This is a genomic window from Bacteroidia bacterium (assembly GCA_033391075.1).
Taxonomy (GTDB): domain Bacteria; phylum Bacteroidota; class Bacteroidia; order J057; family J057; genus JAWPMV01.
Genome location: JAWPMV010000001.1, coordinates 346,027 through 403,697 on the forward strand (window position 1 = coordinate 346,027; position 57,671 = coordinate 403,697).

The window sequence follows — 57,671 nt, forward strand, 5'->3', positions numbered from 1 at the left end:
CTAAAGGAAGAGGGCAAGCCTGTCAACTCTTCAATCCCTACACTCATATTTTCTCCATCGCTTCGTAAGATCGTTCCAACTTCTCCGACCAGCCAGCCATTTACAGAATCTCTCATATGCATGCCCCAAATTTGTCCATTAAAGGGGCTGTATTGTTGTGTCCAGTTGCTTCCTCCGTCCGAAGAGTAGAAAATGCTTCCGCCAAATCCAACGGCTGTTACAAAGACATTAGAGAAACCTGCATTTTTATTTCGACCTCGCTGGAGAAATAGGTCGGTGAAATCTATGCTAATATTTCTGGGTGAAATATTTTCCCAGGTCTGACCTGCATCCCCTGTACGGAGAATCACGCCTTTATTCCCCGCTGCCATACCTATACTATCATCCAGAAATGAGACGGAAGTCAGCCATTCCTGGGTGCCGCTATTTTGAGGAGTCCAGCTATTGCCTGAGTCTTTAGTTCTCAAAATTCTTCCTATTCCTCCCACAACAAAAGCACAGGAGTCATTGGGCATGCTTACATCCAGCAGCCATTCATTGACATTGCTATTCTTTTTGCTCCAGTTCTTGCCACCATTTTTGGTACAGTAGATTATCCCATTTAATCCAACAGCTGTCCCATTGAGAGAATCGGAAAAGGTAATGCCGAATAATTTGAAAGGGGAGGGAATAGGTTGAGGAGTCCAGCTTAAGCCACTATCAGAGGATAAAAAAATACGGGCTGAATCTCCAAATGTTCCTCCAGCTGCCCAGAATTGGGTTGTTGGAGAATTCTCGGTAGTACCGATTGCTTCAAAAGGATCGATCGTTCCCGCATTGATGGAATTCCAGGCTTCTCCTCCATCTGAAGTACGAAGAATAGATCCAAACCTTCCGACGGCGATTCCAAAAGAATCATCCAGAAAGGCGACATCATTGAGTTGGGGAAAGAATCCATTTTGGAGCGTACTAAAAGTTGTGCCGCCATCATCTGTTCTAAACATGCCTCCAAAACCTCCGCCAAAGTATCCCCTCGTACTATCAGGGAAAATTACTGTATTAATATCTCTATTGATGGGGCTGACGATTTGGGTCCAGCTGTCTCCGCAATTATTGGTCCTCAGGAGTACCCCTCCTGGTCCCGTAGCAAATCCATCATCATCTGTGAAGAACCAGACATCTTTTAGAGCTACAGTTACAGGGAAAATGGGGGTATTCCAGCTGCTCCCGCCATTGGTGGTGCTGACGATCGTGCCTCGATTTCCGACGAGGACAGCTTTCGCAGGATTTTTTTTCGGAATAAAAACCGAATTGAAGGAGAAATTGGCAAGATTGGGATCTTGTCCAAAGGGGCTAAAACTTATACCTGAGTCTGAAGTCGTTATGATAGGAGGCCCACCAAATGGCGGAAAGGAATCTCCGACGATCATCCCAAAGTCAGGGCTTGGAAAAAAGACATCATTGAGATTGGAGCCTAAGCCAGGAAAGGGCTGATAAGCCCAATTTTCGCCCCCATCAAATGAACGCAGAATTGTTCCTGAATCTCCAACAGCAATGATGATGTCTTTGGTCAGAATATCTACCCCATTGAGATCTTCCCCTCTTCCACTTATGAGTTTTCTCCAGCTTTCTCCGCAATCCGTAGTTTTAATAATAACTCCATCTGCCCCAACTGCATAAGCGGTATCCGGGCCAAAGGAAGCTATGGCAAGCAGATTCCCCCGTATGCCTGTATTGATCCTTTTCCAACTCTGTCCTCCATCTGTACTTTTTAAAACAGTGCCGGCATCACCCACCATCATAATGACATCTTTAGAAGGACTTTCACTGTCATTGATTCGATTGCCTGAGGGAAAAGGGTTTTGCCAACGCCAGTTTTGTTGGGCTGGTAAGGAGAAAGAATATGTAAGTAGAAAACTGATGCAGAGGTAAGCTATTCGTTTCATCTCTTGTGATATTAAGGTGTATTAGGGCTCTGCTGACGAAAGTCGTGCAAAAGCCCTTTACCTTCAATCACTCAGATGAGGGATTTTTCAGGGGGAATGAAGAAGAATTTATGAAAAAGGGATTCTCTGCAGAATGGAATTACCCCATTTGGGGGACTTAGGCCTTAGCAGGCATGGCAAAATTCTTTTCCCATTGCGCTCGATTTTTATAAAAGATAAAACCACCAATAGCCATAACAATTCCTGTACCTATACCTACCATACCAAAAAAAGGAGTTTCGGGAATCCTAACCATACTTTCGGCAACAAAAGCTCCATATAATCCCATCACCGACCAGTACATAAATCCAATATGCAGATTGATCCAGCCAGGATTATGTCTGAAGAAAAAAGCAGGGATCATACCGGCTAATAAGGTTAGACTACTTATAACGGCAGCAATATGAAAAAGGCCAAATCCCCCAAATAGGCGATAGATCATAAATGCTGTAGCTACCACACCGACCATCGAAAGGCAATACAGATAGCCTATTTGCTTATGTCTTTTTGTTCCTTTCTTCATGGCGAAAACCAGGGTTCCGCTAATCACAGAAATGAGGGATACAATCAGATGTATCAAGCCAATATTGTCATGGGTAAGGTGTGAGAGCATTTTTTTCAGGATTTGGAATTGTGCCTCAGCTTTTCAAGTTGGAGAAATAAGATACCGATGCAAGCAGCAATTAAGGAATAAAATAAAATGAGGGCATCCAAATCTTCTGTGGGGATTTTCAGGCAGAGGAAAAAACCGATCAGCATACTGAATCCTGACACAATGCCTATGAAGACATAAAGGGGACCGAGTTTTTGGATATTCTTCATGAGTGTTTTCAATATGTGTTAAAGAGTTTTGACAAAAAGAAAGGGTTGGAATTGAAGGAAAATTTGTGGCGGGATTTTGGACCTTGGAAACTTGCTGATGTCTTTAAAACAGGAGATGTAGATTTTCCGTATTTTGGAACGGTAAAGCCAATATAAGATGGATCAATTCAGATCATTTGTGGAGTATGTACTCATTAGCTATGAAGGCTATGAACTCAAAGTTGCGCAAGTACTTTGGGTGATTGGGATCGTATTGGGTACCTGGATTTTGCTGCGGTTTGGGAAATGGTTTATGAAAGGGCGTTTTCTGCTGGTTCGGAAACTGGCAGCTTCCTCAAAGGCAAGGCATAGAGGATTGTGGGCTTATCGCATTTTTCTGGTTGGGGGAGCGATTTTATTAGGCTTAGATGTCTTGGGGATTAAACTCAGCGAATTGCTGAATTTTACGGTACTACCTCTGGGAAATGAGAAAAGTATTCGGGTCGGGAATGTGATCTTCGGGATAGTTCTCCTTTTACTCACCCGTTATCTGGTTACTAATTTCCATCGCTTTTTTATTGAGCAAGGGAAAGCAAAACGCCTGACCATGGATCAGGGACGACGGATGGCCATCTATCAGATTTTCCAATACCTGGCTTACCTTCTGGCAGTAATCGTTATTATTTCCTCTTTGGATGTGGACCTGAGAGCGATCCTTGTGGGCTCCGCTGCCTTGTTTGTGGGTTTGGGTCTGGCCTTGCAAAATACGTTTGCAGATATCCTGAGTGGGGTCTTGATCCTGTTTGATGGAACCATAGAGGTAGGAGATTGGCTAGTGATTAAAGGAAGAAATATAGAAGGAGAAGTAAAGGAAATCCGCTTGCGAACTACTATAATAGAAACCCTGGATTCTTCCAGTATCATTGTTCCCAATCGCATGTTTTCCGATTCTGATATCCTCAACTGGAGTTATAATGATAGAGAAACGCGTTTTTCAGTTGATGTAGGAGTGGCTTATGGATCTAATCTACAGCAGGTTCGAAAAGTTCTGAAATCCTGTGCCGAAAATCATGGACGGGTCATGAAAAACCCGGAACCCAAAGTTCTATTTATCAATTTTGGAGAATCTTCTCTGGATTTCCAATTGGTCTATTGGCTGGAGGATTTCAAGGACCATCAAAGCGTCGAAAGTGATATCCGCTTTATGATCGATTCTGATTTCCGCAGGAACAACATAACGATACCTTTTCCACAAAGAGACCTTCATATCATTACCGATGCGACTTTGCCGGAGGAATTGATAGAGGTGCAGGAAGAGGAAGAGCGGAAGATTCCGTAAGATGTTAGGGAGGTGTTTTAGTGTTATAGTGCGGAAGTTAGCTGCTTTTAACTATAACACAGCCGGACTACAACACTTCAGAATATCCCAACAAAAAACTCCCCATCTTAGAAAGGGAGTTTAGGGCATTATAGACATCATGGTGTTTGCACTGGGGCTTGCGCCCTGGATTACATATGCTTGTTTGTAAATTCTTCTGCTTGGAGGGGAAAGGATGGAGATAGCTAGAAGCTATCTCCTATAGGGTCCTCCAAATCAAAATCCAATTCTTCCAGATCATCTGTGTAGAAATTTTCTACTTCCAGGAGATCGACCTCAAAGGCTTCCGCAAAGTCTTGTTGCAGTGCCTCCTTGAGGCTTTTTGTCTTTTTCGTCTTTTGGTCTTGATCTTTCATAAGAGCAGAGCTAAGATTGTTTAGAGCTTAGGCTAATGGCGGTGTTGTTTGTTGCAAGGACCGAAATCTGTGTTTGTTGGGTCTGTTAAAAAAGGGTCTGTGTGTGTTTGCATTCATTTGTGTGTACGCCCACACCCTCCCCACGTTACCCTGAAATGCATAAGCGTGTAAGCTGGGTGAGTATGTGTGGGAAGTGAATGATTGTTTGTGTAAGGAAAAAGTGCTAGTGTATTAGGGTGTTAGTGTGTTTGAGTTTTGGTTTTTAGGGATATCTGCTAAATTTTTATATTGTACATCTTCGCTAACACACTAACACTCGCAAACTCTAATACGGTTTTATGATCCATCGCTTTCAAGCCGAAATGCTCACTGATCCCAAGTATAAGAACTCTGCTTATGTGGAGATCCCTTTTGATGTATATGAAGTTTTTGGGGAAAGAAACCTGGCTAAGGTGAAAGCTACTTTTGATGGGATTCCCTATCGAGGGTCTTTGGCGAAGATGGGAAGTCCCTGTCATATCCTGATTATTCGCAAAGATATCCGCGCGCAGATCAATAAGGATGTTGGGGATTTTATTGAGGTAACGGTTGAGAAGGATTTAGAAGAAAGGATCGTGGAGGTGCCCGAAGAGTTGCAGAAGTTGCTGGATGACAATCCTAAGGCGAAGGAGTTCTACGATGGTCTGGCTTACACCTATCGCAAGGAATATGCTCGCTGGATAAGCTCCGCCAAACGGGAAGCCACGAAGCTGTCCCGTTTGGAGAAGACTTTGGATAAATTATTGAATGGCGTGAAGGCTCCCTAGCTTTCCAGCAACATCACGGTTCCCAAACCCCCATCTGCACATACACTGACAATCGCTTTTTTGCCAGGGCCCATTGCTGCCAATTCCTTGACGGCCTGGCTTAGTATGCGAGCACCGGTAGCTCCGAATGGATGGCCTATAGAAATACTTCCACCATTTGGATTGAGTCGATCCCAGGGGAAATCACCGAATTCAAAATTCGTCCCGACTTTCTTCAAATGATCTTCAGACTCAATCAATTGGACATTGGCGAGAATCTGTGAAGCAAAAGCTTCATGGATTTCCCATAAATCCACTTCATCAAATCTCAGCTGATGCCGCTCCAAAATCCGAGGGATCGCATAGGTTGTCGCCATAAGCAAACCATCCTCTTCGATATTTACACCAGCAGTCTCCCAATCCAATACCTTGACAGCATGTTGGTTTTTGCCTAATCGCCCTAGGCCTTCTTTACCCGCGACCCAAAGTCCTGCTGCACCATCTGTCAACAATGAAGAATTACCCGCAGTAAGGGTACCTGTTTCCGAGCGATCAAATACCGGTCTTAGCTTGGCCAACTTTTCCAGATTGGTGGTAGCGCGAGGAATCTTATCTTCTTTCACACCCTCCAACTCTATCAGCAGATCATCAAAAAAGCCCGTTTCCTTTCCCTTGAAATAGTTTTGATGACTTTTTAGGGCAATTTCGTCCTGTGGCGCCCTTTGAATCCCCAATCTTTTAGCGGTAATCTCCGAATGTTCGCCCATACTTAAACCGGTAGTTCTATTGGATACACTTGGGATATGGAGTTTGACATCCCCCAATCTCAATTGTCCCAACTGATTGACTCGATCTGAAAAGGTTCGGGACTGAAACAAGCGACGCAGCCAGTCTGAGAGGTTTTGATTGAGCCCTAATTGTACCCGGCTCATACTTTCAACACCCCCGACCAATGCCAGTCCATCCTCGTCAACCATGGAAGCTGCTTCAATAGCCGCCAGCATACTGGTACTACAGGCCATGACCGTACTAAATGCAGGAATTCGCTGATCCAATCCAGCATCCATAATAATCTCACGGCCCAGATTGCTATATCCTAAATTTGGGGCAACAGTACCCCAGATGAGAAAATCGGGATCGACTCCCTGCTCCTGTATCATCTGCTGAACTACAGGAACAGAGAGGGCTATTGCCCCAATCTCTTTAAACTCGCGGTCGATTTTTACAAAAGGGGTTCTCCGACCCGAAACCAACCAAACTTCTTTTGAAGATCTTTTCATAATGGATCTATTATATTAAGTCTTTGCAATTTAAGGCCTTGGGGAAGAGGCATTTGTCAGCAAGGCGTCTTTCTCAGATGGGCTGAACAGCTGACTTGTATTCGCTTAAATAATTGCGGTGAGCTTGTTTTGGGTAGCTAAATATTTTATCAATATGTAATAATAGTGCTATCGATTGATCCTGATTCTCTCCATCTTGATTTCTTAGATCTGCATAAATGAATAGGGCATATGCGTAGCCGATTTTTCCCATCGGATACACGCTCTTTTGTTAAACCTTGCTCAATGTCTTCCTTTTATGCTTTGCAGAAACCTCCTTCTGTTGAAGGCTATTTTTATTTCTTTTCCCTGAATTCCATCGGAAACTTATCTAGGAGTTTCTCCGATCGAATTTTTATTACTAACATTTTCTCAAGGCAGAAAGGGAAGGCTTACCCTAATCCATTCCCTCTCATGAAAATTAACCTTGCTAAAGTAAACTTTGGAAAATCCTCAGCTGAAAAAGAACGGGATAGACTTCCGGAGTATTTTGTGCCTACCCGAGCCTATAAAAATGCCCGGAATAAAGGCCGAAAAAAACTGTTCTACATTGGATATCGGGGATCAGGAAAAAGTGCCCTCTTTAATCAACTTGCCCATGAATACTCCGATAATGGCAATAATATCGTGTTGCAGATAACGCCTACGGATTATTCGTATGATGCTTTCAAACGATTGAAACATGATATCTATGACATCAAAGCGGCTTACAGCGTAGCCTGGAATTATACCCTCCTCATTCAAATCTTTATTGAGATTCTGGACTATTTTCGAAAACACGGTGTGCCTCGTAAGCATGAGCAAAACATAGAGGTGATCAGAGATTACCTCCGGGACAATGATTACATCGATTATGAAGGGCGCCTGGAAATTTTTCTTCATTTTCTCAAGAGGATTGCTGTTTCCAAGATCAATTTCACTATCGATAGTAAGCTTACGGTTTCGGGTGAAATAGGAGATGCACGTGAAATCAGTTCCCTTTTTAATATGGGGGAAATCAGAAAGGCGGAGAAAGCCCTGGAGAATATTTTGCGAACCTATACGGTACACATCTTCATCGATGAACTCGATACGGGCTGGAACAATACCAAGGAAGCTGTGAATTTTATCAGCGGATTGATTTCGGCTACCATCAAACTCAACGGCATGTCGGGCCTGAATATATACGTTTCTTTGCGACAGGATATGTACAAGAACCTATCCGAGATATTCAGGGATACTGAGAAGCTCCGCGACGACATTGAGGTGCTGAAGTGGGACTACAAAAGTCTGGAAAATCTCATTTGTCAGCGAATCAAAAATTGCAAGGAGATCAAAGAGAAAAGAAAGCACTACAAATTTATGCGAAATGATCAGGTGGTGCAGTGCATCTTCGAGCCAGGAGCATTTGAATACCTGGTCAAGCACACCCTCAACCGCCCTCGGGAAGTCATTCACTTTTGTTCCTTATCACTTGACAGTTTTATCGAATCAGTTGTGGAGGAGGACTACAATCGGATGCGCCTGGATTTGGAAACCATTAAAGGGGTGGAGAAACGCTTTTCTACCGAACGCCTGGAGGATTTTTGTAAAGAATACGAAGATGAACTGCCAGGCATCAAAGAATTGCTAAGTGCTTTTGAAGGAGGAAAGAAGGTCTTTAAGAAGGCGAATTTTATTCTGGCAGTAGAGGAAATATTGTTTGATATGCACGACAGTCATCCAGAGATCGACTGGATTACCGATTTTTTAGATAAACCGGAGAAATTTTTTGAAAAGCTCTTTCACATAGGATTCGTGAAGATTGCCATTAATGGAGAGGGCGCCTTCTATGCTTACTATGAGCACATTCCCCTCAGCTTTAGAAATGTGAAAAAAGTCCAGATCAATAATATGTTTTTACCTGCTTTGCAGTGTTTGTAAAAAACAAAGGGACAGCCGATAAGAGCTGTCCCTTTTTCTATTTAACATCAACTTATTTTCTCAAACTAATTTTCTGGACAAATCGTTTTTTACCCGCTTGAACATTGAGGAAATAGATTCCCTCAGGATTCCCGCTAAGGTCGATTTGTTCTTTGGTTTTGGATGAAAATGAGTCCACAGCTTTATCCAATACTACCCTGCCTCTGATATCATTTACCTGAATCTCTAATCGGTCCGCTTTCACTTCTTCAATTTCCAGGAAGAATATACCCTGACTAGGATTGGGATAAACAGAAACCCCTAGCAACTGCTCTGGAGAGATACTTGTCGCTGAACTCACTTCAATTTCCAAACTACTGGTATCGGCTCCACAAATCGTAGACGTTTCCAGACTGACCATATAGATCCCTATGCTGTCGAAAGTATGAAGGGGTTCAAAATCTTTGGAAGTATTGCCATCTCCAAAGTCCCAGTTGTATTCTGCATTAGAGCTGGAATTATTGAAAAGAGTCAAACTCAATCCATTCAAATCATAACTAAAGGCAGCCTGAGGCCCTGGACAAGAAACTACAACAGTTTGACAAATGCTGTCTTGCCCACAATCATTAAATACTGTTTGGCAAACGTTATATGTGCCGGGAAGCTCAAAACTGTGGAAAGGCCTGGGGAGATTGGAGGTGTTTCCATCTCCAAAGTCCCATATATAGGAAGTCGAAAAACTGCTTTGATTCAGAAAAATCACATTCAATTGTGAGGCATCGTATCCGAATGCTGCAGTAGGAAGTGGACAATCGACTTCTACAGTTTGGCAAATCGTATCATTTCCACAAAGATTGCTTACGATCAGACAAACTTCATAGCTACCCACACTATCATACCTATGAACAGGATTTGTCAGTGTAGAAGTACTGCCATCTCCAAAATGCCAGCTGATACTTTCTGCTTCTACTGAAAGATCGCTGAAGCTGACTTCCAGATTAGTTGCCTGATAACTGAAATCTGCTTCTGGTCCCGGACAGCTTACTGTGATATCCTGACAAAAGGTATCCGTTCCGCAAATACTGATCGCTACCAGACAAACAGTATATGTGCCGGGCAAAGCATAGCTGTGATTGGGATCGGCATCTGTAGAAGTATTGCCATCCCCAAAGTCCCAGCTAAAGGAAGTAGACCTAATGCTGCCTTCCTGAAAACTAACTTGGAGTTCATTTGCACTGTAAGTATAACCTGCATCCGGCTTCGGACAGTTGAGGGTAATATCCCTACATAAAGTATCCGTTCCACAATCATTGGTCGCTAATAAGCAAACTGTATACGTTCCTGGTCCGGCATAAGTATGGTTGGGATTTGTATCGGTCGAGGAATTTCCATCTCCAAAGTGCCAGCTAAAACTCATATTGGTGCTGCTACTACTGGTATTGCTGATGGTCATATCCAAATCCGAACTAAAGAAATTGAAGCCAGCTGTTGGGAGGCTGCCTGTATTGCTAATGACTACCTGTGCGGTATCTTTACATCCAATATTATCTTCTACAATAACCTGATAGTTCCCTGCGGCCAGAGCTGTGGCTGTGGCTCCTGTCTGGGCCGGCTGGCTATTCCAGTTATAGGTATATGGAGCTGTTCCATCAGCAACCTGAACCGTAGCAGAGCCATTGGCATTGTTACAGGTTTCATCTGTTGAACCGATGCTCAACTCCAGGCCATTACAGCTAGCCGTAGCTGTTCCTTTCACACATACATTGTCCAGGTAAAGATTTTGTGCATAATAGGCCTGTATATTCGCCCGAAACCTAATCATGACATTTCCTCCGACATAAGCACTTAAGTCCAAACTGTCGGTAGTCCAATCATCACAGGCTGTCGGTTCCCAGCCGAGGAAATACTCAAAACCTGAAGATGTTGCTAATTGAGAGTTATTCAGACTTTGAATCGTACTATAGCTTTGTCCGCAATCTGTAGAAATAGCGATTTCCATGGAAAGCTGCCGGTTGGAATAAGAGGCTTTGTAGGAGCGTGTATAATAAAGCTTGGCATCCTGCAGATTACTTAGGTCCATGCTATTGAGGAAAAGATCCAGACTAGTTCCTGTTCCGGGATAATAGGAATTCCAGTTGTCGAGGTAATAAGCCGTACTACCCAAATCAGCACTACAGCCCGTACCAGCCGTAAAGGTGCTCCAGAGATTACTACCACTGATATTTTCTTCACTCCAATTTGCAGGAGCTTCTGAAATAGATTCGAAATCCTGACAATAAGGGAAGGAGCTTCCGGGAGTATAAATCTCAAAACAAATACTGGAGGTATCGTTTTGGGCATATCCATCTCCGCTAACTCCATTCACATTTTGTAAATAGATTTTGATATTATGAGAACCGACTCCTGCAGTGAGACTACTCAGATTGATGGTCTCTGTCGCTCCCGCACTTATGCTTCCATTCCAGGTAAAAGAATGATCATAGACATCATCCAAAAAGACAGCTAGTTGAGCCGAAGTAATGCTACTGCTGCCCTGGTTCTTGAGGGAAACTGCAGGGGTAAAACTTTCACAGCCTGATGAACTTCCCGGACTTATTATGTCGGCAATTTCAGCATCCACCGAACTCACAGGTATTGCTCCGGTAGAAGTGAGCAAAGAACTCCTGGTAGTAGTAAGGGCCAGGCGCATTCTTTCTTTTTGCCCAGGTGTAAAGGTGTTTTGACAGCTTTGATAGCCATAATCCATGTAATTCTCATACATGTCATCGACATCCGTCGTAAAGGGATTATTGCTGCTGCTATCATCTGTATCTGTAGTACAACTGTTTGCTGTACCATTGCTATTGCAATTGACTGCTGATGAAGAGTTGTCCGGAGGGGTATCGCATACATAGTCTCCATCATTGAGACAATCTCCGTTTTCACAGGGGCTTTTGCTTCCTCCTCCATCCGGATCATTAAAGGTATGATAGAGGTTGAGGTAGTGGCCAAATTCATGAATGTGAACTTTGCTGGCGTGATAGGACGAACCCCAGTATCTGGCTTCATTTACGATCCCATCATAGCTGGCTCCATGTGCTCCAGCCAGATAAGCGTATCCCGCTACTCCGCAAATAGAGTCGGGTTCGTATTTACAAATTTCATTTACGAGCCAGACATTGGCATAGTCGCTGGAATTCCAATAGGAAAGACTCTTGATATATGCATCCTGACTGGAAAATCCCGTAGGACCATCAGCCGCATATGCGAGGTTAGAATAATCGGTTGAAATACGATTTATACCATCGGTGCTATTACCATTTGGGTCTCTTTTTGCCAAAGTGAATTCAATCTTAACATCCGAACTCTGTATACCAAAACTACTGGCGTTTGAATGAAAAGGCCCTCCGGCAAAATCACCCTGGTCTCGAAATGCCTCATTCAGATGGTCTATGCCTGCCTGAATTATTGCATCACTGAGATTGGAACCCATACCGGCTATACTATCTGAAGGCAGATGCATCACATGGACGACTACCGGTATAGTATATACTTCTTCATTATCGTTCCCACAAGCATTACTTTTGGCTCTATTCCTGAGAGAAGGCCATTTAAGCTTCATTTGCTCATAGGTATCGGTATCTGCTTTTTTCTGCTTTTTCTGGAAGGCAGGATTCTGTTTAATCAGAATATCAGTGGCCTCATCAGTTGCACAAGACGGAATCTGTGCCTGAAGGGACTGGAACGGAATCAATAAGACAAAGAGTAAGAGAGCGCTGACAACTATGGGGAGTTTTCTTGTGAGCTTCATACTCCCAATATCCGATATTGGGAAATCTTATATATGTGAAAAATTGGTAATATTTTTCATGTGAAATATTTGAGAATAAAGAGTAGTTGTTTTGGACTAAAGGGTTTTAAGATATTCGATAACTGCTCTTCGCTCTATGGCATTTAATTCTTCCCCAAAATCATGTCCCTGATTTCCATACCCTGGCTGACTGGTATCAAAGGTTCCTTTATCCTTACCATCCTCTTTTACCAGGTATTGTAAACCAATCTTATCATCGATTTCATATTCCAGTCCCTGCGGAGTACTTGTAACCGACCAATAGGTGGGCCTTTGACTGGGATCGAGCAAATCTTCCAGAGTTGGAACAGATGCATTGTGTAAATAAGGGGCTGTGGCCCAAACGCCATCCAGGGGAGGGGCCATATAGCCAGCGGATACCTTCATCTCGGATTTAGGAGGGCTTTGGGCAAACCAACTGGAATTGTACCATTGGGCTAGATGAGATTGCTGGGCGAAATACTGTGCATATAGCGGATCAGTCTTTATCTCATCCAAAGGCACAATTTTATTAGGGTAATAGGGGCGGCGACCATAGGTCCCATGACATTTCTCGCAAGTAGAAGTAAAAATCTCTTCTCCTCGACGAGCTAATTGTTTGTCTATTTCGCCAGGAAATTTGGGTGCTTCCAAAGAGTAAAGCCAGGCAATCACATCTTTGAACTTTTCCTGTACAATTCTAGCCGAAGTACTATCAACGGTTCCTTGAGTGGAGGCTTGCATCAGCACTTTAGAATAATCCCCTCTCCCCATTCCATTATAATACAGCGCCTGTTTCTTTTTCAGGTTCCATAGGGGAGGGACATCAGAAGCAATATTAAATGCATTCATTTCAAATTGTGGTTCTGCTGAGTAGCTCAGGTCCACAGGATTGCGATGCATAGCATAAGCTTCCTCGAGGCGAAAGGCCGGATTTACGATGGGATTGGTCGTTTGAACATAATTCAATGCGGGTTGGAACCATTGATTGTAATGGGCGAAAGCTTCCTGTTCAAGAGGAGACTTCCTGCTCGCCCGTTTAGCGATTATCTTCAAAAGCTTCCATTGGCGAGGAAGGTTTGCCTGGAAATCGGTACCCGGTCCGCCCAATCCAAAAATTACTTTTCCATCCAAACTATAGGAAGCCGCAGAATGGCAGGAGAAACAACTCCCACTCACAACTTCTGCACCATTGTAAGCGGTAAATGCAATATTTTCGTATGCGATGTGCTTGTTATTTCCTTCTCTATCCAGAATAGTGTCGGTAAATTTTTCCATGTTTTTCCGGAAGACAGATATAGGAATTCCTGAACCTATATAGTCTCCCGTAGTAAGGTAGTTGAATCCTTTTTCAGGATCTCCACTTACATCCTGGCGGTTTTTCATAACCCGATAGACTTCAGCAGGAAGTTCCCGGGGATTCGGAGCATCCAGCATCAGGTTTTTACTACAGGCTAAGAGGAGGAAGGCTATTGATAAAGAATAAAGGTAAGCGGATCTCATAAAGTGCGATTATCGCGAAAATTTAGGAAGCTTTTTTGGGATTACAAGCTTTTCAGGTATTCAATTACAGCCTTTCTTTCTTTTGGACTAAATTCATCCCCAAAGGTATGGCCATAATTTCCATAGCCAAGCATGCTGGTATCATAGGTTTTCTTGCCCTGACCATTGTTTTCGACCGAAAACTTCCACCCAACTGCTTCCAAATCATAATCTGTTGACTTAAAACTCCGAGACCAATAGGTTGGCCTTTTGGAACTTTCCAGGAGGCTTTCCAGATTGGGGACAGATCCATTATGAAGGTAGGGAGCAGTAGCCCAGATTCCGTCTAGGGGAGGAGCCATGTATCCATAAGAAGGAATCAACTGAGCGGGATCGGCTGATTTCCCAAACCAACTTTCATTATACCAGTCAAATATCTCAGAGTTCATGGCATATTGAGCGTAGATGGAATCAGTTTTTACCTCATGGATAGGGATGATCTTATTGGGATAGTAAGGGCGTTTGCCATAGGTCCCATGACACTTTTCGCAATTGTCTATGAACAACTGTTTGCCCTGGAGGGCAAGTTCCTGGTCAATTTCTCCCGGATATTTGGGAGCCTCCAATGATTCTAGCCAGGCCAGTACGTCTTTAAAGTTCTGCTGTACTTCCCGGGCCGCTGTACTATCATGAATACCCAGGACGGAAACCTGCATCAGCAATTTGGTGAAATCCCCTCGTCCACTTCCATTGAAGTAGAGAGCATTTTTCTTTTTTACATGCCAAAGAGGAGGAACATCCGTCCCAATGGCAAGCTCCGGTATGCTATAGTTAGCCTCTTCTTTAAAACTCAGGTCATCGGGATTTCTAAAAGCGAGAGAAGCTTCTTCTATGCGAAAAGCAGGATTGATTCCTAGTTTAGGCATTACAATGGCGGGCAATACTTGCTGATACCATTTATGCTGCTCCTCATAATTTTTCCAGACTTCCGAATCCTTCCCATATTTCCGCTTGATCATCCAGGCAATAATATCAAAAGGTGGCTTCATATTTCGGGTAAAATCTCCAAGGCTGTTCCCCAAACCCAGGACTACCTTTCCATTGAGTTCTCCGGCATGACAGGTAAAGCAATTTCCACTCACCAGCATTTCTTTACTACTGCTTTCAAAGGCGGTAAAGAAATAGGGCAAATGAGAATTATCGCCTTCTCGATTCAAAACGGTATCCTGGCTTTTGCCGAAAAATCGATTGAAGATATCCAGGGGTACTCCATTTCCGACAGCATCTCCATAACTTATATAGTCCAATCCTCTTTGGGCATCTCCTCCTTCTTGCTGTTGAGAAGGGAATACTCGATATATATTTTTACTTTGAGGACTTGTTATAGGGCCTTTGAGACTGCTTTTACAGGCAAATAGGAAAATCAGGCCCAGGAATACGGACAGATATCTTTTATACATGAGAAGGCATTTATGTAGATAAAACGCTGAAATCTGTAAATTGTTGGTTGTCAATTTACAGGCGAATTGCTGGCTTTTCTCTCTTTTAATCGTTATAATTACCTAGTAACTAAAGACTTAACAATCGTTTAGTTTTCCAATTAGCAGCCTCCCTTACCCTTTTCCCAAAGGGTGACTTATTTTTTATTCTCTCACATAATACTTAGTCATGAACAGAAGTCTACTTTTGCTTTGCTTACTATTACTTGGATTTGCAGAGCTCTATTCACAAGCTCCTCAGGGGATTAACTATCAGGCAGTAGTACGGGGTAATACAGGAAACCTACAAATCAATCAAACACTGGGCGTAAGATTTAGCATTGAAGATGGTAACAATACTGTGTACCAGGAACTTCATAATACTACCAGTAATGGTTTTGGCCTAATTGAACTGGTGATTGGAAGAGGAACTCCTTTATCCGGAACCTTCAATGGCGTTCCCTGGTCCCAGGGTCCGTATTTTCTCAAAGTCGAGATTGATGATGGGACAGGTTTCCAAAATCTGGGGACTACAGAATTGGTCAGTGTTCCTTTTGCGCTTTATGCAGAAACAGCCTCAAGTGTCGAAAATATAACCCTTACAGATTTAGATGATGTTACCAATCAGGCACCTTTAGTTGGGCAGGTTTTGAAATGGGATGGCTCTTCCTGGATTCCTCAGGATGATCTTCAGGAGGATGGAGATATCGACTCAGCAAATGAGATTCAAAATCTATCTATAAGCGGAAACATCATCACCCTGAATAATGGAGGAGGAAGTGTTACGCTACCACCCTTGAACTTAACCGTAGGTCCGGGTTTGGATTTTAGCGGAGGGGTATTAACAAATAGCGGGGATACAGATGCTTCTGATGACATTACGATCGGTACCGTAGCCGGGGGTGATCTCGGAGGAACTTATCCGGATCCTACTGTTACTGCTTTACAGGGACAAACAATTTCCAACACACCGCCTGCTGCAAATCAGGTCCTGGCTTTTGTCAATGGACAATGGGAAGCTGCGGATGATAATTCCTTATTCGGAGCAGCGGCTGGAGGAGATTTAAGTGGAACCTATCCAGACCCTACTGTTTCGGGTATACAGGGAAATAGCGTTGCGAATACTGCTCCAGCATCCGGACAGGTCCTAAAATGGAACGGATCTCAATGGGCCCCTGCAGACGATAATTCAGGCTCTAGTGTCTGGACGCTAAACGGGACTAATGCATATTATAATTCGGGAGATGTAGGAATAGGCACCACTGATCCGGAAGGCAGTTTCGAAGTAAGACAAAATAGCTCTCTTTCCGATCCTCATATCCTGCTCCATGAAAACGGAAATGATTATGCAAGGATGCGATTTCAAAATAATAATGGAAGCAATTATTGGTCGATTGCTGCATATATAGCTTCGAATAATAGAAATGATCGCCTGAATTTTTGGAACGGAACCTCTGGCGATGTTATGACCATCACTGGAGATGGTGAGGTAGGCATAGGAGTAGGCATTTCACCCAAAGTTGCTTTTCATGTAGGTAATCAACGTCGGATACTTTTTGGAACGGACACTTTGGGAAATGGAGACAAACTCATGTTCTTACCCGATCTCCATGCATTCCGGGTAGGTACAGTTGCTACAGGAGCAGCTTCTACTTACTGGAACCGCGATAGTATAGGTCTGTATTCTTTTGCTTCCGGATTAAATACTCGTGCACAGGGATTTGGTGCTACCGCTATGGGAAGGGATACAGAAGCTACCAATAGTTATGCATTTGCATCAGGCTTCTTTACCAATGCTGATGGACAATACTCTACAGCGATGGGATTTAATACTGATGCCTTTGCGCTCGGATCTACCGCTTTAGGATATAGTACAGATGCAGAAGCTAACTATTCATTTGCCGCCGGTTATTTTGCAGAGGCACAAGCAATCTATTCTATTGCAATTGGAAATGCCGTACGTGCTCAATCTTTTGCTTCCATGGCAGTAGGACGCTACAATATTGGAGGAGGAAGTGCTACGAGTTGGGTTTCTAGTGATCCCATTTTTGAGATAGGAATAGGGACCGGACCTAGTTCAAGAGCAAATGCAGTTACCGTCCGTAAAAATGGAAATGTAGGAATAGGTACTACGGTTCCTCTGGATCGCCTACATGTAAATGGTCGGGTCCGCTTACAAACAGTAGAATATTTTGAAGATGGAGGGACCAGCGAAATCGCTGTCAGAGGGGATGTAAGACCCTCTGCAGATAATACCTATGATGTCGGTACTTCTACTTTTAGGTATGATGATGTATTTGCTACGAGTGGAGTGGTCAATACTTCAGATATGAGGGATAAGGAAAATATCCTGCCTATTCCATATGGATTGGATGAAGTCATGAAACTCAATCCGGTAATCTATAATTGGAAAGAGGGACCTGATAGCGAAGCTAAACTGGGACTCCTCGCCCAGGATTTAATACCTATTCTAAAAGAGGTGGTAAAAACCCACAACTATGAAGTGAGTGAAGAGGATGAGAGTTTGACCAAAGTAAAACTGGATCGATTGGGAGTCTACTATTCGGACATCATTCCAGTACTTATAAAAGCTACCCAGGAGCAGCAGGATATTATAAAAAAACAACAAGAGTTGATTGAGCAAATGGAGATTAGGCTTCAAAAGCTGGAGAACAAAGAATGAGAATAAAATTTAATTAAATTCTAATGTCTGAGCAGTTGGTTAAAACTGTTCAGACATTTTGTTTAAATAAGAGCGTGAATGGCCAAATATGATGATAGTATTACTCGTTTCGATGAAATTCGCCCTATTCAGGAGCTGAGATTTGCTTTCGATCTTGGATTGACAAGATTATCTCTCATTAGGTGGCATAATGTTTGAGCTTTTGACTATCAGATGGGATTATGGCTGATACATAGCCGTAAACACTGATGCGTTTACCTGGCAGCACTTTTATTAAGTTCAAGGAATAACCAAGGTAAATATGAGCTGCAAAATTGAGTATTATCAGAATCAAGAGGTTCTGGAAATAGCGTCAATTGATGAGTATGTACTGGAATGGGGAAATCTACTAAGCAAGCAGGATAAGTTTACTGCCCTACAGAATCCCGCATTTGTCTACACCTGGTATAGACACTACTTTGAGAGCTATTCACCTCTACTTGTTCTTGCAAAGAATGAAGAAGGCAGAATAATCGCTGTTTTACCCCTCGCCGTATGCAGAAAACATAAGTATGTGGTATGTGCAGGTAATGAACTTGCAGAGTATCACGGATGGATAGCAAGTCCTGAATATGAGGCTGAATTTCTACTCAAAAGCCTCAAACTCCTGAAAGAAACTTTGTCCTTTAAAGACTGGCAGCTGAACTGGCTGGCACCTGGTACAAATCTTAGTTGGCTTAATGAGAAGGAATTGGCGAAGGAGGGAATCTACTTCCTAACAGAAGAAATCATTGATCCTCTTTGGAATCTTAATGATCCTGCCAAACTCAGAAAAATTCGGAAACGTGCGAATGTCAAACGTTGTTTCAAACAATATGAAGCAAGAGGCGATTTTCGTTATGAGCGTATTTTAGATAAGGAAAGGATGGAGGAATTGCTGAACGAATTTGCAAAGCAAAGCGATTTCAAAAAAGAAGCCATCTTCAATCGTAGACTTTTTGAAAATGATCCTCATATCAAGGATTTTCTGATAGACATGCAAGACTATCCGGATATGAATCATTTCTCTGTGCTGTGGCTGGATGATAAGCCCATAGGCTTCAACCATGGAGTCGTAGAGGGAAATCAGATGTGTCTGGCTGGTTATACCAGCTATGATCCTTCTGAAAGCCGCAATTCACCCGGCAAGCTTCACCTCATTGAGCTAGCACGGATATCCACAGAAGAAGGATATGAAAGGATAGACCTCACTCCGGGCAAGGATGCCTATAAATCCCGCTTTGCCAATGAAAGCAGAGAGGTCCAAAAAATTGATTTTTATTTCAGTAAAAAGGAATTCCTCAAAGCCCGTCTGGAAAGAAAAATAAAGGAAATATCTACTACTGCCCTGGGACAAATGGGGATAAGTCAGTATGACCTGAAATTCTGGAAAATTGACTTTTTGGCATGGATAGATGAGGTCAATACACTGGGAATTGGTCCTAGCCTGAAAAGAATCGGAAGCTGGTTCAATAATTCAGAAGAGACCGAGGTGTACAAGGCGATTGATATGAGAAGGGAAAGCGAGAAAATGGAATTGCCGGAAGGATATGAAATCCTGAAAAATGATTACCACTGCCTACTGGAATATGAAGGGGGAAAGGGATTGGTTCCTCGAAGGGAACTTTTTCAGGAAGCCCTCAACCGATTTGCAAGAGGGGATGATTTCTATTCCTTGGTGAAAGATTCGAAGATTGTTTTTGCTGCTTGGCTGAGAAATGGAAAATACGCGCTGAGGTTTCCCGGAACTCTTCACGATCATCAATTCCCCGAAGCCAGCAGGATTGTATATGATCCCAAAAGCTATCAATCAGATTTTAATACGGACACACTTTTTCCTTTCTATGAGTTTATTGTTCAAGACTGTCTGGATAGAGGTTTTGTAGAACTGTATTTTGCCTTTGCATCTCGTGCAGAGTTATCCGACCGTTTTAAAGAGCTACGTGATTTGAGGAAATACCTGCAAATCGAAGACCGGCGATTGCTTCGAATTTTTGGACATAGCCTGGCAAAAGACTACACGATAAAAGACGAAATTTTATCTGATTCAAAAACTGAGCCCAATCCCTCCTCATCCCATAAAAGAACTAAGGGAAGAGGGAGAAGAAATCTGGAAAAACAGGTCGGCTAATTATGCAATACTTTCTGATAAATGTCATAGTATCGCTTTGCCATTTTATTTAGGTTAAAGTGTTCAAACACTCTTTTATAAGCTTTCTGCCCCATTTCTTCACATAAGAGCGGATCGTCAAGTAATTCGTGGATGCGTCCAGCCAATTCAGAAACTTGTGAGGGCTGTACCAAATAGCCGGTTTCCCCATGCACGACAATCTCATCAGTTCCTCCTCCTGAGGAAGCAATGACCGGCTTTGACATAGCCATATATTCCAGAATTGAATTGGAGATTCCTTCTCCATGTACCAGAGAATTGGTACTCAATACACCTATATTAATCAGATTTATGGTTTCCTCAATGCGGCTTTGATGACCCGGGAAAAGTATGCGGTCTTTGTGCTTGTCGGCTACCAAAGCTTTTACTTCTGGCAAAGTAGGGCCTTCTCCAATTGCCAGGAAGCTTACATCCTCCCGTTTATCCAATACTTCCTGAGCCGCTTTTACATAAGTAGCAAAGTCTTTTCTATCAAAGAAACCTGCTACCATAGCGACAAGTTTCTCTGTTTTTATTCCTAGCTGTTCCCTAACACAACTCTCATCTGGGAGCTTATCAATCCTGCGAAAATCAAAACCATTATATACACAATCAGATTTGTGCATCGGAGCGTCATAGGCGTGAAGGCCCGCTTTAGAATTGGCTAGTACCAAATCAGAAAAAGGATAAACCAGTTTCGCCCGAAAATAACGAGAATCTGACCAACCCATATCTTTGGGAGCATCAGCAATGATCGCACTGATTATTTTCTTCTTATTTAAGATGACGCTCGGCAAAGAATAGATAGAAGACATAGCTCCCCAACTATGAACCAAATCAGGTTGGAAATCCCGATAGACTTTATAGAATTGCTTGAAAAGACTAAGGTCTTTCTTAGTCTTGCGTTTGAGGAAAAACAGCTCCACGTCCATCTCGAAAACCTGGGGAAAAGCTTTCTTTATTTCCGGATAATCTTCAGTCCTGGCAAAGAGTGTCAGGCCTACTTGCACATCCGGATATTCCTGCAAGCCAGTTAGCAATTCGACAAGGCGTCTCTCCTTGCCTCCCATCGTCAAGGTATCGTTGATGATCAGTATGCGCATACGATCAAAGAGGGAACATAATCCATACCAAAGTAGGCCTCAACAGGATGAAAATGAATAAATTAGTTGCTAAAAGGAAGGGGAAGGTGGTATCCATCCAATTCTGCTGAATACGACTTTCCCCTTTTAGAATTATCTTCTCATATTATCGCCTCCTATGGGCATGTTATAAGCAAAACTTACAGCATTGTTTTTATTGAGCCCAAGCCAAAAGTTGCTGTCAGATACAGATATATCCGGATTGTCTACAGACGTCCTTCTATTCCATCCGATTCCGGCAAGGCTGGTTTCTGCACTTATAAATGAACCGTTTTTCAAACGATAAGCTACTCCAACATCAAAGTTGACACCTACGTTTAAGAGATTATCCTTATTGCTTGTTTGCCCATCAAACTCGCTGGAAGATCTTCCAAATCCGATCGGAAGACTCAAGCCTGCTCGCATATCGACGTTTTCGCTGAAATTGCAAACGCGATCAATATGCGGACTAACCGTAACTTGTGTAACATTGCTGGAGAAACTTTCATTGCTGAAACCGGTATAGTGCAAGGCCGCATCTATACCTCCTACCAATTGTTTGTTCTTCGCTGTTCTGTTTCCAATGGGTACCTGATACCCACCTCCTAAACAAAAACGAAAATCTCCATTTCTGACATAACCGAGTCCTGCCTTGAGATTGTAGGCGTTTTGAGCATAAAACAAATCTGGATATTCAGAGGTGTCAGGCTTGGCATAATCGGGAGAAAAGAGTAGAGCAGTGGCATTGCTTTGAGCGAAGGCAGAAAAAGATCCGAGTGCCAAAGCAAGTAAACAAACTAACATTCTGTAGTGTGTCATGAAAAACATTTTAGGGTTAATTAAATGAATTAAAGCATCTTCATAGCTTTTCGTATGAGATCTGGGAGTTCATGGCAATTACAAGAGATTCAGGAAGGCTGCTAACCAGCTGTGTATCTATTAGAGCAAAAAGTCAAGCAGGAATGCGAATTATCTTTTTGTGCTTTAGTTAATATACGAATTGCAGAACTAATTTACACAGGCTTTTACTTTCTTAAGGCAAATACATTTCCTGCGAGTAGAATTACAATCCCTATAATGGGCATAAGACTTATTTTATAATCTTCGAAAATGATGGAGATCAGAATCGCAATTACGGGTACCACTACCAGGGCATATGCTGCTCGATCCGCACCAATTTTGCCGATTAGGGTAAGGTAAGCAGTGAATGCTACGATAGACCCTATGATAGAAAGATAGACCAGAGAAATGATATAGGAGGCTGAGGTGTCAAAAGTAGGAGGATTCCCACTGAGCAATGCCAGGCCAAACATGAATACCCCTCCGTACATCATGCCGATAGCGGTAGTGGGGATCACTGGCAAATCCTGTTTTTGATTGTAAGCAGAAGTAATGTTTCCCAGAGATGCCATGACAACTCCAGCCATACACAACAGAACTCCTAGTCCTGTTTTATCACCTGTCTCAACTTTGGCGAGTTCTGGCTGAAAAACGAGAAAGGTTCCGAGAAGCCCCAGGCTGGCGCCGATGAGGACCTGTTTTTTGATAGGGGTTTTGAGGAATATCCGTCCAAAGAGGACATTTAGGAAAATGACGAGGGAAAAAATGATGGCGACCAGGCCACTGGCTATATATTGTTCAGAATAGTACGTAAAGAGGTAGTTGAATCCAAAGAGGAAAAGGGCCTGGCTCAAAATCCATCTGTGTTGTTTTAGGCTAAATTTCAGGGAAATCTTCCTAAGCAGGCAATAGCTAATGAAAATTACTCCCGCCAGGATAAAGCGGTAGCTTACAGAGTAGATGGGGGGTACATTTCCCAATTGAAAGGTAATGGCATACCAGGTGGACCCCCAGATCATGGCCGGGATGGCGAAGAGGATGAGGTTGCTAGAAACAAGGGCTTTCTTCATCCCACAATGTTAGGCAAAAAGAGAGGAATTATCAGCCCATTTCCAGGGATGCTGGAAGATTTTTCACCCTTTGCCCTGTGGCCTTATAAATGGCATTGCAAATGGCTGGAATAACCGGTGGAACCGGAGGCTCTCCAACTCCCGTTGGTTTTTCATCACTTTCTACCAGGTGGACATGAACCTCTGAAGGAGCGTCCATCATCCTTGCTAATAGGTAATCATGGAAATTGCTTTGCTCGACAGCACCATTTTTTAAGGTAATCGCACTTTTCAATGCAATACTGGTCCCGAAAACGGCTCCTCCCTCAAATTGATTCCTGAGAGAATCCGGATTCACAACCGTTCCGCAATCCACCGCATAATGAATCTCTGGAATTTCAATATTTCCTTTATCATCGACTTTTACCTGAGCGACACAAGCCACATAGGTCAGGAAGCTTCTATGAACCGCAAAGCCCATCCCGCTTCCTTCAGGCAGCGTTTTGCCCCAGCCCGATTTTTCCTTGACCAATTTCACTACACCTGATAGTCTTTCTGTATTCCAGGGATAATCTTCCAGAGCTTCTCCATAGTTTTCGAAGCCTTCGAACATAGATTTTACATCAATGTTTCGACCTTTGCCGAGTAAGTCCAGGCTGTTTTCTATGGGATCCATTTCTCTGGCTTCTGCTATTTCGTCCATCATGGTGCAGATGGCAAATGCATGTTGAATATTGGAGACTGAACGTAGCCAGCCAATTCGTACCTGAGCTTCGGACTTTTGAGTTTCCAAACAAATGTTGGGAATCTCCAAAGGCAAATCAATGAATCCCAATCCTAGCTCACCAGGAGATGGTTCCGCAAGTTTGGGTACAGAAGTCCCTCCAATTGAAGGGAAAACGGTTCTGTGATGCCAGGCTTGAACCTGCTTGTTTTCATCCAAACCTACTTCGACATGCTGTACAGATAGCGCATGGTAAAAGTCATGGCGAATATCATCTTCGCGGCTCCAGATAAGTTTGATGGGGAAGCCGGTTTCTTTGGCAATCATGGCAGCTTCTACTACAAAATCCGGTTTGGACTTTCGCCCAAATCCTCCTCCGACAAGGGTAACATTTACTTTTACCTGATCCAACTCCAGGCCTAAAGCACCAGCTACTGCTCCACGAGCCCATTGCGGGTGTTGAGTCGGAGCCCATATCTCACAGAAATTCTTTGCAGAATCAAAATGAACCAGTGCACAAGGAGGTTCCATAGTTGCATGTGCGAGATGCGGAACGCGATAGGTAGATGAAAGTACCTGATCCGATTTGCGAAGGGCTTTTTTTACATTCCCTGATTCTCGCTGAATTGTACCTTTCTTGCGGCTTCGCTTTGCCATTGTATCCAAATAATCCTGAGAATCATAAGAGGTATTGCTACCAGAATCCCATTCAATATCCAAAGCCTTTCGGGCTTTCATGGCTGCCCAGGTATTATCAGCAATCACGACCACACCTCCTAAGGGTTTATCCAAACCTGTCGGAAAGCCGGGAGCTGGCATGGTATAAATTTTATAGACACCATCTACAGCTTTGGCGGCAGCATCATCCAGACTTTTTACGCCTATACCCGCAACCGGGCAGCGTTCTATCATCGCAATTTTCATCCCATCCATTTTTACATCCATACCATATTCGGCCTGACCCGATACGATATCCTGTAAATCCACGATAGGCATGTTTTTGCCAATGTATTTGAAATCTTTTTTATCCTTGAGTTTAATATCTTCCGCTTTGGGAATCTCCAGGGCTTTTGCTGCTTCTGCCAGCTTGGCAAAGCTGAGCTTTTTGCTACTTCCTGTATGCTTGACGAAATGATTTTCAGCCTGGCATTCTGAAACATCGACTTGCCACATATCGGCTGCGGCTTGCTCCAACATCATTCTGGCAGCTGCTCCCGCCTTTCTCATCGGCTCATAAAACATGCGGATACTGAATGAACCGTCGGTATTCTGATTGCCATACTTGTCTTCATCCCCTTCGGCCTGTACGATCTTTACCTTTTCCCAGTCTGCTTCCAACTCATCCGCCACAATCATAGGAAGGCTGGTACGGACTCCCTGCCCAAACTCTGATCTATGAGCTGTGATCAGGATTTCTCCCCGATTATTGATGTTGAGAAAAACATTAGGGGTAAAATCCACTATGGGACCCGTAAATTTCTCCTCTTCTTCACATCCCAAATGGAATCCGATCAATAGTCCGGTAGTAGCTAAGGAGCTAACTTTTAAGAAATCACGTCTTTTGACATGGGTGAGGGGAGTGGCAGTGAGTTTTCGTTTACGCATGATGTAGGCTTTAGTCTCTTACTTTCAAGTTAAAGAATGATGCAGTAAATTCCCATTTATGTCCCGGTTTAACGATCACTCAATGAAAACTACGCTACGAATCAATTTAAATAGCTTTCTCATCTTCCTGCTATCTGCATTTCTTGTTTTTCCCCTTGCGGGAGAAGCACAGGAGCGCTCGGAAGCTTTGCATAAAATCTTTCAGGCTGAACAGGATTTTCGGAAGGAGAGGAACAAAAAATGGAAGGAAGATTGGCCATATTATACAGAAGAATTTATTGTAGAGGAATTGTTGAATCTGACTATTTGGGAACAAGACTTGGCCAAGATCAATGTCAAAAGCCTAAATCAAAGTGACCAAATCAATTGGGAGCTCTTTCGACATACACTTGAGGATCGCATCTTTAATTTGAAATATCAGTCTTATCTCATGCCGCTGAATTCAGAGGGGGGATTCATAACGGGCATCTTATATAATATCCAGTCTCTCCGGCTAAGGAATACGGAGGCCCAGGAATCCTATCTGAGGAAGTTAGCAGCCTTGCCAGCCTATCTCGCACGTCAGCAGGCCTTATTGGAGGAAGGACTCGAAAAGAAAATCACTGTGCCGAAGATAATCGTGGAGAAATGCTTGAATATCATAGAAGGTTTTGCTGAAACTCCTGCCGATCAAAGTGTATTTGTGAAACCATTTGATGGTTTTGAAGCAGAAGATAATGGCTATTTGCGAGCCGTTGAACTGCTTGAGGCAGAGATTATTCCTGCCTATAAGAAGTTTTATGAATACGTAAAGGGGACTTATCTGAGAAAAACCCGGGAAAGTATAGCTGCCCGAGAACTCCCGGAGGGAGCTGCTTATTATGAGCAAAGGGTTCGGTTTTTTACTACCCTGGATATCAGCCCGGAAGAAGTTTTTGAGACGGGGCAGTCAGAAGTGGCCAGAATCAGGGGAGAAATGGAGGAAATCATAGAAGAACTTGATTTCGAAGGGAGTTTTGCGGACTTCCTGGAGTTTTTGAGAACTGACCCCCAGTTTTATCCTAAAAGCCCGGAAGAACTTTTGCATAAAGCCGCCTGGATATCCAAAAGAGCGGAGGCCTTCCTCCCTCGATATTTTGGCAATCTGCCTCGGATGCCTTTTACGGTAGAACCCGTTCCTGCTGCCATTGCCCCCAATTATACGGGAGGTAGATATTCAGAAGGAAATTATAAGACAGGTAAACCCGGAGCTTTTTGGGTGAATACCTATGCCCTCCATACACGACCTTTGTATGTTTTGCCTGCACTAGCGCTGCATGAAGGAGTGCCCGGACATCATACTCAAATTATGCTTTCCTCAGAAATCAAAGATGTTCCTGCCTTTAGAAGGAATACTTATTTGAGTGCTTTTGGTGAAGGCTGGGCCTTGTATGCCGAATATCTGGGGAAGGAAGCCGGAATCTATCAAACCCCTTATGAGCACTTTGGTCGACTGACCTATGAAATGTGGAGGGCATGCAGATTGGTGGTAGATGTAGGCATGCATTATAAAGGATGGACACGTCAAGAGGCCCTTGATTTTATGGCTGAAAATACGGCTCTATCCCTCCATGAAGTGGAAACGGAGATCGATCGTTATATTGGTTGGCCTGCTCAGGCAGTATCTTATAAAATGGGAGAAATCAGCATAAGAAAACTCCGAAAAGAAGCGGAGGAAGCCCTGGGAGAAAAATTTGATATCAGGGAGTTTCATGACGAGGTGCTAAAAAATGGCTCCATTCCTATGTTGAGCCTACAAAGAATTATTCGGAAATATATTGAACAGAAGCAAAAGTAATTGAATATGCTGTTAGTTATTCCGGAAAACCGGAATGAATTTTAAATCTCCTATCCAGCCCTCTATGTAAGAAATTATTTTACATCGCCTAATCCCTGAATGGCTTTTTTCCTTTGAAAGATGCGGGAAACCATCAAAAAACAGTCTTCCCAGACAAGAAAGACTTTATTGAATGATTGTTCAATTTATCCCTTTCCGAAAGCTCCTTATTTACCTAATGGTCAAAATTACCCCATTCAGCTAATATTTTACTACGGATAATGAGAATATATCGGAGTAAGGACAACCTGTACTTTGATTGAACACTTAGTTTATAAAGATATATAATTGTATGTTCGTTTAATTTAATGAGCGGATAGTACGGTTTTATGAATAAACAACAGTCGTTTAATGCATAGTATCTTTTATAATACCAAAATTCGAAGATCACGAGTAAAGCGAATAAACCCCCAGGTTTATTTTTTGCTTGTTCTGGGTATTTGCCTTTTGAGTACTTCTTTTTCTTTTGGACAATCAGGTCCGGGAGGAGTCAATTCAGATTTATTATTGTGGGTGCGCTCGGATAGTTCTTTATATTCTGATGCAGGGAGTACCGCAGCAAATCCCTCGGACAATATTCAGGAATGGCACGACAAAAGCTCAAATGGAAATCATTTGTATTCTTCTGGTAGTAGCAGGCCCGTCTGGGACTGGACCAATATGATCAACTACCAGCCAGTTGTAAAGATGGATGGGATCGATGACCTTCTCTATCGCTCAGATATCCTGGGAGGTAGCAATTCTGAGATCAACATTTTTGTGGTTGCTCATTGGGATGCATTAAATGATAATGCGGGATTTAAATTCACCACTTCCGAGCTGGCTGTAAAAAGATATCTCGCTCACTTTCCCTGGAACAATGGGAACTTCTACTGGGATGTGGGGGCCAACTTTGGTACCTATCGGGTATTTAGTTCCAGTATAGATACGGCTGGACCTTTTCTGTTAGGGCTTGAAAATTCTGTAAGCAATGGGCAACAATCTATCAGGCTGAAAGGGGCTGTGAGTAAGTCTGATTTAGATGGACATACCGTAACGACTGATACCTTATTAATAGGTGCGGATTATAGTAACAATGGAGATTTCCTTAATGCAAGGATCGCAGAAATCATTATTTATGATGCAGATCTTTCTACGGCTGATAAGGAGAAAGTAGAAACCTATCTGGCCTTGAAATATGGAATTCATATCGCGCATGATTTTGTGGCCAGTGATGGTACCTTGATCTGGGATGCCTCTCTTATGTCGACTTATCACAATGACATTAGTGGAATTGGAAGAGACGATAATGCAGGGCTTTACCAAAAACAATCCGGGCAAAATAATAATGAAGACATATTAAGCATAGGTCTGGGTTCAATTGCAGCTACAAATGCAGCAAATAGTAGTACCATTTCAGTTGATAAGACATTTTTCATGTGGGGGAATGATAATGATGATGGAAATGGAGTTATTGAAGAGACTACAAATGATCGGCCTGCGAATGTGGGCAAAAGACTGGATAGAGAATGGAAAATCCTGGAAGTAGGAAATCTGGGTGCTATGGATCTCTCTTTTGATTTAAACGGGCTGACTATCTCAGGTACGGATGTTTCGGATTTCAAACTTCTTGTCGATACCGATGGCGATGGCGATTTCACAGATGCAGGCTTGCTTGAAATTGATCCGACTAGCTACAGTGGCGGTATTCTTTTCTTTGATAATATCGATCTGGACAATGGAGATGTAATCACCCTTAAAACGGATGTTCCTACGATAAATTTAAGTATAGAACTGATGCAATCAACTTGTCAGGAAGCTTTGGCAGTTTACAATATCTTCCTGATCAATAATGATGGAGTTGAGGCTACAGGTCTGACTATATCGGCAACTTTGCCTACGGGTTTTAGTTTTTATGGGGACAGTATTGCCCTGGGCGGTTCATCTACTTTCGACTCAACTAGCCTCCCTGTTTATGGAGCTACGGGATTGATAAGCTGGAGTAATTTTAGTATCCCGGATCAGGATACAGTAGTATTGAATTTCAGTTCACTGGTCAATTCTGGTACAGCGGATGGTAATTATACCCTGAATGCAAGTGGAGGAGGTTCTGCTCAGTACTCACCCAGTCTTTTGAGTGGGGTAACTGCAGTAGGAGGTGCTAATTGTGTCGTTATTCCGGAATTTACCTGTGAACCAGCTTTCTATCAGACCTACAAGAAAAAGAATGGGGCTCCCAAATTTGCCAAGTTGAAACCGGCAGATGGAACCTATGAAGAAATAGCTGTTATAGATGCGATGGTAAATGGAATGGGCTATGATGTAAATACAGGCATTGCCTATGGCTCTTGTCAGAGTCGCTTTGTTAGCATGGATGAGGAGGGAGTCATACGGGATCTTGGATTGCCTCTTGCCAAAAACTCTTTCTGTGGAGACATGGATTTCAATGGATTCTGGTATGGGAAGGTTGGTGCGGATATGGTGAAGATCGATGTGAGTGGGCCAAGCATCGTTGCAACTTATAGTGGACAAGGTATCGCCGGATGGGATATGGCTTATAATACAGATGGAAATTTCTACGGAGTTCATAAAAGAACCTTGTACAAGTTTGACACGGGTACCAATACGAAATCTACGATAGGCTCCATCACAGGAGCGACCATTCCCAACAGTGGATACGGTGCACAATGGACCGGTACAGATGGTTATCTATACATTTCCAATAATAGCACGGGACAGATTTATCAGATCAATGTTACGACCCGCGAAGCAAAACTGGTAATGACTTCAACTTCCGGACTGAAATTGAATGATGGCTTTTCTTGCCCTCAGGACATCCCGGTTGTTTTTGACTATGATTATGGAGATAATATTGGTTTACCTCAAGCGAGAAGTCTTGCTTTCCGCCAGGAAATCGTAAAGGACAATGTGCCCGATTATGAAGCTTTCTGGTTAGGAGCTCAGGTAGCTGCAGATACTGTCGCTCTGGCAAACTCTGATGCCAGCTCTGATACCTATGATGACGGCTTGACCATACCTACTGCTTATGTTGCAGGGAGTACCATAGCCGTTGATATCAACCTCAATACCAATATGTCTAATAAGACCGTTTACTATGGTCTCTGGGTAGATTGGGATGGGGACTTCAGCTTTGATGATTTTTACAATGGAAGTCAGACCATCAGTGGTGCGAGCACAGAGACCGTAAATGTCAGTGTTCCTGCTGAATTTGGAGATGGCTCAGCCAGTTGGAGGGTCCGCGTGGCAGAAGAAGCTTTGGTACTAGCTGATGGGAGTGGAGATTTAGGATTAGGAGAAACAGAGGATTATGTATCCGCTCTCACAGTGAGTTATCCGGTTTGTAATACTTTTAGCCGTTCTTCAGGAACAGGTTTGGAAACGGAAACAGAAAATACCTGGGGTGCATCCTGGGTGGATTATGATGATGATGGAGATGATGACCTTTATGTAGCGGATTATGCACATTGGCAGGCAAGTCGTATGTACCAGAACAATGGTTTCGGCATCTTTTATAGTGTTGACATTGGACAGGCTACAACGCATACAGGTTCAAATGCAGGACCTGTCTGGGGAGATTATGACAATGACGGAGATATAGACCTCTATATGGCCAATAATATTCGAGCCTATAATCATCTTTATGAAAATGTAGCAGGGACCTTTGATTTAGCCGATACAACTGGTCAAGGATACGAAGGCTATTCGCATAGCGCATCCTTTATAGACTATGACAATGATGGCTATCTGGATATTTTTGCCACGGATTTATTTGAAACCCGTTTCAATCAGTTATTTCATAATGATCAGGATGGTACTTTCTCCACAGCTACAGGTAATCCCATCAATCGTGAAGTCAGCCCAACCCTAAATGGAGTTTGGGGAGATTATGACAATGATGGTCTGATGGATCTTTTTGTTGCCAATATGTGGGGGAATAATAATACCCTGTATCACAATGATGGTAATGGAAAATTTTCAGTCGCAAGTACTGGATTGATTTCAGCGGATGGGGGAAATTCACAGAGTGGTAGTTGGGTAGACTTTGATAATGACAGGGACCTGGATCTTTTCGTCTCCAATGCCAGCAATCAGGAAGATTTCCTCTATGTAAACGATGGAGATGGGACCTTTACCAAAAATACCAGCTCTATCATATCGACAGAGGCAGGTCATGCTATGGGTTCCGTCTGGGCAGATTTTGACAATGATGGAGATCAGGACCTTTATGTAGTACATGATAATGGAAATACCAATTCCTTGTTCTACAACTATGGGAGTGGAGGTTTTAACAAAGTGATTACCTCAGATCCTGCCACCGATACAGAAAACTCGGTTTCTCCTATGTTCTCGGACTTCGACAATGATGGCGACATTGACATCTTTGTTACCAACAGAAACGGAGAAAACAATGTCTTATATGTAAATGACGCGGCTTCCTGCGGAAATGCCTGGGTATGTATAAATCTGACAGGAAATGCTTCGAATAAAAGCGCTGTAGGCGCCCGTTTGGAACTCAAGGCTAATATCGATGGAGTGGATACCTGGCAGACAAGGCTTATCACTACCCGCTCGGGAGGAATCAGTGCTCAAAGTACGATGAAGGCCCACTTTGGACTGGGAGATGCTTCAAGTATAGATTCTTTGGTCATTTATTGGCCATCCGGAAATAAGCAGGTGATTACCAGTCTTAACCTCAATCAATGTAATGACATCAGTGAGACGCAGCCTTCTACGGTTACTTTCCACGCCTTTATAGATGCCAATGGAAACTGTAGCTATGATTCAGGTGAAAAGATGTTGCCTGATGTAAGTGGAGTCATTTCCGAAATCGGCTATAGAATTGCCACTCAGGATAATGGAACATTCACTGCTACGGTAGGGGTGGGTTCATATACCTTCACCGAAGATGCAGATGCGAGATACACACATACTTGTTATACAACACGTTCATTTTCTACGACCTCAGGGCAAAATACAGATGTATATCTGCCGCATGAAGAAGTCTGTAGTGATCCGGATGTATGGGTAGAATTGGCGAGTACGGCCAAGCGTAGAGGATTGAGAAATAAATACCAGATCGCCTATGGAAACAATGGAAGCACCAATGCTACAACTGTTGAAATAGCCGTGGATTTTGATGATTATCTCATTCCTTTATCAGCCAGTCCGGCCTGGTCCAGAACAGAAACGGGGAATGTTTATGTATGGGAATTTGCAAGTATAGATGCCTTTAGCTCGGGAATGATAAATGTTGTGGACTCGGTTTCAACTGCTGCCTTCCTCGGTTACAATACCTCGACATCTGCCTCTTTCAATGGCGTGAGTGCTGATTGTGATCTAAGTGATAATACTGATACGAATCAAGAGCTGGTTGTCGGACCGATTGATCCCAATGATTTGATCGTGATGCCTAAAAGAGATATTCGCAGAGGCGAAGAATTGATCTATAGGATTCGCTTTCAGAATGTAGGGACTTATCTGGCCGAAAATGTCTATCTCGTTGATACTTTATCCCAGTATCTCAATCCGGAATCTTTATCTATCCTCGGGGCCAGCCATTATTATGAAATGGAGTGGTTGGATGACAATGTGATCAAGTTCAATTTTGAATACATCATGCTACCCGATAGTGGAATCAATGAGCCGGAAAGTCATGGCTATGTAGAGTTCAAAATCCTTCCGCATAAATTCAGTCCTTCGGGCTCAGTAATTGAAAATCAGGCAGCTATTACCTTTGATCGGGAACGGCCTATCCTTACCAATATAACGTCTACTCGATTGCTGGATGTCCTGGTAATTGAAGAAGAAGAGGAGGAGGAAGAAGAAGATGGACCCCTAAGAGTTCCTGATTTGGGATCACAACTCCAGCAAGGGCCATTGGTCTCCGTCTATCCCAATCCGGGTGAGGGACGCTTCTTCCTGAAACTTTCGCATCTGGAAGAAAAGAACTACCAAATCCAGATCACCAATGACATAGGAATGCGGATTTACCATAAGAAGTTAAGAGCCTTTAGGGAGAGTTTGACTTTACCGTTTGATGCGGATAATTGGTCCTCGGGGATTTACAAAGTCATGCTAAGCTCAGACGATACCATAAGTAGTTTCAAGTTTGTAGTTAAATAAGACAAAGCAAAGTCATAGGACTAAGCTTAGAGAAATCGGCTCAGAAGGTAATTTCTGGGCCGTTTTCTTTTTATTTGAAATTTCCTGTGAATGAGTTGAGCCCTGATTTCCAATAAATCCATATATTGTTCTCTGACATGAGAAAACTACTACGCTACTCCTTTTTGGCCCTAGTCTTCCTGGGCCTATTGTCGGGAATTCTACTCTATAATAATCCCTACATCTTGCTTGATCCCTTTATTGAAAGACAGGCAGGAAGTAGTCCGTTTCGGAGCGAATTACTAGCGGAAGAAGAAGGAATCCGAATAATTACTATTGGTACAGCGGCCCCATTGCCCAGTGAACGGGCACAAAACAGTACAGCTGTTTTTGTGAATGGGCATTTTTTTGTTTTTGATGTGGGAGTGGGAGCTGTAGCCAATATGGAAAGATTTGGATTGCCCCTGAATGAGTTGGATGGAGTCTTTATTTCTCACTGGCATTCTGATCACTTTTTGGATCTCCCTTATTTGCTAAATCGCTCCTGGCAATTTGGCCGAAAAGGGGAACTGGCCTGTTATGGACCTACGGGAATAGACAGCATTTTCAAGGGGATCGAAAGTTTTCTTCATTTGGAGAATAAATATCGCATCGCACACCATGGACCTGAAACTATGGATCCCGCTTCGGCTTTGGGAAAGCCTCTTGAAATAGATACTGAGGGGAAGGATTCGAAAGTGATCTATGAGGAAGCGGGAATAAAAATCACCGCAATTTTGGTTGATCATGCTCCCATAGATCCTGCTTATGCTTTTAAAATTGAATATGCTGGAAAATCAGTCCTGATTAGTGGAGATACCAAAAGCAATGAAAATTTAAAGAAGCATGCGGAAGGGGTTGATATCCTTATTCATGAAGTGCTCCATATGGAAATGATACAGAAAATAGGCAAGGCAGTGGAGGAAAGTGGAAATGAGAGGAATGCGAAAATCCTGCAGGATGTTTTAGACTATCATACAAGCCCGGCTGAGGTGGCAAAGCTCGCTCAGGAAGCAGCTGTAAAAAAACTAATCTTTAGCCATATGGGGCCTGCACCAGATCTTTGGCTGATGAAAAGAGCCTACGAAAAAAGTGTGGATGGACTATTTGAAGGTCCCATTGTTTTTGCCAATGATGGAGATGAGTTTTTTATCCCTTAACATTGAAAACTACTTATAACTATACTATGACTATTCTAATTTTAGCAACCGCAATTATGGAGCTTCTGGCTGGGCTTGCGCTCTTTTTTGCTCCGGATAAAGTTCCGGATTTTAAAGAGGCTCCATCTTCTACAATTACCTGGGGAAAAATGTATGGAGCAGCTGCCTTTACTGCCGGCGTTTTCGCAATCCTGACCTACCTAAGTATGGACCCGGCAGTGATAAAAATATTCCTTCAGACCTTTATGGTCTTTCATGTATGGGTAGGTTTAGCTGCCTTATTAGGATATAAGAAAGGTGATTTTGCAAATCCCGGTATTGCTATCCTTCATGCAGTATTCGCAGTTATTACCATTTATTTCTATACAACTACCCTCTAGAGCCTTTATTCTTCTTTATCAAGGGTCCCTCTTTTCTGGTCAAATATCATAAGCGAGAGATCCTTGATTTTTTTCCCTCTCTTTTTAAAGATAATACTGGACGCCAGCGAAGTGGGTAGCATAAATTTTTCCTCACTCATGGGAAGAATGATGGCTGGTTCGATGGTGCCGGGGAAATTGACTTGTTTTAAGTATATACCGTCTTCTCTTTGCGTAATGCTACCTTTGATGTTTCCATCCTTATTGGAATAATTTCCCAGGTATTTTGCTTGCATATCCTTATCCCACTTATCTCCCTTCTTTAGCATGAATTCGATATGCATTAGAAAGTTGTCGAGATAATAATGGTCAGGATGAGACGCTTTGGCTTCTGTATATTTGGTTTTGGCTTCTTCGTATTTCTTTTCTGCCAGAAGTTTATGAGCTCCTTTGATTAACTCATCTTCTTTGAAACAACGCATATAGCCATTTTGTCCTTCTTTCAGGTAAAGCTTTTCGGCTTCACTCTCAAGGACTTTTTTAAATTTAATTTCCAGGTCCTGAATAGAAGCAAAATAGCTATTCGTACTAATGGGATATAAAGGGAAGTCCTGCTGGTTCTGAACCCTTAATGCGAGTATAGGAGCATCTACCTCAATCTCAAGAGATAGTTTCCTGAACTCTACTTCATACTCGCCCATGTATTTCTGCAGGAAATCTTCCGTGAGGTAGCTGGCGGAATCTTTCATAAAAATGATGTGGTCCAGGAAGCGAGACCAGTAGGGACTCTCGGGCTCCAGAATATCAGCTTTCTTGAAAAGATTTTCGGCTTTTTCGTATGCTTCTGCCTTTAGATAATGCTTGCCGAGTTCTTTTATAACTGTCAATTTTTCCGGATTCTTTTTAATAAAAGCCTCTCCACGTTTGATTCCTTCCTCTGTTCTACCTAGCCTCAGCAGGTAATTCAATTCTGCTTCTAGTGCTGCATCTGGATCATCTCTGGCAATTTGATACCTTTTGACACTTTCAAGCGCTTCTTCAAACATACCCAGCCTTTGGTACTCTCCTGAAAGAGATAATTGAAGGTCGCTCTGAGCAGGTTTCATATCCGCCATCATCTTGGCCAATTGAACCGCTTTCTCCGGTTGATTGTCTATCCGATAGTTGAGAATACGCACATTGGTTTCCGCAGATTCGCCCAGTCTTTTTCTATGCTTCATGGCCCGTTCAATGCTCTTTTCAGCCAGAGTCGGACTGAAGGACATCTGGTGATTTATGATGGCATTGATGTAATTTGCCATAGCAAAGGATTCATCCTCCTCTCCGGCTTCATTGATCAATTGTAAGCCCCGCCCGAAATTTTTATTCATATTGACCAGACCTTCAATCAGCTTCTTGAAGGCATCTACATCTTCGGTCAGTTGTTGGGTCAATGGAAGGTCTTTTACGGTAGCCAGGTAATCTTCAGGCACTCCCAGGTCCTTTTTGATGGTGAGAGAGGCCTCGTCAACCAGGGGAAGAATTTCAGGACCACTAAAGTCCCATTCCTTGATTTTTTGTCCACTGGAAACCTGATAGAGTTCTGGGTGGAAACTGTAAATGCTATCCTTATAACTAAAGTTTCCGCGCATCAGATATTCGACCCTCTTTTCTTCGGCTTTTTCCAATTCTGCATTGAATTGCTCAAAGGTTTCCCGCTCTTCGTAATAGCTCAACATGTAGGGATCCTGGTCCCAGTCCATCTCTAATGCGAAAGGAATCGCAGCAGCTAACCATTCTGCATCTTCTTCTTCTGTTTCATTTTCAAATTCGACCAGGTAGATTTTTTTCTGTTGGGAAGAACGAACGATTTGCCTTTCGATCGTATTGCCATTTTCGTCTTTTACTTTGATGGTAGTAAATACACCATTTTCACTTTCGCCTGATCCAAAACCTCCCAAAGCCCAGACTGCTGCTAAAGCTGCAAGTAAAAGTCCACCAATCAATATGGGCAGGGTATATTTTTTAGAAGCATTTTCGGAAGAGTCAGCTTCTCCTTTGGCATCATGCTTCACGAATTTACCGCTCAGGGTATCGGGATTAGGAACAACCAGTCCTTCGAGTCCGAGGGCATAAACTTCCAGAGGCTTTTCTACATTTTTGAAATTAAAGTGGCCCATGGATTGAACCGGAATCTCTTTCTGATTTTTTATATAATCATAAACTTTCTCAGAGATCATTACACTACCCGGAACTGCCACTGATTCTACCCGGGAAGCTACATTTACGCCATCGCCTACAGCTTCTGTATCTGAGTAAAGGATATCTCCCGTATGGATGCCAATGCGAAGAGGTACCTTAGGCTCAGTCTGTAATTCCTTCTGCATTTCTACCCCACATTGTGCGGCATCTATTGCGCTGTCAAATACACTCAGCGTTCCATCTCCATAATATTGCAGGATGGTTCCATTGTATAGTTTGTGGAGTCTTTGAAAAACCTCCCGGTGGCGGTTTCTCATTTCCAGAGCTTTGGCTTCGTCCTGCTGCATCAGGGCGGTATATCCCTGAATATCTGTGAACATTATGGCTGCGAGCTTACGGGTACTTTCCATCTTTTGTGTTTTTACTGGCCTATAAATTACAAAAAAATAGGTCTAAACAGGGGCTTTTGTTAGCCCATACATAATTAAAGACTCAGATAAGGAGATTTAGTTTGAAGTCGGGGGAAATGGGTGGAAATGAGAATAAATTTCTGCCTGTGGATGTAAAAGCTTGTCAAGCAACGTTCGGATAGTGAATCATCCAAATTTGAGTGGTTCCTGCATGCCTTCTTCAAATGCTTTAGAACAGGCATTGCAGGACGTCTTGGTGAGCATTCAGCCCGGTTCTGGGGCTGAAAGATGTGTATGGGCAGAAGATTTATCTTCTGCCCTTTTTCTATATAAAGAAATAAGCCGCTCTCGACTAAAGAACGGCTTCCAATATTTCCGATTGAGGTTACAGTTTATCTTTCACATCTGCAAGATGAGTAATTATACTCCCCACCTCCATCATGACATTCTTGAATAGCGCCATTTGGAGGAATACACTCCCCTCCTTCACAACTGGGCTGACAGGCATTTGAGATGATGGTAACACATACAAATGCGAAAATTCGGAGAGATTTTCTAAGGTTTGTTTTCATTTTTCTTTGCTTTAATACTTGATGGTTGATTGTTCAAACTGTGTTTCTTGCGTGTTGAATGATGAATGAACTACTCAAAACTAGGCACAGACCTTTTTAAGGGCTTTTTCTTATGTCGCAAATGTTTTACCCTATCGTTCTTTTTGTGTAAAAGGGCTTAAATGAGTCCTATACGTACTTAATCTTTGACTAAGAAAGAGCTGTTACGAGACTTCGTTCGATCTGAAAACGTAAATATTTCGACACTTTCCCAGTTGAATATTACATCCAGATTACCATTTCCGAAGAAAACTATTGTTTATCCCAGCAATTCCAGAGTTTAGCATCGGCTTCCCGAAATGACGGGAATTAAACCATCCAAAAATGCCTGGAAAGTTCTTTACAAAACCTGAAAAGGGGAATGCATATTCCCCATTGCTCACAGCTGATTCCCACCATTTATGCAGGCCTCTTCAAGAGGCACTTAATGAGCGAGAAGCAATATCTGCTTCCACTTGCTCACAGGATACCCAGACCAACACGAAGAAAAAACTTTTGTATGCCTCCAGGATCACTCAGTCCTGGAAGCCTGTTTTACCCATACCCAAGAAAATGTTTAGCGCAAATTCTGTTTATCCTGGACGATTCCTCCTCACCTTGTTCATTGCAGCCTTCTTTCACCTCATATTTCCAAATACACTCGGAGCTCAGACCATAGTCCAGAGCTGTGAGTTGACACCTTATGCCAGTAATGATCATGCATTCTGGTTAAATGCCATTCCCGGGGATTCGACCCGAGACTACGTCTTTGATACACAGGGCGGCTTACTCAATTACTGGAGCGATAGTACGCTGCAGATTACTGGCCGAATCGTGAATCAAAGAGACCCCAATCGCTTGTGGGATGTTGATATGTGGTTGATAAATCCTCGTACCTATGCAGAGTGGACCGCTTTAGGGCGAGACCTCAAAAATGGGGGAGGAGTTGATAGCACAGACTGGCAGAATTGGATGTTTTATGAGCTGGACAATAGCCGTTCCCGCATGATCGGAGTAGCTGGATCTGCTTTTGATGGAGATGTAATAAATATCCTGCACAGACCCTCCAATCTGAATTTTGGTTTTCAGATCGGTATAGGAGCCAATGATAAAAATGGGAACTTCGGAATCTCCGGTTGGTTCGATTTTGATGGATCCTATAGTGGGAGAGGCGATATCAATGCGAATATCGAATGTGATACGCTTCCCCCTCCGCCTCCTGTTTGTTCGGTCATGATTGATACTTTTTATGCAAGCTGTAAGAGCGATTCCAGCTTTGAAATGAATATCAGCTTTACTGGAATTGGAAGCAATTTTCAAATCAGTGATGATCAGGGAACGACGGTTGTAGGAGGATTGAGTAGTGGAACCTATACCTTTGGTGAGTACTTCAACAGTACAGATGTAAGGCTTACGGTTTCGGATCCCAACTTTCCGAATTGTACGGAGACTACCTTTCCGGTAACCCTGGATTGTACTCCTGTGCCTGTATGTGATCTGGTAGTTGATAGCATCTATACCCAATGTATGACAGACTCTACCTTTTCGGTAGTAGTAAGTATAAGCGGGACCAGCAACCTCTTTTTGATCATGGATAATCTGGGCAATGATCCTCTGGATAGCCTTTCAGCAGGGACATACACCTATGGAAATTATCCCAATGACTCCCTGGTTTCTATCCTTGTACAGGATTGGGCAGTATTTAACTGTTTTGTCCAGGCCGATTCCCTCACAGATAATTGTAGCAATGACAGTTCGTCTACAGGCATGGCGGTAAGTCCGGACATGCCAGAAGTTTATGTCGATCCCGTATTCCCCAATCCGGTTAGTCAGAACACCCAAATCAGGGTGCGTTCTGAAGAATCTGAGATGCTGACCTTCGCTATCAGGGTGGTTGATGCTATGGGAAGGACACGGCAGGTAAATCAGCGGATGATCCGTGAAGGCCTGCAGGAGTTCAACCTTCCCCTCAATGACCTTCAGCCGGGACTGTATTTTGTCAGTTTTGGTATCGGTGGACAGGTAGTTTCAGCTCAAAGGATCTTAGTTATAGAATAACAGTAGAACATTAGCGATACCTGAGCTTTCTAGCGACACCCAAGACACCGAAAAAACCAAACCCGCCATCCAGGCGGGTTTTTCTTTGGCTGTATGTTACGATTGTTTTCATTTGAGCAACCAATAATTGTCTACTCTCTTAGACTTTTATTATCTCAAATTTTAACAAAGCAAGTGAAAAAGTATTTCATTCTCAGTCTGAGCCTGATTTTTGTCTTATCATTTAGGCAGGATGTCTATGCTCAAAAAGCACCTAAGAAAGGTGAAAAATTGATTTTACATTCCAAGGAAGAAGGGGCTATTCCAAACCAGTACATGGTTATGCTGGAAGATGAATTTTTTACTCCCTTTATTAAAAGCACCACTTTTAAAAGGCTCAAGCGTCGAGAGCAAAAAGCGGAAGCCCTCAAGGCCTACAAGAAAGAGGCAAGGCAGAAACTGCTTCCCTTTCTTCGCGATCAAGAGATTGAACTGAAATCTATTAAAAAGATTTATGCAGGCGCATTTGTCGGATTCACCGCAGTATTGAACGAAGTCCAAATCAAAAAACTCCTGTCTTTGAAGCTTGTCAAATGGATAGAACAGGATGCTCGCATTAAGCTGGAAATAAAAAAAGGATCCATCAGGCCAGCCAAAAGCGTTCAGATTACAGATTGGGGAGTTGAGGCCGTAGGTTCGGGGGAAGCTAGCAATCTCGACAGGATAGCCTTTGTTTTGGATACTGGAATAGATATGGATCATCCAGACTTAAGGGTGAATCAGAGTTTGAGTACTTCCCTGATTGCTTCAGAACCAGACAAAGATGATAGGAATGGGCATGGTACCCATTGCGCAGGTATTATTGGGGCAAAGGACAATGTAATCGGGACCAAAGGAGTAGCAGCTGGTGCAACCTTGGTTGGGGTAAAAGTTCTCAACGAATTTGGCAGTGGAAACTTCTCTGATGTTCTGGACGGAATCTCATACACTTCTTCTGTAGCAAATCCAGGTGATGTTGCGAATCTTAGTTTTGGGGCTAGGGGTTCTCAGTGGTTACTGAGTGTGTTTATCATCGGAGCATTAGGAAATAGAGGCATATATGTAACGCTTGCCGCTGGTAATTCAAATATGCATGCATCAAATTATACGCCAGCCAATACGAATGGAAACAGAATTTTTACCATCTCGAATATGATGGAAAACAAGCATATCGCTCCCACTTCCAATTATGGCAATGCTCCGGTTGACTATGCTGCTCCGGGCACCCAAATTTATTCCACTTTCAAAGATGGAGGTTTTATGACTTTGTCAGGTACTTCTATGGCAGCTCCTCATGTGGCGGGAATTCTTTTGCTAAAAAATGGGGTGATAAAGACTAATGGAACCCTTTTACAGGATAAAGATCCCATAAAGGATAAAATTGCTTCTGCAAATTAAGAGATACAAAATCCGGATATGAGTTCTCTCAAATTTTTGAGAGAACTCATGTTTTTTTTACAAGAAAGTTACGCTTTAAGGCAAACAGGTAACTAAGCAATACATACCGAAAGGGTATGTTAATCCTATCATTAACATTAAACACACACACAGTGAAAAAGTATTTCATTATCAGCCTGGGCTTATTCCTGGCCCTATCCTTTAGCCAAAAACTTAGTGCGCAGAAAGCTCCTAAGAAAGGGGAAAAACTCATTTTGCATTCTAAAGAAGAAGGAGCCATTCCCAACCAATACATGGTCATTCTGGAAGATGAATTTTTTGCTCCCTTTATCAAAAGCGCTGCCTTTAAGCGGATGAAAAAGAGAGAGCAGAAAGCAGAAGCCCTTAAATCCTATACAAATCAGGTTAGGTCAAAACTGGCTCCCTTTCTCCGAGATCAAAAAATCGATCAAAAATCTGTAAAGAAAATTTATGGAGGGGCATTTGTTGGTTTTGTAGCCATTCTGAACGCGGATCAGATCAAGAAACTGACTTCCCTGAAAGTTGTAAAATGGATTGAACAGGATGCCCGATTCAAGATTGTGATCATTCCCGGGACCTTTAAGCCTTTCAAAGTTCAAAAAGTAGATTGGGGGGTCGAATTGGTTGGCTCCGGAAATGGATCCAGTTTAGAAAGAATAGCCTTTGTTGTAGATACGGGTATTGATCAGGACCATCCCGACTTAAGAGTGAACCGTTCTCTGAGTTCCTCTATGATCGTTTCGGAGCCGGGTAAAGATGACAATAATGGTCATGGCACCCATTGTGCCGGGATTATTGCTGCAAAAGACAATCTCATTGGAACCAAAGGAGTGGCTGCAGGAGCCACGGTAGTTGGGGTAAAAGTGCTGGATCGAAATGGAGATGGGACCTGGTCAGATTTACTGGATGGTATTTCTTATACAGCAGCTGTCGCAAACCCGGGGGATGTAGCCAACTTTAGCCTGGGAGCACCCGGTTCTCACTGGTTGGCAAGTTGGAGCATCAGACTATTTCTGGGAGGCCGTGGAATTTTTGTATCGATCGCTGCTGGAAATTCCAATATGCATGCTGGTGGTTATGCACCTGCAAATACCAATGGATCTCGGATATTTACGGTTTCCAATATGATGGAAGATAGACGTATCGCTGCCAGTTCAAACTTTGGCAATGGTCCCGTCGATTATGCAGCTCCCGGAACCGATATTTATTCTACCGATAAAGATGGTGGCTATACCACAAAATCAGGTACCTCTATGGCCGCTCCTCATGTTGCAGGTATTTTACTACTGAGAAATGGGGTAGTGCGTACCAATGGAGTGTTATTGGTTGATAAAGATCCTGTAAGAGATCCGGTAGCTTCTGCAAACTAAGAGCAAATATAGTAGATAGCTTAGATGTATAGTATGCTGAACTCCCATTAGGGAGTTCAGTTGTTTTTTGTCATGGGTGTAGATGAAAAGCAGGACTCAAAATCAAATTCAAGTGCCAGGAACATGAATAAATCTTCCTTGGCTTCGTACGGGATACTAACACTTTATTTTTCTTCTATCTATTCCTTTGAAGGCAGATATGTCTGGTGAAAAATTGAAATAAATACCTCTAAATAGCCCTTTTTGGGGGCTTGCATTCAAATCGGCGAATAAATTGCCAATTGTAGTCATGGTATTCGTGAGTCAGTCCCCAGCTTAAGGCTTCTGTCGGAGATTTTTCCGTATCCAGGGATCTTACCAGGCCAGCAGCGTGGGGGCCACCTTTGATATATGATTTGATTTCGAAATTGATTCCATCCGGCGCCCATTGCAGGGTGTTGCGTTCTGGTCCATCTGTCGTAATCATCGCTGCTATTCCTCCTTGATACGGCCATACGCAGACCTCATGTCCACTATTGCTAATGGGATTATATGGGGATTTGATATAGGGACCTTCAAGTTTGTCCGAAATAGCGACTCCATGTTTGATCTCTCTACCTCCCAAAGTGATTTGTTCACCCATTCTTTCTCCTTTATAATAGAGATGGAATTTATTGTTGAAATAGATGAGGCAGGGATCATGTACTTTATGGCTATCAAAATCTCCTCTTGTTTTGACTTGAAAACGATCATCTTCTTCTCCTAACCACTCTCCATTATCCGCCGGGGAAATGATGGGCGCATCCAGTTTCCGGAAAGGGCCGCCTGGATTTGTCGCAATAGCCATGCCTACCTGATTTTTGACTCGGTTTACATAGGGATGCTTGACGGTTTGATAGGTGAGAACAAACTTATCTTCAAATTGCATGACTTCTGGTGTGAAAACGGATCTGTCATCATAGGCTCCCTCTGGCCCTCTTCCTACTGCAAGTCCCTCCTCTTTCCATGTCCAACCATCTTCTGAAGTTGCATACCATATCTCGGTCAAATCCCAGGGAAAGACTTTATTTGCCGGATCTCCTGTGTGAAAGCCTTTGGTAATCCCGGTAGTCCTTGAATAGTAAACATAGTATTTCCCGTCAATGGATAGGACAGCACTGGGGTCGCGTCGGGTTACTCCCTCTTCGAAAGCAAAATCTCCTTTTAGGTCAAAGCTTTTGCAATTACAAAACCAGTCAGGCCCTTGTGCATAGCCTCTTTCCAGGGCACGTTTACTTGCGGAACTGAGTTTTGCGTCTTTAGGAATGCCCAAAAACTTTTTGTCTTCCTCACTATAGCTGCTAGCGGGAGGAGCAGGAGAGGAGCAGGAATAGAAGCCTGCGCATATCAGAAATATGGCCAGAAATTTAAAATTCTTCATAGTAGCGTTTTTTTGAGAATTCGTGAATTTACTCAATTCAGGAATTAAAATCCGCAAAAGCCAGTATTGACAAAAATCTATCCTTCCTCTGATTTATCTCAATAGAGATGAGGAGGGATGTAGTGAGATTGATGCTATTAGGAAAACCAAAACTTAGAGAAGATGACTAATAGCCAAAGCAATCGAGTTCTGAAAAATATTTCTGAAGAAAGGCGAATCCACCATATACTGGTTCCCATAGATTTTTCAGAGGCAGCACATAATGCATTTGAATACGCCCTTCATATAGCAGAAATGCTGAATGCAAGATTGAGTGTTTTGCATGTTTACCAGGACGTACATGCCAATTTGTCTTATATCCCCGCACAGTTCGTTTCGGCGCTTCGGGAAGAAAAACTGGACAAAGCACATGCTCTGCTGGATAGATATTTAGAGGAAGCCCGATCTGATTTGGGAAAATCTGTACGAGCCTCTTCCAGTTTGCGAAGTGGACATGCAGCCTCTGAGATCGTAAAATTTGCGAAAGAACAAAATACGGATATGATCATCATGGGTACACAGGGTGCAAACAGTCCTTCAGAGCAAATTCTTGGTAGCATAGCTGCACGGGTGATCCAGAGATGCAAGTGCTGTCCGGTTTTGGCTATTCCTTCCACTACCAGCTTTCGACCGATCCGAAAGATTATGTACGCCCTTAGCCTGGAGGACAATGATGCAGAAAGCGTAGAGGAGTTGATCAATTTCTCCAGTGCTATGAAAAGTAGCCTGATCTGTACCACCGTCAAGGCCGAAAATTCTAATTGGGCCATGCTGGAAAAGGGCTTTATCGAACAGCTTGAAAACTGGGAAAATGAAGGCAAGCTGACTTTGTCGATCCAGGAGACACGAGATATAATTGATGGATTGCGAGCTTTTATGGATGCTAATAGAATAGACATTATCGCGATGAAAACGCATTCAGAAAGAGCAAGCTTTCAAGAACGATCTCAAAGCCTTACACGGAAAATACTCATGGATGTCCGCGTCCCTGTTCTGGCCTTTCAAAAAGAAGATTAATCCCAATTACCCAACATATAAAAGATGAAAAACAGCAATCTGAAATCCATATTTCAAGGCCTGGACGAATTAGGTCTATCAAATGCCAAAGGAGTTTTTTGGAACCTGACGGCCGCCGAACTGGTAAGCGAAGCCCTCAAAAATGGGGAGGGTGTTCTGGCTGATACTGGTGCATTTATGTGGGATACGGGCAAGTTCACAGGGCGATCTCCTCAGGATCGATATATCGTGAAGGATGAGATCACTCGCGATAAGGTTTGGTGGGGAGATATCAATATCTCTTTCGATGAAGAAAAATTTGATCAGCTTTATCAGAAAGTAATTCAGAGCATGAATTACAAAAAGCTGTATGTGCGTGATGCATTTGCAGGGGCTGATCCAAGATATAGACTTAAACTCAGGGTCATAGACACACAGGCAGCTCATAATCTCTTTTGCTACAATATGTTTTTGCGCCCTGAGGCAGAAGAGCTGGTCAATTTTGATCCTGATTTTCGTCTCTTGGTTGTTCCTGAATTTAAAGCAGATCCAGAAATTGACGGCACCCGAAATGAGAATTTCGCGATCATTCATTTCAAAAAACGCCTGATTTTGGTTGGTGGAACTGGTTATACTGGAGAAACCAAAAAAGGAGTCTTTAGTGTATTGAACTTTCTGCTTCCAGAAAAGGAGAATGTCCTTTCTATGCATTGTAGTGCCAATATGGGACCAGAAGGAGATACAGCTATTTTCTTTGGGCTATCGGGTACGGGAAAAACGACCTTGAGTGCTGATAAAGGAAGAAGGTTAATCGGAGATGATGAACATGCATGGACCGATGAGGGAGTCTTCAATTTTGAGGGAGGTTGTTATGCGAAAGTGATTGATTTGAGTCCTGAAAACGAACCAGAGATTTACCAGGCCATAAAATTTGGCGCTATACTGGAAAATACCCGCTTTTCCCCGGGAACCAGCACCGTAGACTACAGCAATATAGAAGTTACTCAAAATACCCGGGTGTCCTATCCCATTCACCATATGCCTGATGCGGTTGTGCCTTCTATAGGACCACTACCTCAAAATGTGTTTTTCCTTACCTGTGATGCTTATGGAGTATTACCTCCGATTTCAAAACTGAGTATCAGCCAGGCTATGTATCAATTTATTTCTGGTTATACAGCCAAGGTGGCAGGGACTGAAACCGGGGTTGATGAACCGATGGCTGTTTTTTCGGCATGTTTTGGCGCGCCATTTATGCCCTTGCATCCCAGTAAGTATGCGGAATTATTGGGGGAAAAAATCCGAAAAGACGAGGTCAATATCTGGCTGGTGAATACCGGTTGGACTGGAGGCCCCTATGGAAAAGGAAGCCGGATCAAATTGAAATACACCCGAGCTATGATTCGGGCAGCATTGGAAAAAAAGTTGGATGAAATTCCCTTCGTAAAAGATCCCTATTTCGGACTCGAAGTTCCATCCAGCTGTCCGGGAGTCCCTGACGAACTTCTGCTTCCTCAGGGAACCTGGTCAGATAAGCAGGCTTATGCTGAGTTGGCCGAAAAACTGATTGGACAATTCAGAGAAAACTTCCGTCAATTCGAAGCAGAAAGTTCAGAAGAAATCCTGGCCGGAGCTCCGGGATTCAAAAAAGTAATTTCTCATTAAGTATACGAAAATAGTGAAGACGAAGTCCATATGTTTAAGAGTGATAAGACAATAGTCTTATCGCTCTTTTTTTTAAGATATGGGACATAGATAAAGGGAAAGCTGGGTGAAAATGAAGGCGATAGGGAGTCAAGGCCTTATTCCCTTATTTATCCACCAATTCCAACTGCTTTCGATAGTCGTCAATTCTGGTACTGGAATTACTGTCTACCATCAGGATAACTGCCATCATCGCAATAGTTGTGATACTGATGGCTCTCCAAAGAGGTTTGTCAACGAAAATGATCAAGAGTGCTGCAATTGCAATGATGATTGGAATGGCTTTGAAAACTACGGTCTGAAATTCTCCGACAGTTTTTTCGGCGCGACTTATTTCCGCTTTTACAAATGCAGTCGGATCTGAATTGTAAGCTGTAGCAAAGTTGTTAAGTCTCGACTTATTGGTGAAAAATAACCCCAGGCCTACAGCTAAAACTAAAATGCCTGCCACTAGGGTCGGGTAGATGAATGCTCTGGCGGTTTCGGTTTTTCCAAGTTGCCAAAATCCTATACTTGCAGCCAGAAATACAAGTCCGAAAAGTATGAAGAATTTCGATGAGAAGATTTCATCTTTGGCCCATTCGTTAGCTATTTTTAAGATGTCCATTGCTTTAATTCAGTTTAAATTTTTCGATGTAGTCCGAAGGACTTAGGCCTTCTTTCTTTTTGAATAATCTTGAAAAGTACTGGGGATATTCGAAGCCTAACTCATAGGCTACTTCAGAGATAGTTTTATTAGGTTTCAATAAAATATGCTTGGCTTCATCAATCAAGTATAATTGCAAGTGTTCTGTGGTGGTTTTACCGGTTTCTTTTTTGAGGGTGTCGCTGAGGTAACGTTGAGAAACCGACATCTGCTCCGCTATTTGTTCAATGCTGGGAATGCCTTTTTCCTGTAGCTGTCCCGATTCAAAATATGCTTCCAGTTGTTGGTTAAATTTCTCCAGCAGATCATTCGAGAGCTCTTTCCGATGAAGAAACTGCCTTTCATAAAATCGGTTGGCATATTTTAACAGGGTACTTAATTGAGAGATGATGATGTCTTTACTAAACTCATCCTGGTTGTTGTGATATTCTATATCAATATTTTCTACAATGGATTCTATCTGCCTTTCTTCTTTGGGAGAAAGATGCAGGGCTTCATTTACTGCATAGGAAAAGAATCCATATTTTTTAATCTGATGCGCTAATTCTGTCCCTTTGAGGAAATCTTCGTGAAAATTTATAGAAAAGCCTTTTTGCTCAAAAACCACGCTATTGTCCCACTGCAAGACTTGCCTGGGAGCAAGGAAAATCAAGGCTCCATTCGTGAAGTCATATTTTGTTCGGCCATAGGTTAAGTTTCCTTTGACAATCTTTTTCAGACTGATAGAATAGCAATCATTGGTGATCGGAGGCGAACTCTCTCTTGGGCAAGGAAGAAAATTGTCCCCGCTTGCGAACATGACGCTCAGCATTGGATGCTCTGGCCTAGCTAGTTGCATGTAATCCAGATATGCGGATAGAGTTTTGAAATGCTGCATTTTAACGCTCTTTTTCAAGTTGCCAATGGACGTATTTTCCTTTGAATTTTTGACTTAAATTTTCCATTCGAAATTCGTTGCCTTTTCGGATACCTCCCAAAGCTTTGTTGCAACAGTTTTGTCTTGGGCGTGTGCCTCTAATTTGCATTCGCCTACAGGCCCTGTCCATTGCATTCTACCCGTAGGACCATAATATGCCTTCTGATTCAGGTTCTCTTCGGTAGCACACATCACTTCGGGATATGAACCCTTTTCAGCCGACTGGACCAGGGGGGTCATCGACATCAATCCGAAAAGAATCCTATCTCGTAAACCCCCACTATTTTTGATAAGGGAGGTAGCGGAAGCACCAGGATGGCAGACATAGACTTCCACCTCATTCCTGGCAGCTTTAATTCTGTCTTGCAATTCGTAGGCAAACATGATTTGGGCCAATTTACTATGACAATAGGTATTCATAGGATGGTAATTTTTATCCCAGTTCATGTCAGCGAACTGCATGGTTTTCAGGCCCATTTTATAGCCTTCACTGCCAACGACTACTATGCGTCCTTTGGACTCTTCCACCTTCTCGTAAAGTAATCCGCACAAGAGAAAATGACCATAATGATTTACGCCAAGCTGACTCTCAAATCCGTCCTTTGTGAACTTTTGTGTGGGGACTTGTGCAATAGCAGCATTACAAATCAATGCATCAATCCTGGCTACAGTTGCAATTACCTCTTTTGCGGCATTGCGTACAGAAGCAAGCTCAGCCAAATCCATTTTAATAAATGAAACTTTAGCTGTTGATCCAAATTGCCCTTTCAGGTCTTCAATTGCTTTATTAGATTTTTGTTCATTTCGATTAAGCATGATGACCTCCGCACCTTTGCCCAGAAGTATTTTGCTCGCTTCAAAACCTGCTCCTGTATTCGCTCCAGTGATAAGGTAGGTTTTGCCACTTAAGCTACCTAATCTTTCGGGTGTCCACCCTTGTTTGCCAAATTCTTGCGTATTCATTTTTTATTTATTGAAAAGAATAAGACAAAGATCGATACGAAGCCGCTTTAACTCCTTATACGAAATTTCAAATCCTGTATACTTTTTGGTTAATTCAATAATTGCAGACAATTATCCTTTAACTTAGGTAAGAATTAAACACAGAGTTATATGTGGGAAGAAAAACTCAAAATCTACGATGAATTGGTAGAAAAATGTCCTCGCTTTGATCGAAAAGGCAAGACTATGCCCTATACCTCAGCCAATGGATACATGTTTTCCCTACTCAATAAAGCTGGCGAGTTTGGCATCCGTTTCTCTAAAGAAGTTCAGCAAAAGTATATAGAGGAATTCGGAACAGGGCTTTATAAATCCTATGGGGCAACTATGAAAGGCTATGTTCGTATTCCTGATAAGATGTTGGAGGATTTGGAGAAACTGGCTGAGTACCTCAATGAGAGTTATGATTATGTCATGACTTTGCCTCCGAAATAGAATGTTTAAATGTCGTACCATGAAATTTGCACAGGAAAATACTCCCTTACCCAAAGGATGGTGTTACCTTATGATTACTGTACAAAGAACCGGACAAGTACTATCTCCATCAGGAGGTTGGTTCCTGAACAAAGAAGATGATCTCTATATCCAGTTTGATGAACTCGATGAAGCGAAGGCCTGGGCAAGCGATAAGGCAAAAAGATCCGATGATATTTCTATTTTATTGTACAAAGAAGGAGATGTTTTTGTAGAAGAATTCAATTCTCCTGTACACGCTTACACCTATTCACGACCCAAAGTAGGCTGGAAAACAATCCTCATGAGAATTTTGGGAAAACGAAAATGAAATTCGAGGACATTGAAGGGAAGTTCCCCTTCAATGTGTAATTTCAAGCTCTAAACCGAAGGTATGAATCTGAGAGAAAAAAATCCTGCTTTGCTCCTCATCGACATCCAAAAAGGCATGGACGAAATAGAATATTGGGGAGGCAATCGAAACAATCCGAATGCAGAAGAAAAAGCCCAGGAGATTCTGGCCAAATGGCGCGAACTAAACTTGCCCATTTATCATGTACAGCACTCTTCCCAAAACCCCATTTCCAAATTACATCATACACATCCGGGCTTTGAGCTAAAAGACGGATTCAAACCACAGGAAGGAGAGCCGCTTATTGTCAAAAATGTCAATAGCGCCTTTATTGGAACAGATTTGAAGGAGCAGTTGGAAAAAGCAGGAATCGATACCCTCGTGATCGTAGGCCTGACCACCAATCACTGTGTTTCTACAACTACCCGCATGGCTGGGAATTTTGGCTTCCAAACCTATCTCATTTCTGACGCCACAGCTACTTTTGACCGCATCGGCATCAATGGAGAAAAATATAGTTCTGAGGTAGTACATCTCACTACCCTGGCAAGCCTGAATGAAGAATTTGCAGAGGTAGTGGATACCGAGACTTTGCTGGCAAAGGTATAAGGGATCATTTGACCCCTCCGCGCAGGCCAACTTCCCCTTATTCGCCGAATAATGGGAGGAGCGCAATCCGATTACGTATAATTTTGCTAGCGAATCCTATTTTGATCCAGCCTCCAGTGTCATTGCGAGGTCAAAATTTGACCGAAGCAATCTCCTTGATTCCGATTAGTTTTTTAAGTCAAGGGGATTGCTTCGGCTGTCATACAGCCTCGCAATGACATCTTTGATGAAGGATTAATCTATAAAATACGCTGAACAAGGATTGAAGAACAAGGAACAAGGAACAAGGAATTGAGCAGTAAAAACCCTCAAGAACACGAGAACACTCGAACAACTCTCCCTTTACCCCATTACTTCCTTCAAGGCCTTTCCAAATTTCTCGACATCTTCCATTCTACCTGTACTGATTCTACACCAATCGGTAAGAGGCGGGAAAGGCCTACCGATGATGACATCTTTGGCTCTCATTTCCTGCATAAGTCCGCCAATCTCTCTTCCGGTATGGAAGAACACAAAATTGGTGTGTGAGGGTACGTACCTTAGACCCAAATCATCGAGTACGGAATAAATATGCTTTTTCGCCGCTGTATTCTTCTCCAGACTCATCTTGTAAAAGTCTGGATCCTTCAAGGCTGTCATAGCTCCTATATTCGCCATCATATTGCACTTGGCCATGACGTTTACCCGTACCCGCTCGGCGATATCTGGGCGAGCGATCAGGTATCCTACCCGCAGACCGGCAAGTCCATAAACTTTGGAGAAGGTTCGGGATACAATGACATTTTTCCCTTTTTTCACCATCTCGATCATAGAGGGATAATTCGGCTCGGTTATGAAATCGTAATAAGCCTCGTCTGAGAAAAGGGTGGTTCTGTCGGAAACCGTATTGGCAAAGTCCATCAACTGATCTTTCGGGACCAGGGTTCCAGTAGGATTGTTGGGATTGCAGAGAAATACCAAGGAGGTTTGGTTGTTGATCCTACGCTCCATTTCCTCTAAATCATGTCCCATATCTTTGGTAACGGGAACGCGATTGATATAGGCACCGGATTGCTCGGCATAGGTAAGCAGTGATTTGTATACGGGATCTGCTGTAATGATTTCTCCTCCATGCATACCGAAAGTTAATCCGGTAGCTTTCAGCCCTTCTGTGGAACCTGCAGCCATGACTACATGCGCCCTGCTTACCCCTTCTTTTTTGGCTACCATTTCTGCCAATTCATTCATTTTTCCGTAGGGATAGCGGCATCCCAGGTCAAAGTTGTCAATCATAGCCTGGCGAACCTTTGGAGAAGGCCCAAAGGGATTTTCATTGGCATTGAGTTTGGCGATAGGAGAAGTGGAGGGTCCGGGAACAAATAGGTCTGAGTTTCCGGCAAAAACTTCGGCTGGGGTAAGTACTGCAGCCAGTCCGGCCATTCCCCCCATACGGAACCAGTTTCTGCGATTTATTTTTTTCATAGCAATAGTTTTTAATTTTAGGATAGGAGAAATTACGAAGAAAATAGATATGCCTAAAGCGTTTAGATGTGTTAGGGTATTAGTGTATTAGAGATTCCTAATAGGAATATAGCCAAGGGCTCTGCGATTTTTGACTCCATCTTTTTCTAAAAAAAATGGAAAACAACCCTAAAACCACAATACTTAATGCAATAGAAAAGCCCACATGAATATCAATAAAATTGGAATTGCGCTCATAGGAATACTTGCTCTCTGCATCGGTATATACTTCTACCTGGAACGAGACATGTTGGGATTTCCGGATGGGCATATGAGTTCCCGGGAAGAAAATCTGAATGTGATGTATCTGTCCTATATTGGAGTGGCTGCCGTATTATGTGTCAGGGCATCTTTAATTTTCTTTTTGCCGAAAGGACCTATTGGGAAACGAGAAGTCATGGGCTTGTTGATTCCGTTCATGCTGTTTCTGCTATTTATTTTCCTCTATGATCAATTATATTTGACTATGCCTGATCCGGAAATAGGCTTGGTTTTGAACCTTTCTTTTTAATTAGCGTCCTTCAAGCAAAAGATTTTATATATGGCAACCATAGTAGAACACAAAGAAACCCAAATGCGCTTTGTTTTATTGGGAACGGGATTTGGCATGTATAGGGCTAAGGCTCCTAATATGTTTTTTGGAAATTTGCTGCCTGAAACAGAAAAAGGTTTCGAGCAAGTCATCTGTGCCTGTAAGCCCAATGGTGAAATTCTGTGGTTGAGAGCCAAAGATGTTAAAGTGATTAGCATAGATGGAAAATCTCCGGATCAGGTATTTCATTTCTAATCGCGTAAAATGTTTTTAGAAGAAAAACTGGATCGACTCAAGGAAATCCTTTCTCCGGATGATTTGCGGATTCCTTTCAACGAATTTTATCCTATAAAAAGCAGAATTGAAGCTGCTTTCATGAGTTTTGAAAATCCCAATTTTCACCTCAATGGTTGGAAGGAAAGATTGAAGAACTATGAGCTTCACAACTTCAATAAGGAGACTTTCGATTTTCTTGCAGAAAAATTGCCAGCTGCAGAGCGCTATTGGTGGGTGTTTATGGAAGACCCTCAATATGCCATGAGCCGACATATGCTTTTTGATGCCAGCCAAAAAGGAGGAGAACATTTGTCCTATTTATTTCATGACTCTCCCATATTTATTGTTGATAAAAAATACCGATGGCTGTTGATGATCGATAGGCGAGAGAAGTATTATTGGGAGAAAGAAACGAAGGAAAAATTTCCCCAAATATCCTCAAAGGATTTGATCCTGAATGAAATGAACTTCCTTGATGCCCAGGCCTATTCCGATATCCTATCAGAGCCGGAGACCTGGCATTATCTGACAGAATCAGGACCTGTGGATCTGAAAGCGGCTGAAGAAAAAATTGAACGCAATAGCACGTTTGCCAAAGAGGGCAAGGCATTTTATTGGGCGATTCGGGACCACAGGTATCAGTTTTTAGGATACATAGCTGTCTTTCATCTAAATGAGGAAAGAGCTGCAATCAGTTATGGCATACATCCGGATTTTCGTAGAAAAACTTTTGCCTCTAAAGCCCTGAAATTGATATTGAAGTGGGAGGGCTTGGCAGAAAAAGAACTGGAATTGGCTACTCACCTGGATAATGAAGCTTCCTACCAGCTTCTTACAAAAATGGGCCTTAGCTATCAGGGGATTTTAGCAAGACCTCAGGGCAGTCGACACGTTTTTATCAGAAAGAAAGGATAAATATGGCAAGTAGTTGCATAGAATTTGAGCAAAAGGAATATTGGGTGAGGGATGCTGTGCTTGAAAGCTGGCAAATTGCTTTGGTAGATGAAATCAAGGAAAGAGCTTTGGGAGAAAGCTGGATACTCGCTTTTCAAAAAGAACTAGCTGTTCAGGCAATCCCTATCATAATCGGCGGAATGGATATGTGTCTGGACGAATTCTTAATTAGTCCAGATCGAAAGCAGCAATGCAAGGAATGGATACAGGCCATCATTGAAAAGATGAGAAGGGATGCAGACTATGTAAGCGGAACGCATTTTGAAAAACTCCGTAGGCAGGCTCTTCAATTATTGCGAGATCGGGGCGAAATTAAGCCTGCCACGGAAAAGGAGTTTGAAAAAATGGTTCAAGCTTCTCGATGGGCCGAGTCAAATCTTGTGGGCTATCAGGAAAGATACATTCAGTTTTTTCAGGCTTTGATTGGGATCATTGAACAGCAGGACATGGATTTTCCCTATTGTTACACAGCTAGGAATACATAATATGAAGATTACCCAATTAGGCCTTCCTGCATACGATCTGAATAAAGAGCCGGACTTCAATGTTATTGGTTTGCAGATAGAGGCAAAGATTGGGGAAAGCTTTCCGAAGCAATGCTTAGGCATGCGGGGCATAAGTTTGGCAGACCATCCGGGAAAAAGTGCAGAAGATATGCAGCACTTGATTTTGAAACATGGGACGGATCGCTATGACCCCAATCGCAAAGGGGTACATCATGAGATGGATGAAAAGTTCGGGATAGAACTGCATATAGTCCCAATCAAATATGATGGTGAATTTCTCTGTCCTCATTATCAAGGCAAGGCAAGAGAAGGACTTTCTGTTATAGGTAGTTTTCTGGAGGACTTTTATCTGGGAGCAAAAATAGATCGCGGCTATCCCCTTCGAATCGATCTCTTGCTTTTTTATGAACTGGATAAATTGGAGGTGGTACAGATGAAATGGTTAAAGGGAAGAGCTGTCCATACAAAGTTATACCTGGAGCCAAGGGATAGTAGTTGTTTTCGCTTTAAAGAGCCCGAAAAAAAGCAAGAGGCTCTTGTGGGATTGATTCATCTGGGAAAATAGAACTGGAATAGAAAATTGATTTGTTCAGCCTTGATTTTTTGTGTTAAATTGAAATAACAACCATAGCAAATATATATGAGGACGTATCTCGTTCCCTTTCTCTTCTTTTATCTGATTTTCTTGCCTGTTTGTTTTTCCCAGAAAGTTGAAAATGTTTCTGAGGAAGACATTGCCCTGGCCAAACAATTGAAAGAAAGCTATCCGGAAGAAGATCTGGCTTGCCTCTCTTGCAAATTGGATTTTGAGTTTGATTACAATGAAGAGAAAGGACATATAGGGGTAATGGAAAAAGCCCGGAAATCGCTCATTTCAATTTCCCAGAATACCGAATTCTATTCTACTCATTTCTACAATGAACAATCCCGAATCCCCCAGATTTGGGTTAGGAATAAGGGCGGCAAACTTCAGTCCATAGAAAAAAAGGATGAATACTATCAAAGCTCCGAATACTTTTATTCGGATGCCCGACTCATCTACTTTCAAGTGCCTTTTAGTATATCGGGAAGTATCCGGGAAATAAACTATGAGAAAGAATACTATGATGTAAAATACTTCACCTCTGTGTACTTCCATGAACGCTATCCTACTAAGCAAAAGCTTATCAGTTTTTCCATACCGGACTGGATGGAGGTAGAATTGAGGGAAATGAATTTTGACGGCTTCGATATTCAGAAATCCGTTGAAAAAGATGAGAAGAAAGCCTTGCGTATCTATACCTATGAATTGAAGGATTTGGTAGGAATGGATCAGGAAAGCAATAGTCCGGGTCCCAGTTATGATTATCCCCACATCATCATTCAGGCAAAATCCTATGAGCTGAAGGGCGAAAGGATAAGGCTTTTTGAATCAGTGGATGATCTGTATGCCTGGTACCATAGCCTGACTGAGCTAATAGAGGATAATACGGATTCCTATCAGGCATTGGTACAGGAACTCATAGCGGGAAAAACTTCAGATGTAGAGAAAGCGAAAGCGATTTACTATTGGGTGCAGGATAATATCCGGTATGTAGCCTTTGAAGATGGAATTGCTGGCTTCAAGCCGGATGAATCCCAGCAAGTCTATAGCAAAAGATATGGGGATTGTAAGGGCATGGCTAATCTGACCAAACGAATGTTGAAACTGGCTGGATTTGATGCGAGATTGACCTGGTTGGGAACCCGAAGAATTGCATATGACTATAGTTTCCCAAGCCTGGCGGTAGACAATCATATGATCTGTACCCTCATCCTGGATGGGAAGAAGTATTTTCTTGATCCGACTGAGAAATACAATCCTTTTTTCAACTATGCCGAAAGAATACAGGGAAGAGCGGTTATGATTGAAGATGGAGATGAGTATATCCTTGACAAAATTCCTTCTGCAGCTGCTGCCGAAAATGTCCAAAGTTATCAGAGCGAAGTCAAGCTGGAAGGAGAGCAATTGATCTCTCAGGTGAAAAGGACTTATAAAGGCGAAAGTAAAAGCAGTTTATTATACCAAATCCATAATACAGAACAAGATGCCCTTGATAAGAGTCTCTACTATTATTTGACTCGAGGGGAGAAAAATCTGGACGCAAAAAATATTTCAAACTCTTCTTTTGAAGAAATGGATCCTGACCTGAGCATAGAGTATGAATTGGTCCGGGATAATGCGGTTTCTGATTTTGGAGAAGAGATGTATGTAGAATTGGATTACTATAAACCTTTTAGCGATTTTCAACTAAAGGATCGCAAAACGGATTACCTTTTTCCTCACAAGATCAGAATGGAAAGAGAGGTCGTTCTGCAAATCCCCGAGGGCTTTCAATTAGGAGATCTGGCTCAACCTATAGATAGGTCTTTCTCTGATTTTTCTTTTAAGGTGAAATACAAAAAAGAAGGTAATCAACTCATTTACTCAAATATCATAGAGATCGAAAAAGCGGTCCTGAAAACCGAGGAATTTGAGGAGTGGAACAAGTGCATAAAATCTCTGAATGAGTTTTACCAACAGCCCCTTACCCTGATCAAAAAGTCATAATTAACCCCGCACACCAAAGCCAATATATATGATGATCTTTAAAAGATCCCTGATTTTCTTCCTGTTTATTTCCTTGCTAACAGGTCTTTCTGCTCAGAAAAAGCTGACTCCTGAATATGTAGAGAGCTATTTTTGGGGAAGTGAAGATCCCATGCCCAAGGGCTTGACTGTTCCGGAAAAATGGAAAAACGAATCTGCAGTCATTCTTTTTCAAGA

42 protein-coding genes (2 of these 42 only partly in view) are annotated in these 57,671 nt (G+C 42.6%); 24 read left to right on the plus strand and 18 right to left on the minus strand.

Going from position 1 to position 57,671, the window contains the following annotated elements:
- The 3 genes from R8P61_01360 to R8P61_01370 all read right to left on the minus strand — a co-directional run.
- On the minus strand, positions 1-1,925 hold the 5' portion of the coding sequence (locus R8P61_01360; GenBank protein ID MDW3645694.1) for a YCF48-related protein. The gene continues 256 nt to the left of window position 1, outside the view; only the first 1,925 of its 2,181 coding nucleotides appear in the window; the start codon lies at positions 1,923-1,925; its stop codon lies off the left edge, out of view.
- Positions 1,926-2,082: 157 nt separating this feature from the next.
- Entirely contained in the window at positions 2,083-2,577 is a 495-nt protein-coding gene (locus R8P61_01365) for a hypothetical protein (GenBank protein MDW3645695.1), read from the minus strand.
- A gap of 5 nt (positions 2,578-2,582) precedes the next feature.
- On the minus strand, positions 2,583-2,786 hold the full coding sequence (locus R8P61_01370) for a hypothetical protein (protein ID MDW3645696.1): 204 nt from the start codon (positions 2,784-2,786) through the stop codon (positions 2,583-2,585).
- Positions 2,787-2,943: 157 nt separating this feature from the next.
- On the opposite strand from R8P61_01370, the gene R8P61_01375 reads away from it, so the two are divergent.
- The gene (locus R8P61_01375; GenBank protein MDW3645697.1) at positions 2,944-4,104 is read left to right on the plus strand and encodes a mechanosensitive ion channel; all 1,161 of its coding nucleotides are present in this window, start codon (positions 2,944-2,946) and stop codon (positions 4,102-4,104) included.
- Positions 4,105-4,328: 224 nt separating this feature from the next.
- Here the strand turns inward: R8P61_01375 and R8P61_01380 are convergent, their stop codons facing one another.
- Positions 4,329-4,499: a hypothetical protein gene (locus R8P61_01380; protein MDW3645698.1), complete on the minus strand. Its 171-nt coding sequence runs from the start codon at positions 4,497-4,499 to the stop codon at positions 4,329-4,331.
- A gap of 338 nt (positions 4,500-4,837) precedes the next feature.
- Between R8P61_01380 and R8P61_01385 the strand changes: the two genes are divergently transcribed.
- Complete coding sequence (locus R8P61_01385) at positions 4,838-5,305, plus strand: YdeI/OmpD-associated family protein (GenBank protein ID MDW3645699.1); 468 nt, start codon at positions 4,838-4,840, stop codon at positions 5,303-5,305.
- Here the strand turns inward: R8P61_01385 and R8P61_01390 are convergent.
- The gene (locus R8P61_01390; GenBank protein ID MDW3645700.1) at positions 5,302-6,564 is read right to left on the minus strand and encodes an acetyl-CoA C-acyltransferase; all 1,263 of its coding nucleotides are present in this window, start codon (positions 6,562-6,564) and stop codon (positions 5,302-5,304) included. The two genes, R8P61_01385 and R8P61_01390, sit on opposite strands and share 4 nt — an antisense overlap.
- A gap of 453 nt (positions 6,565-7,017) precedes the next feature.
- On the opposite strand from R8P61_01390, the gene R8P61_01395 reads away from it, so the two are divergent.
- Complete coding sequence (locus R8P61_01395; GenBank protein MDW3645701.1) at positions 7,018-8,505, plus strand: hypothetical protein; 1,488 nt, start codon at positions 7,018-7,020, stop codon at positions 8,503-8,505.
- 52 nt (positions 8,506-8,557) lie between these two features.
- Here the strand turns inward: R8P61_01395 and R8P61_01400 are convergent, their stop codons facing one another.
- From R8P61_01400 to R8P61_01410, 3 genes are all read right to left on the minus strand, one after another.
- Positions 8,558-12,274, minus strand: a complete 3,717-nt coding sequence (locus R8P61_01400; protein ID MDW3645702.1) for a PKD domain-containing protein — start codon at positions 12,272-12,274, stop codon at positions 8,558-8,560.
- Between the two features lie 96 nt (positions 12,275-12,370).
- Positions 12,371-13,795: a hypothetical protein gene (locus R8P61_01405; protein ID MDW3645703.1), complete on the minus strand. Its 1,425-nt coding sequence runs from the start codon at positions 13,793-13,795 to the stop codon at positions 12,371-12,373.
- 41 nt (positions 13,796-13,836) lie between these two features.
- Positions 13,837-15,234, minus strand: a complete 1,398-nt coding sequence (locus R8P61_01410; protein MDW3645704.1) for a c-type cytochrome — start codon at positions 15,232-15,234, stop codon at positions 13,837-13,839.
- Between the two features lie 208 nt (positions 15,235-15,442).
- On the opposite strand from R8P61_01410, the gene R8P61_01415 reads away from it, so the two are divergent.
- Both R8P61_01415 and R8P61_01420 read left to right on the plus strand, forming a co-directional pair.
- Positions 15,443-17,935, plus strand: coding sequence for a tail fiber domain-containing protein (locus tag R8P61_01415; protein ID MDW3645705.1), 2,493 nt, complete (start codon positions 15,443-15,445; stop codon positions 17,933-17,935).
- 301 nt (positions 17,936-18,236) lie between these two features.
- The gene (locus R8P61_01420) at positions 18,237-20,084 is read left to right on the plus strand and encodes a GNAT family N-acetyltransferase (protein MDW3645706.1); all 1,848 of its coding nucleotides are present in this window, start codon (positions 18,237-18,239) and stop codon (positions 20,082-20,084) included.
- Here R8P61_01420 and R8P61_01425 read toward each other — a convergent pair.
- The 4 genes from R8P61_01425 to R8P61_01440 form a co-directional block, all read right to left on the minus strand.
- Complete coding sequence (locus R8P61_01425; protein MDW3645707.1) at positions 20,081-21,205, minus strand: glycosyltransferase family 4 protein; 1,125 nt, start codon at positions 21,203-21,205, stop codon at positions 20,081-20,083. The two genes, R8P61_01420 and R8P61_01425, sit on opposite strands and share 4 nt — an antisense overlap.
- A gap of 132 nt (positions 21,206-21,337) precedes the next feature.
- Positions 21,338-22,042, minus strand: a complete 705-nt coding sequence (locus tag R8P61_01430; GenBank protein MDW3645708.1) for a hypothetical protein — start codon at positions 22,040-22,042, stop codon at positions 21,338-21,340.
- Positions 22,043-22,248: 206 nt separating this feature from the next.
- On the minus strand, positions 22,249-23,133 hold the full coding sequence (locus tag R8P61_01435; GenBank protein ID MDW3645709.1) for an EamA family transporter: 885 nt from the start codon (positions 23,131-23,133) through the stop codon (positions 22,249-22,251).
- 31 nt (positions 23,134-23,164) lie between these two features.
- Positions 23,165-25,441, minus strand: coding sequence for a molybdopterin cofactor-binding domain-containing protein (locus tag R8P61_01440; GenBank protein ID MDW3645710.1), 2,277 nt, complete (start codon positions 25,439-25,441; stop codon positions 23,165-23,167).
- Between the two features lie 82 nt (positions 25,442-25,523).
- On the opposite strand from R8P61_01440, the gene R8P61_01445 reads away from it, so the two are divergent.
- The 4 genes from R8P61_01445 (at position 25,524) to R8P61_01460 (ending at position 34,977) form a co-directional block, all read left to right on the plus strand.
- Entirely contained in the window at positions 25,524-27,257 is a 1,734-nt protein-coding gene (locus R8P61_01445) for a DUF885 domain-containing protein (GenBank protein MDW3645711.1), read from the plus strand.
- Positions 27,258-27,647: 390 nt separating this feature from the next.
- Positions 27,648-33,419 carry an FG-GAP-like repeat-containing protein gene (locus R8P61_01450; protein MDW3645712.1) on the plus strand — a complete coding sequence of 1,924 codons (5,772 nt, stop codon included), beginning with the start codon at positions 27,648-27,650 and terminating at the stop codon, positions 33,417-33,419.
- A 137-nt stretch (positions 33,420-33,556) separates the two neighbouring features.
- Complete coding sequence (locus tag R8P61_01455; protein MDW3645713.1) at positions 33,557-34,597, plus strand: MBL fold metallo-hydrolase; 1,041 nt, start codon at positions 33,557-33,559, stop codon at positions 34,595-34,597.
- A gap of 26 nt (positions 34,598-34,623) precedes the next feature.
- Positions 34,624-34,977, plus strand: a complete 354-nt coding sequence (locus R8P61_01460; protein MDW3645714.1) for a hypothetical protein — start codon at positions 34,624-34,626, stop codon at positions 34,975-34,977.
- 5 nt (positions 34,978-34,982) lie between these two features.
- On the opposite strand, the gene R8P61_01465 is transcribed toward R8P61_01460, so the two are convergent.
- On the minus strand, positions 34,983-37,547 hold the full coding sequence (locus R8P61_01465; protein ID MDW3645715.1) for an adenylate/guanylate cyclase domain-containing protein: 2,565 nt from the start codon (positions 37,545-37,547) through the stop codon (positions 34,983-34,985).
- Between the two features lie 935 nt (positions 37,548-38,482).
- Between R8P61_01465 and R8P61_01470 the strand changes: the two genes are divergently transcribed.
- The 3 genes from R8P61_01470 to R8P61_01480 all read left to right on the plus strand — a co-directional run bounded on the left by R8P61_01470 (position 38,483) and on the right by R8P61_01480 (position 43,002).
- Positions 38,483-40,195 (plus strand): T9SS type A sorting domain-containing protein, encoded by a 1,713-nt coding sequence (locus R8P61_01470; protein ID MDW3645716.1) that lies wholly within the window; start codon positions 38,483-38,485, stop codon positions 40,193-40,195.
- Between the two features lie 174 nt (positions 40,196-40,369).
- Positions 40,370-41,611: a S8 family serine peptidase gene (locus R8P61_01475; protein MDW3645717.1), complete on the plus strand. Its 1,242-nt coding sequence runs from the start codon at positions 40,370-40,372 to the stop codon at positions 41,609-41,611.
- 152 nt (positions 41,612-41,763) lie between these two features.
- A complete protein-coding gene (locus R8P61_01480; GenBank protein MDW3645718.1) occupies positions 41,764-43,002 on the plus strand; it encodes a S8 family serine peptidase in 1,239 nt (412 codons plus the stop codon).
- Between the two features lie 229 nt (positions 43,003-43,231).
- Here the strand turns inward: R8P61_01480 and R8P61_01485 are convergent, their stop codons facing one another.
- Positions 43,232-44,401: a glycosyl hydrolase gene (locus R8P61_01485; protein ID MDW3645719.1), complete on the minus strand. Its 1,170-nt coding sequence runs from the start codon at positions 44,399-44,401 to the stop codon at positions 43,232-43,234.
- A 162-nt stretch (positions 44,402-44,563) separates the two neighbouring features.
- On the opposite strand from R8P61_01485, the gene R8P61_01490 reads away from it, so the two are divergent.
- Both R8P61_01490 and pckA read left to right on the plus strand, forming a co-directional pair.
- The gene (locus tag R8P61_01490) at positions 44,564-45,457 is read left to right on the plus strand and encodes a universal stress protein (protein ID MDW3645720.1); all 894 of its coding nucleotides are present in this window, start codon (positions 44,564-44,566) and stop codon (positions 45,455-45,457) included.
- Between the two features lie 24 nt (positions 45,458-45,481).
- Positions 45,482-47,101, plus strand: a complete 1,620-nt coding sequence (pckA, locus tag R8P61_01495; GenBank protein ID MDW3645721.1) for a phosphoenolpyruvate carboxykinase (ATP) — start codon at positions 45,482-45,484, stop codon at positions 47,099-47,101.
- Positions 47,102-47,246: 145 nt separating this feature from the next.
- On the opposite strand, the gene R8P61_01500 is transcribed toward pckA, so the two are convergent.
- From R8P61_01500 to R8P61_01510, 3 genes are read right to left on the minus strand one after another with little or no spacing between them, the layout of a single operon-like run.
- Positions 47,247-47,747, minus strand: coding sequence for a hypothetical protein (locus tag R8P61_01500; protein ID MDW3645722.1), 501 nt, complete (start codon positions 47,745-47,747; stop codon positions 47,247-47,249).
- A gap of 4 nt (positions 47,748-47,751) precedes the next feature.
- Positions 47,752-48,663, minus strand: coding sequence for a helix-turn-helix transcriptional regulator (locus R8P61_01505; GenBank protein ID MDW3645723.1), 912 nt, complete (start codon positions 48,661-48,663; stop codon positions 47,752-47,754).
- 54 nt (positions 48,664-48,717) lie between these two features.
- Positions 48,718-49,665 (minus strand): SDR family oxidoreductase, encoded by a 948-nt coding sequence (locus tag R8P61_01510; protein ID MDW3645724.1) that lies wholly within the window; start codon positions 49,663-49,665, stop codon positions 48,718-48,720.
- Between the two features lie 150 nt (positions 49,666-49,815).
- Here R8P61_01510 and R8P61_01515 point away from each other — a divergent pair, with 150 nt between their 5' ends.
- The 3 genes from R8P61_01515 to R8P61_01525 all read left to right on the plus strand — a co-directional run bounded on the left by R8P61_01515 (position 49,816) and on the right by R8P61_01525 (position 51,118).
- The gene (locus tag R8P61_01515) at positions 49,816-50,139 is read left to right on the plus strand and encodes a hypothetical protein (protein ID MDW3645725.1); all 324 of its coding nucleotides are present in this window, start codon (positions 49,816-49,818) and stop codon (positions 50,137-50,139) included.
- A gap of 19 nt (positions 50,140-50,158) precedes the next feature.
- A complete protein-coding gene (locus R8P61_01520) occupies positions 50,159-50,488 on the plus strand; it encodes a hypothetical protein (GenBank protein MDW3645726.1) in 330 nt (109 codons plus the stop codon).
- 63 nt (positions 50,489-50,551) lie between these two features.
- Positions 50,552-51,118, plus strand: a complete 567-nt coding sequence (locus R8P61_01525) for a cysteine hydrolase family protein (protein ID MDW3645727.1) — start codon at positions 50,552-50,554, stop codon at positions 51,116-51,118.
- A 342-nt stretch (positions 51,119-51,460) separates the two neighbouring features.
- On the opposite strand, the gene R8P61_01530 is transcribed toward R8P61_01525, so the two are convergent.
- The gene (locus R8P61_01530) at positions 51,461-52,579 is read right to left on the minus strand and encodes a histidinol-phosphate transaminase (protein MDW3645728.1); all 1,119 of its coding nucleotides are present in this window, start codon (positions 52,577-52,579) and stop codon (positions 51,461-51,463) included.
- A gap of 205 nt (positions 52,580-52,784) precedes the next feature.
- On the opposite strand from R8P61_01530, the gene R8P61_01535 reads away from it, so the two are divergent.
- The 7 genes from R8P61_01535 to R8P61_01565 all read left to right on the plus strand — a co-directional run.
- Positions 52,785-53,129, plus strand: a complete 345-nt coding sequence (locus R8P61_01535; protein MDW3645729.1) for a hypothetical protein — start codon at positions 52,785-52,787, stop codon at positions 53,127-53,129.
- A gap of 30 nt (positions 53,130-53,159) precedes the next feature.
- The gene (locus R8P61_01540; protein ID MDW3645730.1) at positions 53,160-53,405 is read left to right on the plus strand and encodes a hypothetical protein; all 246 of its coding nucleotides are present in this window, start codon (positions 53,160-53,162) and stop codon (positions 53,403-53,405) included.
- A gap of 9 nt (positions 53,406-53,414) precedes the next feature.
- A complete protein-coding gene (locus R8P61_01545) occupies positions 53,415-54,341 on the plus strand; it encodes a GNAT family N-acetyltransferase (GenBank protein MDW3645731.1) in 927 nt (308 codons plus the stop codon).
- 2 nt (positions 54,342-54,343) lie between these two features.
- On the plus strand, positions 54,344-54,865 hold the full coding sequence (locus tag R8P61_01550; GenBank protein ID MDW3645732.1) for a hypothetical protein: 522 nt from the start codon (positions 54,344-54,346) through the stop codon (positions 54,863-54,865).
- 1 nt (position 54,866) lies between these two features.
- On the plus strand, positions 54,867-55,451 hold the full coding sequence (locus tag R8P61_01555; GenBank protein ID MDW3645733.1) for a hypothetical protein: 585 nt from the start codon (positions 54,867-54,869) through the stop codon (positions 55,449-55,451).
- 75 nt (positions 55,452-55,526) lie between these two features.
- Entirely contained in the window at positions 55,527-57,455 is a 1,929-nt protein-coding gene (locus R8P61_01560; protein ID MDW3645734.1) for a transglutaminase domain-containing protein, read from the plus strand.
- 28 nt (positions 57,456-57,483) lie between these two features.
- Positions 57,484-57,671 carry the start of a hypothetical protein gene (locus R8P61_01565; protein MDW3645735.1) on the plus strand. The gene runs 2,002 nt beyond the window's last position, so 188 of the gene's 2,190 nt are visible here — the first part of the coding sequence; its start codon is at positions 57,484-57,486; its stop codon lies off the right edge, out of view.

What these genes read in the sequence shown, in the direction of transcription:
- R8P61_01365 (MDW3645695.1), bottom strand. Translation starts at nt 2,577, where the DNA reads ATGCTCTCACACCTTACCCATGACAATATTGGCTTGATACATCTGATT.
- R8P61_01370 (MDW3645696.1), bottom strand. Translation starts at nt 2,786, where the DNA reads ATGAAGAATATCCAAAAACTCGGTCCCCTTTATGTCTTCATAGGCATT.
- R8P61_01375 (MDW3645697.1), top strand. Translation starts at nt 2,944, where the DNA reads ATGGATCAATTCAGATCATTTGTGGAGTATGTACTCATTAGCTATGAA.
- R8P61_01380 (MDW3645698.1), bottom strand. Translation starts at nt 4,499, where the DNA reads ATGAAAGATCAAGACCAAAAGACGAAAAAGACAAAAAGCCTCAAGGAG.
- R8P61_01385 (MDW3645699.1), top strand. Translation starts at nt 4,838, where the DNA reads ATGATCCATCGCTTTCAAGCCGAAATGCTCACTGATCCCAAGTATAAG.
- R8P61_01390 (MDW3645700.1), bottom strand. Translation starts at nt 6,564, where the DNA reads ATGAAAAGATCTTCAAAAGAAGTTTGGTTGGTTTCGGGTCGGAGAACC.
- R8P61_01395 (MDW3645701.1), top strand. Translation starts at nt 7,018, where the DNA reads ATGAAAATTAACCTTGCTAAAGTAAACTTTGGAAAATCCTCAGCTGAA.
- R8P61_01400 (MDW3645702.1), bottom strand. Translation starts at nt 12,274, where the DNA reads ATGAAGCTCACAAGAAAACTCCCCATAGTTGTCAGCGCTCTCTTACTC.
- R8P61_01405 (MDW3645703.1), bottom strand. Translation starts at nt 13,795, where the DNA reads ATGAGATCCGCTTACCTTTATTCTTTATCAATAGCCTTCCTCCTCTTA.
- R8P61_01410 (MDW3645704.1), bottom strand. Translation starts at nt 15,234, where the DNA reads ATGTATAAAAGATATCTGTCCGTATTCCTGGGCCTGATTTTCCTATTT.
- R8P61_01415 (MDW3645705.1), top strand. Translation starts at nt 15,443, where the DNA reads ATGAACAGAAGTCTACTTTTGCTTTGCTTACTATTACTTGGATTTGCA.
- R8P61_01420 (MDW3645706.1), top strand. Translation starts at nt 18,237, where the DNA reads ATGAGCTGCAAAATTGAGTATTATCAGAATCAAGAGGTTCTGGAAATA.
- R8P61_01425 (MDW3645707.1), bottom strand. Translation starts at nt 21,205, where the DNA reads ATGCGCATACTGATCATCAACGATACCTTGACGATGGGAGGCAAGGAG.
- R8P61_01430 (MDW3645708.1), bottom strand. Translation starts at nt 22,042, where the DNA reads ATGACACACTACAGAATGTTAGTTTGTTTACTTGCTTTGGCACTCGGA.
- R8P61_01435 (MDW3645709.1), bottom strand. Translation starts at nt 23,133, where the DNA reads ATGAAGAAAGCCCTTGTTTCTAGCAACCTCATCCTCTTCGCCATCCCG.
- R8P61_01440 (MDW3645710.1), bottom strand. Translation starts at nt 25,441, where the DNA reads ATGCGTAAACGAAAACTCACTGCCACTCCCCTCACCCATGTCAAAAGA.
- R8P61_01445 (MDW3645711.1), top strand. Translation starts at nt 25,524, where the DNA reads ATGAAAACTACGCTACGAATCAATTTAAATAGCTTTCTCATCTTCCTG.
- R8P61_01450 (MDW3645712.1), top strand. Translation starts at nt 27,648, where the DNA reads ATGCATAGTATCTTTTATAATACCAAAATTCGAAGATCACGAGTAAAG.
- R8P61_01455 (MDW3645713.1), top strand. Translation starts at nt 33,557, where the DNA reads ATGAGAAAACTACTACGCTACTCCTTTTTGGCCCTAGTCTTCCTGGGC.
- R8P61_01460 (MDW3645714.1), top strand. Translation starts at nt 34,624, where the DNA reads ATGACTATTCTAATTTTAGCAACCGCAATTATGGAGCTTCTGGCTGGG.
- R8P61_01465 (MDW3645715.1), bottom strand. Translation starts at nt 37,547, where the DNA reads ATGGAAAGTACCCGTAAGCTCGCAGCCATAATGTTCACAGATATTCAG.
- R8P61_01470 (MDW3645716.1), top strand. Translation starts at nt 38,483, where the DNA reads ATGCCTGGAAAGTTCTTTACAAAACCTGAAAAGGGGAATGCATATTCC.
- R8P61_01485 (MDW3645719.1), bottom strand. Translation starts at nt 44,401, where the DNA reads ATGAAGAATTTTAAATTTCTGGCCATATTTCTGATATGCGCAGGCTTC.
- R8P61_01490 (MDW3645720.1), top strand. Translation starts at nt 44,564, where the DNA reads ATGACTAATAGCCAAAGCAATCGAGTTCTGAAAAATATTTCTGAAGAA.
- pckA (MDW3645721.1), top strand. Translation starts at nt 45,482, where the DNA reads ATGAAAAACAGCAATCTGAAATCCATATTTCAAGGCCTGGACGAATTA.
- R8P61_01500 (MDW3645722.1), bottom strand. Translation starts at nt 47,747, where the DNA reads ATGGACATCTTAAAAATAGCTAACGAATGGGCCAAAGATGAAATCTTC.
- R8P61_01505 (MDW3645723.1), bottom strand. Translation starts at nt 48,663, where the DNA reads ATGCAGCATTTCAAAACTCTATCCGCATATCTGGATTACATGCAACTA.
- R8P61_01510 (MDW3645724.1), bottom strand. Translation starts at nt 49,665, where the DNA reads ATGAATACGCAAGAATTTGGCAAACAAGGGTGGACACCCGAAAGATTA.
- R8P61_01515 (MDW3645725.1), top strand. Translation starts at nt 49,816, where the DNA reads ATGTGGGAAGAAAAACTCAAAATCTACGATGAATTGGTAGAAAAATGT.
- R8P61_01520 (MDW3645726.1), top strand. Translation starts at nt 50,159, where the DNA reads ATGAAATTTGCACAGGAAAATACTCCCTTACCCAAAGGATGGTGTTAC.
- R8P61_01525 (MDW3645727.1), top strand. Translation starts at nt 50,552, where the DNA reads ATGAATCTGAGAGAAAAAAATCCTGCTTTGCTCCTCATCGACATCCAA.
- R8P61_01530 (MDW3645728.1), bottom strand. Translation starts at nt 52,579, where the DNA reads ATGAAAAAAATAAATCGCAGAAACTGGTTCCGTATGGGGGGAATGGCC.
- R8P61_01535 (MDW3645729.1), top strand. Translation starts at nt 52,785, where the DNA reads ATGAATATCAATAAAATTGGAATTGCGCTCATAGGAATACTTGCTCTC.
- R8P61_01540 (MDW3645730.1), top strand. Translation starts at nt 53,160, where the DNA reads ATGGCAACCATAGTAGAACACAAAGAAACCCAAATGCGCTTTGTTTTA.
- R8P61_01545 (MDW3645731.1), top strand. Translation starts at nt 53,415, where the DNA reads ATGTTTTTAGAAGAAAAACTGGATCGACTCAAGGAAATCCTTTCTCCG.
- R8P61_01550 (MDW3645732.1), top strand. Translation starts at nt 54,344, where the DNA reads ATGGCAAGTAGTTGCATAGAATTTGAGCAAAAGGAATATTGGGTGAGG.
- R8P61_01555 (MDW3645733.1), top strand. Translation starts at nt 54,867, where the DNA reads ATGAAGATTACCCAATTAGGCCTTCCTGCATACGATCTGAATAAAGAG.
- R8P61_01560 (MDW3645734.1), top strand. Translation starts at nt 55,527, where the DNA reads ATGAGGACGTATCTCGTTCCCTTTCTCTTCTTTTATCTGATTTTCTTG.